Origin of the sequence: Pseudoxanthomonas sp. z9, from assembly GCF_006542425.1 — a bacterium.
GTDB lineage: Bacteria > Pseudomonadota > Gammaproteobacteria > Xanthomonadales > Xanthomonadaceae > Pseudoxanthomonas_A.
On the sequence record NZ_VFID01000004.1, the window covers coordinates 1 to 56,971 of the forward strand.

The following is a 56,971-nucleotide window of genomic DNA, read 5'->3' on the forward strand; positions in this document are numbered from 1 at the left end:
CGGCATGAGCATCGCGCTGGCGGCGATGGCCGACAGTTTCATCGCAAATGCCAACGCGGCCGGCATCCCGATGGACGTGCTGCACCGGGTGGCCTCGATGGCCTCCGGCGGCATGGACACACTGCCGCACAATGGCGCGGTCATCACCCTGCTGGCGGTGACCGGCCTGAGCCACCGCCAGTCCTACAAGGACATCTTCGCCATTACCCTGATCAAGACGATGGCGGTGTTCTTCATCATCGCCCTGTTCTACCTGACCGGCTGGATCTGAATCCGGGCGTCACCCCGCGGCTGGGCATCGCCAGTCCTCTCCCGCCGACAAGAATCTTCGGGGAAGCCCACCACAAGCCGCGCTCGCGGGCCGGAAACGAACGGTCACCGGATCGCGCCCTCCGTCCCGATGCCGGCTCCCTCCGCGCAACGGACGCATCGGCCTGTGCGCACGGTCGCAGTCGTGTTCGCCCCGCTTGCCGAATACTGGCGACGATTCCGGGGAAACCAGCCATCACGATGACACGCCGAGCCTTCACGGTCCGCCGGACCGCGTTCCGTACCCGTACCCCACTGGCATTGCGGCGAGGTCGCGGATCGACTTCCGCGGAACCGGCGGCCTCCGCACCGTCGGCCGAATCGCAACGCGCCGCCGTGCGCGAACGCCATCGGCGCCTGTACGGCCTGCGCGGCGGTGAGCGCGGCACGCTCGCCGGCGCCCCGGAGCGCGAGTCCGCGACGGGTGGTCAGGTCGCCCAGGACATGAGCGAACCGCGCCTGCTGACCCTGCCTCCGCCGCCGTTCGCGGTGAGGATGTTGAACCGGCTCAGCTATGGCGCGACCCCGACCACCGTGGCCGAGTTCAACGCGCTGGGCGACAACGATCGCCAGCGCCTGGCCAACTACGTCGACTGGCAACTGGACTGGGATGCCATCGACGATGGCGCGGTGGAGAACCGGCTCGCCAGCGCGGGCTACACCACCCTGGGCAAGCCGCTGCCGCAGCTGTGGGCGGATCACGTGGCGCCGGATCCCGACTACGCGATCCGCATGCGCCCGGCCAACGAAGTACAGCGGGCGGCGTTCGTCCGCGCGGTGTACTCGCGCCGCCAGTTGCGCGAGGTGCTGGTCAATTTCTGGCACGACCATTTCAACGTGCTGGTCAGCGAGTTCAGTGCCGGCCCGCTGTTCCCGCATTACACCCGCGACGTGATCCGCGCGCATGCCAAGGGGAACTTCCGCGCCCTGCTGGAAGCCGTCGCGACCAGTACCTCGATGCTGTACTTCCTGGACAACATCAACAATTCGCGATCCGGTCCCAACGAGAACTGGGCGCGCGAGCTGCTGGAACTGCATACGCTGGGCGCCGAGAACTACCTGGGCTTCACCGATCCGTTCGAGGTACCGCCGTGTCCGGAGGATCCGTCCTATCCGATCGGCTACACGGACATCGACGTGTACGAAACCGCCGCGGCCTTCACCGGCTGGTCGGCGAAGAACGCGCACTGGGAATTCCCCGCCGAGAACGACGGCACCTTCGTCTACCGGCAGTCATGGCACGACGCCGGGCCTAAGTTCCTGCTGGGGCGGATGCTGTACCCGGAGCAGCCGGCGATGAAGGATGGACGCGACGTGCTGGATCGCCTGGCCAGCCATCCGCGGGTGGCCAAATTCATCTGCCGCAAGCTGATCCGGCGCTTCGTCACCGACACGCCGCGGCAGGCGCTGGTCGACAGTGCCGCCGCGCTGTTCCGGGCCAACTGGCAACGTCCGGATCAGATTGAAATCGTGTTGCGCCACATCCTCAACGCCGATGACTTCGTCAACGGCTGGGGTTGGAAGAATCGCCGTCCGTTCGAGGCCACCGTGGCGGCGATGCGCGTCCTGGGCCACGACTGGACCTTGCGGCTCGACCACGAAAAGAGCGACGAATTCATGTGGCGGATGGGGTTCACCGGCCATCTGCCCTATAACTGGGCCGCACCCAACGGCTATCCGGACACCGGCCTGGCCTGGTCCGGCGCCAACTCGCTGGCGATGACCTGGAAGCTGCTCAACTGGCTGACCGAGACCAGCGACGGCGGCGTGCCGCTGAGTCCGATCCTGGCCGCCACGCGCGCCGGCGTGCCGGCGGCGCAATGGACCGCCAACACGCTGGTGACGTTCTGGTGCAACCGCCTGCTGGGCTACCAGCCCGAGGCGGCGCGCCGGCAGACGCTGGTCGGCTTCATGGCGCAGAACGGCGATCCGGCCAGTTACGTGATCGCCGACACCGATGCCTGGGCGATCAACGATCTGAAGCGCCACTACAACCATCAGCGCCTGCGCAGCCTGGTCTCGCTGATCCTGATGTCCCCCGAATTCATGGCCCGCTGAGGTGACCGCATGAGCCGATTCACCCTGACCCGCCGCGAATTCGTGAAGGGTTGCTGCGGCGCCGCCGTGGTGGGCGCCGCCGGTTCGATCCTGACGTTCTCCGAGGACGCGAGCGCGGCCGCCAACGCCTACGACACCGTGGTGCACCTGTTCCTGCGCGGCGGCATGGATGGCCTGAACCTGGTCGTGCCGATCAGCGGCGACGACCGCACGTTCTACGAACAGGCGCGACCGGACCTGTCGATTCCGATCAGCGGCACCTACGCCGCGCTGCCGTTGACCCTGGCCGGCGGCGCCGCCACCGGATTCGGCCTGCATCCTTCCGCGACCGGCCTGCGCGATCTCTGGAACAACGGCCACCTGGGCATCGTGCACGCCGCCGGCATGGCCACCTCGGTCACCCGCAGCCATTTCGATGCGCAGTTGTCGATCGATCTCGGCACGCCGGGCAAGTTCGGCACCGGCAGCGGATGGCTGGCACGCGCCTGGGACAGTCGTCCCGCCGGCACGCCGGCCGCGGCCCTGCCCGCGCTGGGTATCGGCACCACCCAGCCGGCCGGCCTGCTCGCCTCCACCGCCGCGCTGACCATGGGCAGCGCGGGCGACTTCCGCCTCAATGCCGGCGCCTATGCCTGGCAGGAACGTCGTCCCGATTCGCCAGTCGGTTTTCGCGGCATCAACGAGACCCTGGCCGATCTTTGGAGCGGCCGCACCGGCCTGCAGTTGAGCGGCCAGCGTGCCGACGCGTCGCTGCGCCTGATCGCCCAGCAGACCTATGGATCCCCGCCAGCGGGCTGGCCGAGCGGCACCTTCGCGCAGCAGCTGTGGACCATCGCGCAGTCGATCCGCTTCAACCTCGGCCTGCGCTACGCCACGCTCGATCTGGGCGGCTGGGACACCCACGAGGGCCAGGGCACGGCCGGCAGCGGCTACCACTACTACCAGAACAAGATCGCCGAACTCTCCTCGGCGTTGCAGGCGTTCTTCAACGAACTCAACGCCGGTGGCGAGATGGCGCGGGTCACGGTGATCGTGCAGTCCGAGTTCGGCCGCCGGGTGCGTGCGAACGCCAATGGCGGCACCGATCACGGCTACGGCAATCCGCTGCTGGTGCTCGGCGGACCGGTCAACGGCCGCCGTTTCTACGGCAGTTGGCCTGGCCTGAATCCGGAAACCCTGTCACCCACCTTCGGCGACGTGCCGGTGACCACCGACTATCGGCGGGTGATATCCGAAATCCTGATCCGGCGGATGGGCAATGCCAACCTGTCGCAGGTATTTCCCGGCTATGCCGGCTATGCACCGCTGGGCATCGTCCAGGGCAGCGATCTGGCGGCGAATGCGCAGGTGCTGCCGCTCGCCGCGCCCGCACTGTCGACGGCGCCGGGAGAAGCACGCCATGGCAATGCCGGTGGCGACGAAGTGCCCGCCTGGCAACGCCGTGGCCGCATCGAACGGTTCATCCCCCGTCGGGAGCACTGAGCCACGACCGCATGCGATGATGCGCCCGCACCTCATGGAGATCCGGCGCGATGCAGGGCAGGCGATGGTGGCGGTATGGATTGTCCGGGTTGATCGTATTGCTTGTTCCGGCCGCGGCGTATCTGGGCTGGCTGCAAGGACGCGCCGCCAGCGCTCCTGTCACCCACGCCATGCCGGCGCCGCCTGATCGGCAGATGCCTGTATCGGACGCGTCCATGCCACAGCCATCGCGCGCGTCCGCAGCTTCCGATACTCCGCTGCCCGCGCTGGAAACGCCACTGCGTGATTCGCTGGCGACGCTGCGACAGCGCGCCGACGCGGGAGAATCCGCCGCGGCTTGCCGTCTCGCCGCCGAATTCGAGTACTGCCACCAGATCCGCTACCGCCTGGCCGCCGCTTCGGAAACGCTGCGGGAACAGGAACGGTCCGGGATCAATACGGCTTCCGGCCTGTCCGAGCAAACCCGCCAGAACCTGCGCAACATGATGGCGGCCAACAGCGAACATTTGCTCAAGGAAAGCGAGCACTGCGAGGGCGTGCCGCTGTCGACCGCGGCCGAACGCGTGCGCTACTGGCGCCAGGCGGCCCTGGCCGGCAGCACACCGGCACTGCGCCACTACGCGGTCGGCAATGCGTTCCGGCTCAACGAGACGCTTGAGAATCTGGAGGCATTGGTTGTCTACCGGCGCGAAGCCGAGGCGCTCGCCTGGCGAGGCGTCGCTTCAGGCGACCTGCATACCGGCTTCGCCCTGGCGTCGGCGCTCTCGCCGCAGCGCAACGAACTGCGGCGCTACTTTCTCGCGCAGGCGGTGAAGCCGGACAAGGCCAAGGCACTGGCGTTATACCTGCACCTGGAGCGGCAACTGCAGTCGGCGCCGGCAGCATTCGACGGGCTGCGCGCGCAGGTTGAACAACAGCGCAGTGAGCTGCTGGCGGATCTCGATGCGTCGATGCAAGCCAGGGCGCGCGAGTTGGCCGCCGGCTATGCGCGGGACTGGACGCCGGCGTCCTGGGAACCCGCCGCGGTTCCGACGCCGGGCGCACGCGGCACGCCCGACGCCGCGCGTGCCGAATGCTCGCGGCCGGTCACCGAACACGCAACGCGCTAGCGACGATCCGCCGTGGCCTGCCCGGTGGTCGCGGCCGGCCGCCTGCCCTCCCTGATCCGCTGCTCAGCCGTTCGCCGCGTGCCAGGCCTTGAGCAGTTCGGCTTCCTTGTCGCGGCTGATGCCCGCGCGCAGCTTGGCCTGGCGTTCGGCCGGCTGGCTGCGGAACCAGGCCATCAGATCGGTGATGGTGGTGTCCAGGGGACGATAGGTCAGGCCGGCCGCCACCGCGCGCGCGTTGCTGACCGCGCCATAGCCGGCATAGGGACCGCTCTTCGCGGACACCCAGATCGGAAGTTCCTCGACCTTCTGCGCTTCCAGGAATTCCGGCGTCACATGCGTATACGTGGGTTTGCCACCGGTTGCCGTCTGGCACGCCTGCAGCATGGCGTCCATCGGCAACAGTTCCTTCGGGCCAACCGCATTGAACACGCCATAGGTGCGCGCCTCCGCCAGCCGGATCATCCACTCGCCCAGATCGCGCCCGTCGATGATCTGCACCGGATCCTTGCCATCGCCCGGCACCAGCACCTCGCCGCCCTGGGCGACGCGGTGCGGCCAGTAGGTGAAGCGATCGGTTTCGTCACGCGGTCCGACGATGTAACCGGGGCGCACGATGGTCACGCGTTCACCGAACTGCTTGTGCGCCTCGGCCTCGCTGAGCGCCTTGAGCGGGCCGTACAGCCCCTCGATGTCGGCGCGCAGCGATTCCTGGGTTTCGGCCATCGCGTCCTTGCCCTTGTACTGGGCCAGCGCGTCGCCCTCGCTGATGCCAGGCTTGCTGCCATCGGCGTACACCGAAATCGTCGAGATGAAGAGGTAGTGCCCGACATTGCCTTTCAGCACTTTGCCGGCGTCACGGACCCAGAACGGCAGGCTGGTCGGGTTGTCGATGCAGACATCCCATTTGCGACCTTCCAGCGCCTCCAGGTCGCCGGTGTTGCGGTCGCCGTGCAGTTGTTCCACCTCGCCCGGCCATTCCGGCGAGGGGCGCTTGCCGCGGTTGAACAGGGTGACCTTGTGGCCGCGCTCCAGCGCGTAGGCGACCTGGAACGGACCGGTGAAGCCGGTACCGCCGAGAATCAGGATGTTCAGCGGTTTGGCGGCCTTTCCAACCTTGCCGGACTGACCGGCGGCGGCCCAGGCCAGCGAAGGCATCACGGCGGTGGCGGCGGCAAGCGCACTGAGTTTGAGCAGATCACGACGGCTGGTCATCGGGTGGCTCCGGTGGTGGTGGTGTGAAGCCGCACTAATACCACCCGGCGCCACCGCCGCGCCTATGGCGAAAGTCGGGGCTGGTTTGCCGCACCGCGCCATCGCTGTGCCGGCCGGCATGTCCCATGCGGGACAAGGCGGGCAAAACGGACGGACTGCGGAGAACTCCCGGGCAAACAAAAAGCGGGCCGAAGCCCGCTTTCTGCTGTCCGTGAAAGGAAGGGACCGGCTTATTCGGCCGGCACGCCCTCGCCTTCCTCGACGGCCTTGATCGACAGGCGGATACGGCCCTGCTTGTCGACTTCCAGCACCTTGACCTTGACCACGTCGCCTTCCTTCAGCTTGTCGCTGACCTTCTCCACGCGCTCGCTGGAAATCTGCGAGACGTGCACCAGGCCGTCCTTGCCCGGCAGGATGGTGACGAACGCACCGAAGTCCATGATCTTGGCGACCTTGCCTTCGTAGATGCGGCCCGGCTCGACGTCCGAGGTGATCTGCTCGATGCGGGCCTTGGCGGCCTGCGCGGCGGCGGCATTGACCGAAGCGATGACGATGGTGCCGTCGTCCTGGATGTCGATCTGGGTGCCGGTTTCCTTGGTGATGCCCTGGATGGTGGCACCGCCCTTGCCGATCACTTCGCGGATCTTGTCCGGGTGGATCTTGATGGTCAGCAGGCGCGGCGCGTAGTCGCTCAGCTCGGCGCGCGGGCTCGTGATGGCCGAGGCCATCTCGCCCAGGATATGCAGGCGGCCGGCCTTGGCCTGCTGCAGCGCCTGCTTCATGATCTCTTCGGTGATGCCTTCGATCTTGATGTCCATCTGCAGCGCGGACACGCCATCGGCGGTACCGGCAACCTTGAAGTCCATGTCGCCCAGGTGATCTTCGTCACCCAGGATGTCCGACAGCACGACGAAGTTGTCGCCTTCCTTCACCAGGCCCATCGCGATGCCCGCGACCGGCGCCTTCACCGGCACGCCGGCATCCATCAGCGCCAGCGAGCTGCCGCAGACCGAGGCCATCGAGGACGAACCGTTGGATTCGGTGATTTCCGACACCACACGGATGGTGTACGGGAACTCTTCCAGGGTCGGCATCACTGCCAGCACGCCACGCTTGGCCAGGCGGCCATGGCCGATTTCACGGCGCTTGGGCGCGCCGAAACGGCCGCATTCGCCCACCGAGAACGGAGGGAAGTTGTAGTGGAACAGGAAGTTTTCCTTGTACTCGCCGCTGACCGCATCGATCACCTGGCCGTCACGGGCGGTGCCGAGGGTGGCGACCACGATCGCCTGGGTCTCGCCACGGGTGAACAGCGAGGAGCCGTGGGTGCGCGGCAGCACGCTCACCTTGGAGCTGATCGGGCGGACGGTGTCCAGCGCACGGCCGTCGATGCGGACCTTGGTGGCCAGCACGGAGTCGCGCATGGTGCGGTATTCCAGCTCGCCGAATTCCTTCGACAGCTCGGCGCCGCTCCAGCCTTCGGCTTCGACGCGACCGGCCAGGCGCTCCACCACGTCCTTCTTGATCGCGGCGATGGCGTCACGGCGCTGCAGCTTGTCGCGCACCTGGAACGCTTCGGCCAACTGGTTGCCGATGGCTTCCTTCAGCGCCGAGATCAGGGCGGTGTTCTTGGCCGGGGCGGTCCACTCGGACGGCTTGGTGCCGGCTTCGACGGTCAGCTCGTTGATCGCGTTGATGACCTTCTGCATCTCGCGATGACCGAACATCACCGCGCCCAGCATCACGTCCTCGGACAGGATGGCGGCTTCGGATTCGACCATCAGCACCGCGTTGGCGGTACCGGCGACGACCAGCTCCAGCTGCGATTCCTTCAGCTCGCTGGTGGTCGGGTTGAGGATGTACTCGCCGTTCTTGTAACCAACCTTGGCGGCGCCAATCGGGCCCATGAACGGGGTGCCGGCCAGGGCCAGCGCGGCGGAGGCGCCGATCAGCGCCGGGATGTCACCATCCACTTCCGGGTTCAGCGACATCACCGTGGCGATGATCTGGACCTCGTTCTTGTAATCCTCCGGGAACAGCGGACGGATCGGACGATCGATGAGGCGCGAGATCAGCGTTTCCTTCTCGGTCGCACGGCCTTCGCGCTTGAAGAAGCCACCCGGGATGCGGCCGCCGGCGTAGAACTTCTCCTGGTAGTCGACCGTCAGCGGGAAGAAGTCCTGGCCTTCGCGGGCCGACTTGGCGGCGACGGCGGAGACCAGCAGTACGGTGTCGTCCATCTTGACGATGACGGCGCCGCTGGCCTGGCGGGCGATTTCGCCGGTTTCCAGGGTGACGGTGTGCTTGCCGTACTGGAAGGTTTTGGTGATTTTTGCCACGTGGTTTCCTTGAATATTGCCTGTTCGGATTCTGGGCCGCCCGCGGCCCTTGCCGCCGGCGGTTGGCCGGAGTGCCCGGCCGGTGTTCTGGGAGAAAAGCGACGTGCCCTATCGGCACTCAACCGGATTTCCTTCCCTCAAATGCAAACCGCGGCGCATTTCTGCGCCGCGGCGGGGTATTGCATCAACGACGCAGGCCGAGCTTTTCGATCAGGCTCTTGTAGCGCTCGTTGTCTTTCTTCTTCAGGTAGTCGAGCAGGCTGCGGCGACGGTTGACCAGCTGCAGCAGACCGCGACGGCTGTGGTGATCCTTCTTGTGGATCTTGAAGTGGCCGCTGAGCTGCTCGATGCGGGCGGTCAGCAGGGCGACCTGCACTTCCGGCGAACCGGTGTCGGCGGCGCCGCGCTTGTTTTCTTCAATGATCTTCTGGGTATCGATGGACATGTGGTTTCTCTGGAGATGCGAAGCCTGCAGGAACGCCGGGAGATACCGGAGTAGGCCGGTGCACCACGTGGCTCGCCGTGAACGAAAGGAAATGCCGGACAAAACCGGCGGCGTAGTGTAGCCGCCGAGGCCTTTTGAAACAAGGTTTTAATGTTGGGGCCGTGTCGCCGCCGGGGTATTGCGGACCGCCCAGCTGAACAGACGCTGGGGGACCAGCAGCCCCTCGCCGTCGACGCTGCCCAGGCCCAGCACCCGCCCCCCGGGGCCGTGCACGGCCACCATTTCCGCCGATTCGCCCTGCCCCCGCAGGCGCTGGCCCATGCCGAAACGGCACGCGCCATCGGCATCCAGGTCGCGGCGGGGAAAGCCGGTCAGGCCGGCCTCGACCGGCAGCAGCGCGGCCAGCAGCGCCGCCTCGCCCTCCCCGGCCAGCGCGTCCAGCGCCTCCAGGGTGTACATGCGCGGGGCCAGGAACGGCTCGACCCACAGCCGGCGCAGTTCGGCCACGTGGGCGCCGCATCCCAGCGCCTCGCCCAGATCGCGGACCAGGCTGCGCACGTAGGTGCCGGAACCGCACTCGACCCGCAGCCGGACCCGGCTGCCTTCGACGTCCAGCACCTCGATGGCGTGGACCTCGACCTCGCGCTCGGGCGCCTCGATGGTCTCGCCCCGGCGAGCCTTGGCGTACAGCGGCTCGCCGCCCTGCTTGAGCGCCGAGTAGATGGGGGCGCGCTGGCGGATACGCCCGCGCAGCGGTGCCAGGGCGGCCTCCAGGTCGGCCGGATCCACCGTCGGTACCGGCCGCTGGCGCAGGATCGCACCATCGGCATCGTCACTGTCGGTGGTCACGCCCAGCACCGCGGTGGTCTCGTAGGCCTTGCGCGAACCCAGCAGCAGGCCGGCGATCTTGGTGGCCTCGCCGAAGCACAGCGGCAGCAGTCCGGTGGCGAGCGGGTCCAGGCTGCCGGTATGTCCGCCCTTCTCCGCGCGGAACAGCCGCCGCGCGGCCTGCAGGGCGGCGTTGGAACTGAGGCCCTGCGGCTTGTCCAGCAGCAGCAGCCCATCCAGCGGACGGAAGCGAATCTTCGGGGGCATCCCTCTCCGGGTTCCTTTCAGAGTCATCGGGCACGGCCTGCACCTGCACGGCGGCCGCGACGACACGATGGGTCGGCGGGGCCAGGCCCGCCCAGTATCAACGAAAAACGGCGCCGGCGCGGTGCGCGCCGGGGCCGGCCATCAGCCCTGGTCGTCGCCGGAACCGTGTTCCGGCAAATCACGCAGCAACTGGTCGATGCGCTCGCCGCGATCCACCGAATCGTCGTAGTGGAAATGCAGTTCCGGCACGTGGCGCAGCTTGACCCGGCGGGCCAGCTCCATCCGCAATTCGCGCGCCAGTTCGCGCAGCCCCTTGATCGCATCCGCGGAGCGTTCCGGCATCAACGCCGTCACGTAGACCTGGGCATGCGCCAGGTCACGCGAGACCTCGACATCGGACACGCTCACCGACGGCAGGCCGTACTCGCGCACGGCCTCGTGCACCAGCGTGCCCAGCTCGCGGCGGAGCTGTGCGGAGATGCGGTCGGTACGGTGGAAGGATTTGGTGGGCATTGGTACGGGAATCGGGAATGGGAAATCGGGAATCGCGGGCGTGCTGCGGGCGGAACCGGGAGAAGGGAAACCGCCCTGCGATTCCCCATTCCCGATTCCCTATTCCCGTCAGAGCGTCCGCGCCACCTCGATGCGCTCGAAGCACTCGATCTGGTCGCCCGGCTTGATGTCGTTGTACGCCTTCACGCCGATACCGCATTCGGTGCCGTTGCGGACTTCTTCCACGTTTTCCTTGAAGCGGCGCAGCGATTCCAGTTCGCCCTCGAAGATGACGGTGCTGTCGCGCAGCACGCGGATCGGCTTGTTGCGCTTGACCACGCCCTCCACGACCATGCAGCCGGCGACCGCGCCGAACTTGGAGCTGCGGAATACGTCGCGGACCTCGGCGGTGCCGATGATCTCTTCGCGGATTTCCTTGCCCAGCAGGCCCGAAGCAACCTGCTTCACCTGGTCGATCACGTCATAGATGATCGAGAAGTAGCGCAGGTCGACGCCGTTGGCCTCGATGATGCGGCGGGCGGACGCGTCGGCACGCACGTTGAAGCCGATGACCGTCGCCTTGGCGGTGACCGCGGCGTTGGCGTCGGATTCGGTGATGCCGCCGACGCCGGCGGTGATCACGTTGATGCGGATCAGTTCGTTGGACAGCCCGACCAGCGACTGCTTCAGTGCTTCCACCGAACCCTGCACGTCGGCCTTGATCACCAGGTTCAGCACCTGCTGGCCTTCGCCCTGGCCCATCTGCGCCAGGATGTCCTCCATGCGGTTGCCGGCCTGCTTGACCAGACGCGACTCGCGGCGCTTGGCGTCGCGCTGCTGCGCCACGTCCTTGGCCAGGCGCTCGTCCTCGACCACCACGAAATCGTCGCCGGCGTCGGGCACGCCCGACAGGCCCAGCACCTGCACCGGAATCGACGGGCCGGCCGAGGCCGGCTGGCCGCCGGTCTCGTCGAACAGCGCGCGCACGCGGCCGTACTGGATGCCGCACACCAGGTAGTCGCCCTTCTTCAGGGTGCCCTGCTGCACCAGCACCGTCGCGACCGGGCCGCGGCCCTTGTCCAGCGAGGATTCGATGACCACGCCGCTGGCGCGGCCGTCCTGCACGGCCTTCAGTTCGAGCACTTCGGCCTGCAACGAAATCGCGTCCAGCAGTTCGTCGATGCCCTGGCCGGTCTTGGCCGAGATCTCGACCATCTGGGTGTCGCCGCCGAAATCCTCGGCGACCACTTCCTCGGCCAGCAGTTCGTTCTTGACCCGCATCGGATCGGCGTCGGACTTGTCGATCTTGTTGACCGCGACGATCAGCGGCACCTTGGCCGCCTTGGCGTGCTGGATGGCTTCCTTGGTCTGCGGCATGACGCCGTCGTCGGCCGCCACCACCAGCACCACGATGTCGGTCAGCTTGGCGCCGCGGGCGCGCATCGCGGTGAACGCGGCGTGGCCGGGGGTATCCAGGAAGCTGATGACGCCCTTCGGCGTTTCCACGTGGTACGCGCCGATGTGCTGGGTGATGCCGCCGGCTTCGCCGGTGGCGACCTTGGTGCGGCGGATGTAGTCCAGCAGCGAGGTCTTGCCGTGGTCGACGTGGCCCATGATGGTGACCACCGGCGGACGCGAGACCTTGTCGCCCTGGTGCTCCTCGGTATGGGCCAGCAGTTCGCTCTCGGCGTCGTTGCTCTCGGCGCGGATTGCCTTGTGGCCCAGTTCTTCGGTCACCAGCGCGGCGGTGTCGTGATCGATGGTCTGGGTGATGGTCGCCATCACGCCCATCTTGAACATCGCCTTCACCACGTCGCCGCCCTTCAGGGCCAGTTTCTGCGCCAGGTCGGCCACGGTGATGGTTTCACCGATGGCGACTTCGCGCACGACCGGCGCGGTCGGGCGCTCGAAGCCATGCGCGCCGCCGCCACCGCCACGGCTCTGCTCCATCTGCCTGCGCGGCTTGGGCTTGCCACGCGAGGTCGTGCGGCGCGCGCGCTCGGCGGCGGACAGGTGCAGCTGGCCAGCGAAGCGGCTGGCCGCGTCGTCGTCCTCGATGCCGCTGACCATCGCGTGCGAGCCGCGGGTCTTGTGCTTGTTCGCCGCCGCGGCGGCGCCGTTGCGGTCGTCGACACGCGGCGGATCCTTGCGCACCACCTGCTTGGGCACGTGGTGTCCGCCGGCACGCGCGGGACGCTCCTCGCCGGAAGCTTCGCCGGCATTGGCGGCGTTGGCTTCGGCCTCGGCGCGCGCGATGGCTTCGGCGGCCGCGCGGGCGGCTTCCTCTTCCTTGCGCTTGCGCTCGAGTTCCTCGGCACGACGGCGATCACCCTCGGCCAGGCGCTGCTGTTCCTGCAGGTTGCGCTGCTTGGATTCCTCCAGCTTGCGCAGGATCTCGGCGCGCTCGGGGTCGGTCTCCGTGTGCGAGGTGGTCGCGACGACGGGCGCATCGGCCTCGTTCGGTTTCACGTAGGTGCGCTTCTGGCGCACTTCCACGTTCACCGTGGTCTTGCTGCGGCCGGCGGCGACGGTCACTTCCTGCACCTTGCGGCGGTTCAGGGTGATCTTCTTCGGCGCGGCGGTCTCGTCCGCCGGCTTCTCGGTCTTGCCGTGGGTACGGCGCAGGAAGCCGAGCAGCTTCATCTTCTCGGTGCTGGTCACGACCTGGTCGGGACCGCTGAACTTCATGCCGGCCTCGGCCAGCTGTTCCAGCAGTTTCTCGACCGGCGTATTGACCAGTTCAGCCAGCTTGCGGATGGTGGTTTGCTGCGACATTCGGATCCTAGTTTCTTTGTAGCGCCCCTCTGCCGTCAGCGAAGGAGCGCCCCATTTCAAGGTTGGGGATTCTAAGCCCTGCGGGTGCCAGGGCGGTGCTCATCGGTGGATCATTCGCCGCGCTCCAGGCGGGCGATCTCCTCGGCACGGGCGGCCAGGATCAGCGCCGCGGCGCGTCCCTCGTCCATCCCTTCGATGCCAAATTCCACCACTTCGTCGGCGGCCAGGTCCGACAGGTCCTCGCTGGTACGGACGCCCTGCGCGGCCAGCGCGTAGGCGGTTTCCTCGTCCATGCCTTCCAGTGCCAGCAGGTCGTCGGCGGGCTGGTTCTCCTCCAGGCCCTCCTCCTCGGCCAGGGCCTCGTTCAGCAGGGCGTCGCGGGCGCGGGCCCGCAGTTCCTCGACGATGTCCTCGTCGAAGCCTTCGACGGCCAGCAGCTCGCCGACCGGCACGTAGGCGATTTCCTCGACCGTGCTGAAGCCCTCGCTGACCAGGATGGCGGCGATTTCCTCGTCCACCTCCAGCTTGTCCATGAACAGCTGGCGGGCCACGGCCTGCTCGGCCTCGGACTTGGCGGCGACCTGGTCCTGGGTCATGACGTTGAGCTGCCAGCCGGTCAGGCGGCTGGCCAGGCGCACGTTCTGGCCGCCCTTGCCGATGGCCTGGGCCAGCCGGTCCTCGGCCACCGCCAGATCCATCGAGTGCTTTTCCTCGTCAACGATGATCGACTGCACCTCGGCCGGCGCCATCGCGTTGATGACGAAGGTGGCCGGGTTGTCGTTCCACAGCACGATGTCCACGCGCTCGCCGTTGAGCTCGTTCGACACCGCCTGCACGCGCGAACCGCGCATGCCGATGCAGGCGCCGATGGGATCGGTGCGGCTGTCGTGCGCCAGCACCGCGATCTTGGCGCGGTCGCCCGGATCACGCGCGCAGGCCTTGATCTCGACCAGGCCCTGGCCCACTTCCGGCACTTCCAGCTTGAACAGCTCGATCATGAATTCCGGCGCGGCGCGGCTGATGAACAGCTGCGGGCCGCGGGGCTCGGAACGCACGTCGTACAGGTAGCCGCGCACACGGTCGCCGGCGCGCAACACGTCGCGCGGGATGCCCTTGTCCTTCGGGATGAAGGCCTCGGCGTTGCCGCCCAGGTCCACGTAGATGTTGCCGCGCTCGGCACGCTTGACCACGCCGGTGACCAGTTCGCCGACGCGATCCTTCCACGCATCCACCACCTGCTGGCGCTCGGCTTCGCGCACGCGCTGCACGATCACCTGCTTGGCGGCCTGCGCGGCGATGCGCCCGAAGTCCGGGTTCTCGATCTGCTCCTCGATCCAGTCGCCGACCTCGACGCCCTCGGCCTCGTCGACGGCGTCCATCAGGCGGAGCTGGCGATCCGGCGATTCCATCACCACGTCGTCGGCCACCACTTCCCAGCGGCGGAAGGTTTCGTAGCTGCCGTCCTTGTGATCAATCGAAACGCGCACCGACACGTCCTGATCCAGATAGCGCTTCTTGGCGGCGGACGCCAGCGCGGCTTCGATGGCATCGAAGATCACCTCGCGCGGCACGCCTTTCTCGTTGGCGACCGCATCCACCACCAGCAAAAGTTCCTTACTCATCAGTTCACTCCGCACGCGGCTTGCGAGCCGCCGGCTTGTTGGGTTGTTGCTTGGATTCCTGCTTCGCCGCGCCCTTCCTGCCGGCTGCGGCTCCGCCAGCGGTGCCGGCCTTGCGGCCGCCACCCTTGGGTTTTTCGGGGGCCAGGCCCAGGGCCGCCCAATCGGGGACCAGCCTGGCCTTGTCAATATTATCGAACGCCACGGACAACGCCGCGCCGTCGACGGTGAAAACGACCTGTCCGTCCTCGACCCGGGTGATTTCTCCCTGCAGGCGGCGGCGCCCGTCCTGGGGCAGCTTCAGTACCACCTTGGCGCTTTCGCCCTGGTGGCGCGCGAACTGCGCCAGGGTGAACAGGGGCCGGTCGACGCCCGGGGAAGACACTTCCAGGGTGTAGTTGCCGGAAATCGGGTCCTCGACGTCCAGTTGCGCCGATACCTCGCGGCTGACCGCCTCGCAGTCGTCGATGTTGACGAAACGGCTGTCACGCTCGGCATCCTGCACGTCGATGTACAGCCGCAAGGTGGCGCCGCCGGGCGCGGGCAGGTACTCGATGCCCAGCAGCTCGAGCCCGAGCGCCTGCACCGTGGGGGCCAGGAGTTCCGAGATTTGAGTGGCCTTGTCGCTCACGGAATGACCTTTTTGCCAGGTAAAGTCTGGTTGCAGAAAACAACAAGGGGCCCGGTGGGCCCCTTGTCCGATAACGCTGGATTTCGGTGTGAAAGCGGAAGCATGCGCTTTCACGAGCCCGAGCTTCGGACGTGGAAGTCTTGATGACTTCCGCGACCGCAAAGCTTGGTAGCGGGGGCAGGATTTGAACCTGCGACCTTCGGGTTATGAGCCCGACGAGCTGCCAGACTGCTCCACCCCGCAGCAGAAGCGGAATTATGAAGGCTTCCGTGGATTCTTGCAAGCCTTCCCATCAACAAAAACTATCCGTCGCCGAAAAAATCAGGCGGCGGAGGCGGAATGGTTCAGCCGGCGAACGCCTGCTGGCACCACGCCATGATCGGGTTCCAGAAGATGCCCAGCACCAGCAGCGCCAGCGCGTTCACCCCGAACACCACCGGTACCACCCGGTCCTGGCGCACCGGCTGGCGCTCGCCCACCGGTTCGTCGAAGTACATGACCTTGATGACCCGCAGGTAATAGAACGCGCCAATCACCGCGCAGACCACGCCCAGGATCGCCAGCCAGGTGAAGCCGCCCTTCAGCGCGGCGCCCAGCACCACCAGCTTGGCCCAGAAGCCCAGGAACGGCGGCACGCCGGCCAGCGAGGCCATCACACACAGCACCAGTCCGGCCTGCCACGGGTTGCGGGCGTTCAGGCCCTTGAAGTCGTCGATCTTGTCGGCCTCGAAGCCCTGCCGCGACAGCACCACGATGGCGCCGAACGCCGCCGCCGACATCAGCGCGTAGCTGATCGCGTAGAACAGCGCCGCGGAATAACCGGTCGCGCCGCCGCCGGCGAAGCCGACCAGCAGGAAGCCCACGTGCGAGACGGTGGAATACGCCAGCATGCGCTTGAGGTTGGTCTGGGCAATGGCGATCAGGTTGCCGATCACCAGCGACGCCGCGGCCAGGCCGGCCAGCAGCCACTGCCACTGTTCGGTGACCGGGCCAACCCCGCTTTCCAGCAGGCGGTAGGCCATGCCGAACGCGGCCAGCTTGGGGCCGGAGCTGATGAACAGCGTGATCGGGGTCGGCGCGCCCTGGTAGACGTCCGGTAGCCACATGTGGAACGGGGCCGCGCCCAGCTTGAAGGCCACGCCAGCGACCATGAACACCACACCGGTCAGCAGCAGGGTGCGATCGGTGGCGCCCGCGATGGCGGCATGGATGCCGTCCAGGTGCAGCGTGCCGGTGGCGCCGTAGACCAGCGACATGCCGTAGAGCAGCAGGCCAGACGCGAGCGAACCCAGCACGATGTACTTCATCGCCGCTTCCGCCGACAGGCCGTCCTCGCGGTTCAACGCGACCAACGCGTACGAGCACAGCGCCAGCAGTTCCAAGCCCAGGTAGACCATGACCAGGCTGCCGGCCGACACCATCATCATCATGCCGGCGGTCGCCAGCATCACCAGCACCGGCACTTCGCCCGGATACAGCTTGCGCTCGCGCAGGTACGGCCAGGCGTAAACCAGCGACAGTCCGCTGACCAGCAGGATCGCCAGCTTGGTGACATTGGCCATCACGTCGCGGACGAACATGCCGTTGAACACGGACCCGCTGCCGCCGACGTCGGTGAGGATCATGAAGAACGAGACCGCCAGCGTGGCCAGGGCCAGCAGGTGGGTGATCACCCGTTGGCGGTCGCTGAGGAACAGATCCAGCATCAGCAGCGCGAACGCGCCGGCGATCAGCACGACTTCCGGCAGCAGCGGCAGCAGGTCGGCGGCGGTGGGGAGCATCGACGTGGTCATCATTCTTCCTTACAGCTTGCTGTTGGCGAGCTGCATCGCCAGGTTCGCAATCGACGGTTCCATCAGGTCCACCAGCGGCTTGGGATACACGCCCAGCACCAGCACGCCGATGGCGAACACGCCCAGCACCAGCGCCTCGCGCCCGTTGATGTCCTTGAGCTCGGCCACGTGCGAATTGGCCACCTCGCCGTACATCACCCGCTTGATCAGCCACAAGGTGTAGGCGGCGCCGATGATCAGGGTCAGCGCGGCGACCAGCGCGATCAGCGGATGCTTCTGGAAGCTGGCCACGATCACCATGAACTCGCCGACGAAACCGCTGGTGCCCGGCAGGCCGGAGTTGGCCATGCCGAACAGCACGAAGAACACCGCGAACCAGGGCATCACGTTGGCGACGCCGCCGTAGTCCTTGATCATGCGGGTATGCATGCGGTCGTACAGCACGCCGACGCAGGAGAACATCGCGCCGGAGACGAAGCCGTGCGAAATCATCTGCACCATCGCGCCCTGCAGGCCCAGGCGCGCGCCGTCCAGGTTGCCGTAGTCGCGGACCAGGCCGAAGGCGATGAAGATGCCCAGGGTGACGAAGCCCATGTGCGAGACCGACGAGTACGCGATCAGCTTCTTCATGTCGTCCTGCACCAGCGCCACCAGGCCGACATAGACCACGCCGATCAGCGACAGCAGGATCACCAGCCAGGCCCATTCGAAGCCGGCGTCCGGCAGGATCGGCAGGGTGAATCGCAGGAAGCCGTAGCCACCGATCTTCAGCATGATCGCCGCCAGGATCACCGAACCGGCGGTCGGCGCCTCCACGTGCGCGTCCGGCAACCAGGTGTGGACCGGGAACATCGGCACCTTGACCGCGAAGGCGATCAGGAAGGCGAAGAACAGCCAGGTCTGCTCCTTGGCATTCAGCGGCAGCGTGTACAGGTCCGCCAGCTGGAAGCTGCCGCCCTTCAGGTACAGGTAGATCAGGCCGATCAGCATGAACACCGACCCGAGGAAGGTGTACAGGAAGAACTTGATCGAAGCATAGATGCGGCGCGGGCCGCCCCACACGCCGATGATCAGGAACATCGGGATCAGCATGCCTTCGAAGAAGACATAGAACAGGATGGCGTCCAGCGCGCAGAACACGCCGATCATCAGGCCTTCCAGGAACAGGAACGCGGCCACGTACTGGCTGACCCGCTTCTCGACCGCCGACCATGCGCCGATCAGCGCCAGCACCGTGGTGAGCGTGGTCAGCACGATCAGCGCGACCGAGATGCCGTCGGCGCCCAGCGCGTACCAGATGTTGAACGCCGGCACCCAGGCGCGCTTTTCGGCGAACTGCATGCCGGGGTTGGCGAAGTCGAAGCCGGTCAGCAGCGGCAGGCTCGCCAGGAAGGTCAGCAGCGCCACGCCCAATGCCACCCAGCGGGCGGCACTGGCGCGACGGTTGCCCAGGGCGAGGACCAGCGCGCCGCCGAGAATCGGCAGCCAGATCAGAATGCTAAGCAAAGGCCAGTTCGACACGAGTGGTATCCGTTAATTCAGCGCCAGGGCGGTCATTGCCAGAACCGGATGAGCACGGCCAGCAGTGCAATCAGGCCGAGGATCATCGCGAAGGCGTAGTGGTAGAGGAAACCCGACTGGGTACGGCGCAACAGGTTGGCGGCCAGGTCCACGATGCGGGCGCTGCCGTTGACGGCCACGCCGTCGATCAGGTGAGTATCGATGGCACGCGACGCCTTGCCGAGCTTCACGCTGCCGCCGGCCAGTCCACCGATCCACAGATCATCCATGCCGTACTTGTTCTCCAGGATGCGGACCGGCAACGCGAATATCTTGCGCAGCTTGCCCGGCAGTTCCGGCTTGATCAGGTACAGGAAGGTCGCCAGGAGGAAACCGGCCACGGTCAGCAGGAACGGCGGCGCCTGCATGCCGTGCAGGGCGAATTCGAACGGACCGTGGAAGGTTTCCTTCAATTGGCCCACCGTGTCCGAAGCCGGCGTGATGAAGTCGATCGCGCCCAGGAAGAACGGCAGTTGCTCGTGGTGGCCGCTCCAGTCGGTGCCGAACAGCATCGGCCCGACGGTGAAGTAGCCGATCAGGATCGACGGGATCGCCAGCAGGATCAGCGGCACGGTCACCACCCACGGCGATTCGTGCGGTTCGTGCGCGCCATGGTGGCCATGATCGTCGCCATGGTGATCATCATGCGCATCGTTATGCGTATCGGCATGGTGATCGTCGTGGCCGTGATCGGCATGGGCCTCGCGGAAGCGCTCCTTGCCGTGGAAGGTCAGGTACAGCAGGCGGAAGCTGTAGAAGCTGGTGACGAACACGCCCAGCAGCACCGCCCAGTAGCCGTAGTTGGCGACCCATTCGCTGGGACCGCTGATGCCCTGCGCCATCGTGCCCAGCTCGGCCACCTTGTGGGCGAACTCGCCGGCCTGCTCCTGGTGGTGCTTGGCCGCCTCGATGATGGTGTCCTTGGAATAGAAGCCGGACAGGAACGGCGTTCCGACCAGCGCCAGGGTACCGATCAGGCTGGTGATCCAGGTGATCGGCATGTACTTGCGCAGGCCGCCCATCTTGCGCATGTCCTGCTCGTGGTGCATGCCGATGATGACCGAGCCGGCGGCCAGGAACAGCAGCGCCTTGAAGAACGCGTGGGTCATCAGGTGGAACACCGCCGCCGAATACGCCGACACGCCCAGTGCCACGGTCATGTAGCCCAGCTGCGACAGGGTGGAGTACGCGACCACGCGCTTGATGTCGTTCTGCACGATGCCGATCAGGCCGGTGAAGAACGCGGTGGTGGCGCCGATGAACAGCACGAAGTCCAGCGCGGTCTGCGACAGCTCGAACAGCGGCGACATGCGCGCCACCATGAAGATGCCGGCGGTCACCATCGTCGCCGCGTGGATCAGCGCCGAGATCGGGGTCGGGCCTTCCATCGAGTCCGGCAGCCAGACGTGCAGCGGCACCTGGGCCGACTTGCCCATCGCACCGATGAACAGGCAGATGCAGATGAGGGTGGCCATCGACCAGATCAGCGGCTGGTCCAGCACCTGCCAGGTAAACACGCCCGGGATGCTGATGGCGCCGGACCATACCGGAATCGCCTTGCCGGCAAGCAGCGGCGCGTTGGCGAACACGGTGGCGTAGTCCAGCGTGCCGAACATGAACAACACCGCGGCGATACCCAGCAGGAAGCCGAAGTCGCCGACGCGGTTGACCAGGAACGCCTTGAGGTTGGCGAAGATCGCCGACGGGCGCTTGAACCAGAAACCGATCAGCAGGTACGAGACCAGGCCCACCGCTTCCCAGCCGAAGAACAGCTGCAGGAAGTTGTTGCTCATCACCAGCATCAGCATGCTGAAGGTGAAAAGCGAGATGTAGCTGAAGAAGCGCTGGTAACCCGGGTCTTCGGCCATGTAGCCGATGGTGTAGATGTGCACCAGCAACGAGACGAAGGTCACCACCACCATCATCATCGCGGTCAGCTTGTCGATCATGAAACCGACGTGCGCGCTGTAGTTGCCCACCTCGAAGAAGGTGTAGACATTCTGGTTGAACGGCGAGGCGCCCTGCCCGACCAGCTGGTACAGCACCCAGCCCGACAGCGCGCAGCTGACGGCAACGCCCAGGATGGTGACGACATGCGAGCCGGCGCGGCCGACCTGGCGGCCGAACAGCCCGGCGATGATGCTGCCCAGCAGCGGCGCCAGCACGATGGCCAGCAGCACGTTCTTGGAAATTGCGACTTCCAGACCTGTCATGGGTGCATCAGCCTTTGAGCGTGTCGACTTCGGCGACGTTGATCGTGCGCCGGGTGCGGAACAGGGTGACCAGGATCGCCAGGCCGATGGCGGCCTCGGCGGCGGCCACGGTCAGGATGAAGAACACGAAGATCTGGCCGGCGGCGTCGCCCAGTTCGCGGGAGAATGCAACGAAGTTGATGTTCACCGACAGCAGCATCAGCTCGATGGACATCAGCAGCACGATGACGTTCTTGCGGTTGAGGAAGATGCCGGCCAGGCTGATGCAGAACAGCACCGCGCCCAGCGCCAGCAGGTGACCCAGGGTAATCATGCCTTGCCCTCCCCTTCGGCAGCTTCATCGGCGGGCGCGCGGACCGGCTTCTCGACCGCCATCTTGACCATGCGGATGCGATCGCCGGCCTTGACCCGCGACTGCTCGGACGGATCCTGGTGCTTGGCGCCCGCGCGGCGGCGCAGGGTCAGCATCACCGCGGCGACCACGGCCACGGTCAGGATCACGGCGGCGAACTCGAACGGCAGCAGGAATTCGGTGAACAGGCTGCGCGCCAGCCAGGCCGTGTTCGATACGTCGGCCGCGGCGGCGGCGGCATTGTCCGGGAACGCCGCGGCGGTGCGTGCCTTGACCCCGATCAGGGTCAGCATCTGCACCAGCATGGCGACCGCGACCACCACGCCGACCGGCAGGAATTTCACCCAGCCCTCGCGCATCTTGGCGACGTCGATGTCCAGCATCATCACCACGAACAGGAACAGCACCATCACCGCGCCCACGTAGACGAGGATCAATGCCACGCCGAGGAACTCGGCCCCGACCAGCAGCCAGATGCAGGCCACCGAGAAGAAGGTCAGGATGAGGCACAGCACGGCGTGCACCGGGTTGCGCACGCTGATCACCGCGCCGGCAGCGACCGCCGCCATGGCGGCGAAGATCCAGAAAGCGATATTTACCCAATCCATCTCTTGGACCTCAGCGGAATGCGGCGTCGGCGGCGCGACGCTCGGCGATTTCGGCTTCCAGCCGATCGCCCAGCGCCAGCAGCTGCGGCTTGGTGACGATGTTCTGGCCGCGCTTGTCGAAGTGGTACTCCAGCACGTGCGTTTCGACGATCGAGTCCACCGGGCAGCTTTCCTCGCAGAAGCCGCAGTAGATGCACTTGAACAGGTCGATGTCGTAACGGGTGGTGCGGCGGGTGCCGTCCTCGCGCGGAGCCGAGTCTATGGTGATGGCCAGTGCCGGGCAGACCGCCTCGCACAGCTTGCAGGCGATGCAGCGCTCTTCCCCGTTGGGATAGCGGCGCAGCGCATGCAGGCCGCGGAAACGCGGCGACTGCGGGAACTTCTCCATCGGATACATCACGGTGTACTTGGGCTTGAACGCATATTTCAGCGTCAGCCACAGTCCGCCCAGCAACTCGAGCAGCATCAGGCTCTTGAAGTAATGGATGACCTTGTTCATTGCGTCAGACACCCTTCTCGAACACGCCAAAGAACACCATCACCGCCGTCACCGCGATCCACGCGATGGTCAGCGGAATGAACACCTTCCAGCCCAGCCGCATGATCTGGTCGTAGCGGTAGCGCGGGAAGCTCGCACGGAACCAGATGTACGCGCTGGCGAAGAACAGCACCTTCAGCAGCAGCCACGGCCAGCCGCCGGTCCAGATCCAGTTGACCCAGGGTGACACGTCGGCGGTGATCCAGCCCTGCAGCGGGCTCAACCAACCGCCCATGAAGAACAGCGACACCAGGAAGCTGACCAGGATCATGTTGGCGTATTCGGCCAGGAAGAACAGCGCGAATGCCGCGCCCGAATACTCGACCATGTGGCCGGCGACGATTTCCGATTCGCCTTCCACCACGTCGAACGGCGAGCGGTTGGTTTCGGCGACGCCGGACACCCAGTACACGATGAACAGCGGGAACAGCGGCAGCCAGAACCATTCGAAGAAGCCGTTGTTGCCGGCCTGCGCCAGCACGATCTCGCTCAGGTTCAGACTGCCCGCGGCGATCAGCACGCCGACCAGGGCGAAGCCCATCGCGATTTCGTAGCTGACCACCTGCGCGGCCGAACGCATCGCGCCCAGGAACGCATACTTCGAGTTGGACGCCCAGCCGGCGATGATGATGCCGTACACGCCCAGCGAGGTCATCGCCAGCAGGTACAGCAGGCCGGCGTTGGCGTTGGACAGCACCAGCTTGGCGTCGAACGGCACCACCGCCCAGGCGGCGAACGCCGGCGCCAGCGTGATCAGCGGAGCGATGATGTACATCGCCTTCTGCGCGCTGCTGGGCTGGATGATTTCCTTGAACAGCAGTTTGAACACGTCGGCGAAGGCCTGGAAGATGCCCATGCCCACGTACATCGGTCCGTGGCGGACGTGCATCCAGCCAATCAGCTTGCGTTCCCAGACCACGTAGAAGGCCACCGAGATGATCACCGGCACGGCGATCACCAGGATCTTCAGCACGATCCACAACGCGACACCGATGTCGCCCAGCGCGAAGAACCACTCGCGGAGCGGTCCGACGGCATTGATCAACAGCTCGTTCATGCGCTCACCACCGTGACACGTCCGGCGCCCAGCGGCGCGGTCGCGCCGTAGCCGCTCTCAATCCAGGCACTGCCCTTGGCCACGCGGGCGTCCACCACCACCGGCAGGGTCGCGGTGCCATTGCTCGAACCCACCTTGGCGATGGTGCCTTCGGCCACGCCGGCGGACTGCGCGTCGGCCGGATTCAGCACGATGCGCGCGCCGGTGTTGAGCGGATGCGCCTGCAGCGCCTCGGCCCGGCGGACCGTGCCGTCGGTGCGATAAATCGCCGCGCTGACCGCCAGTTCCAGGCCCTCGCCCGCCGTGGCGGGTGCCGCCGAACGCGCGACGCTCACCGGCGCGTTGCCGGCAATGGCGGCGCGCACGCCGGCCAAATCGGTGAATTCGAACGACGGCAACTGCAGCTCGCCGCCCAGCGCGCGCAGCACGCGCCAGCCCTCGCGGGCCTCGCCCGGCAGCTTGCCGGCGGCCTGGGTACGCTGGTCGGTGCCGTCCAGGTTGGTCAGGGTGGCTTCGATTTCCGGCAGCGCGCCAATCGGCAGGATCACGTCGGCGACGTCGCGGGTGGACTTGCAGGCGAAGTGGCTGAACGCCACCACCTTGGCCGACGACAGCGCGCGCGCGGCGGCCGGCGTATCGGCGAAGTCCAGGCCCGGCTCGATGCCGTAGATGACGTAGGCCTTGCGCGGCTCGGCCAGCATGCCGGCCACGTCGCGGCGCGACGGCAGCACGCCGTGGCGGGCCAGGCCCACCGCGTTGGCGCCCTGCGGGATGCGGCACAGCGAGGCGCCGGTGGCGGCGGCGAATTCGCCGGCGGCCTGGCGCAGCGCCGAAGCCTGCGGATGGTTCTCGGCAATGCCGCCGACAACCAGCACGGCATGGCTGCCGGCCTTGGCGGCCTCGCGCAGGGCGGCTTCGTTGAGCGCGCCGGCCAGCTGCGACGGCGGCACGATGTGCTTGCCGGCGATGCCGAACGCGAAGTCGAAGTCGACCGGGTTGACCACGTGCACCCTGGCGCCCTTGCGCTGGGCCTTGCGGATGCGCTGGTGCAGCAGCGGCAGCTCGTGGCGGATGTTGGTGCCGAACAGCACGATGACGTCGGCCTTCTCGATGTCCGCCAGCGGCAGCGCGAACGCTTCGGCCACGGCGCCATCGGAGAAGTCGCGGTTGTTGATGCGGTGATCGACGTTGCCGCTGCCGAGGCCGGCGGCCAGCTTCGCCAGCAATCCACCCTCCTCGTTCGAGGTCGCCGGATGCACCAGCACGCCCAACTCGTCGCCGGCGTTGCCGCGCAGGATCTCGGCGGCGGCGGCCAGGCCCTCGGACCAGGACACTTCGCGCCATTCGCCATTGACCTTCTGCAACGGCTTGACCGCGCGGTCGTCGCTGTACAGGCCCTGGTGCGAATAGCGATCGCGATCCGACAGCCAGCATTCGTTGACCGCTTCGTTCTCGCGCGGCACGGTGCGCAGCACCTGGCCACGGCGGGAGTGGACGAACAGGTTGGAACCCATCGCGTCGTGATAGCCGACGGATTCGCGCGCGATCAGTTCCCATGGACGGGCGCGGAACTGGAACACCTTGTTGGTCAGCGCGCCCACCGGGCAGACGTCGATGACGTTGCCGGAGATTTCGGTGGTCAGCGGCTTGCCGTCGTAGGTGCCGATCTGCAGGTTCTCGCCGCGGTACATGCCGCCCAGCTCGTAGGTGCCGGCGACGTCCGCGGTGAAGCGCACGCAGCGCGTGCACTGGATGCAGCGGGTCATCTCGGTGGCGACCAGCGGGCCGATGTCCTCGTCGGGCACCACGCGCTTGCGCTCCTGGAAGCGGCTGACCGAGCGACCGTAGCCCAGCGACAGATCCTGCAGTTCGCACTCGCCGCCCTGATCGCAGATCGGGCAGTCGAGCGGATGGTTGATCAGCAGGAACTCCATCACGTTGCGCTGCGACTTCAGCGCCTTCTCGCTGCGGGTCTGGATCTTCATGCCATCCATGACCGGCGTGGCGCAGGCCGGCGCCGGCTTGGGCATCTTCTCGACGTCGACCAGGCACATGCGGCAGTTCGCCGCGATCGGCAACTTCTCGTGGTAGCAGAAGCGCGGGATCGGAATCCCGGCCTTGTCCGCGGCCTGGATGATCATCGAACCCTTCGGCGCGGCCATCTCGACGCCGTCGATGAAGACGGTGACGTGGTCGGGCGGGAGGTTCGGGTTGACGGGCTGCGCACTCATGCGGCCACCTTGCCTTCAATGACCGTGCCGGCGCGCTGGTCGTCGACCAGGAACCGCTTGTTGACGATCGCGTACTCGAATTCGTGCCAGAAATGGCGCAGGAAGCCCTGCACCGGCCATGCCGCGGCTTCGCCGAAGGCGCAGATGGTGTGGCCCTCGATCTGGCCGGCGGCGGCCTTCAGCATGTGCAGGTCGTCCAGGGTCGCCTTCTGTTCGGCGATGCGGGTCAGCATGCGGTACATCCAGCCGGTGCCTTCGCGGCACGGCGTGCACTGGCCGCAGCTTTCCTTGAAATAGAAACGCGCGATGCGCTGGCAGGCGCGCACCATGCAGGCGGTCTCGTCCATCACCACGACCGCGCCCGAGCCCAGGCCGGAGCCGGCTTTCTGGATGCTGTCATAGTCCATGGTCAGGCCCATCATGGTCTCGCCCGGCAGCACCGGCATCGAGGAACCACCCGGAATCACCGCCTTGATCTTGTGGCCGTTGCGGATGCCGCCGGCCATTTCCAGCAGTTCGGCGAACGGCGTGCCCAGGCGGATCTCGTAGTTGCCCGGACGCGCGACATGGCCGGAGACCGAGAAGATCTTCGGACCGCCGTTGTTGGGCTTGCCCAGGTTGAGGAACCACTCCGCGCCGTTGCGGATGATCGCCGGCACCGAGGCATAGGTCTCGGTGTTGTTGATGGTGGTCGGCTTGCCGTACAGGCCGAAGTTGGCCGGGAACGGCGGCTTGAAGCGCGGCTGGCCCTTCTTGCCTTCCAGCGACTCCATCAGCGCGGTCTCTTCGCCGCAGATGTAGGCGCCCGCGCCCAGCGCGTTGAAGATGTCGATGTCGATGCCGGAACCGAGGATGTTCTTGCCCAGCCAGCCGTGCTTGTAGGCTTCGGCGGTGGCCTCTTCCAGGTGCTCGAACGGCTCGTGGTGGAACTCGCCGCGCAGGTAGTTGTAGCCCACGGTGGAACCGGTGGCGTAGCAGGCGATCGCCATGCCCTCGATGACCGCGTGCGGGTTGAATCGCAGGATGTCGCGATCCTTGGCGGTGCCCGGCTCGGATTCGTCGGAGTTGCAGAGGATGTACTTCTGCATGTCGCCCTTGGGCATGAAGCTCCACTTCAGGCCGGTCGGGAAGCCCGCGCCGCCGCGGCCGCGCAGGCCGGACTGCTTGACCATCTCGACCACGTCGGCCGGCGGGATCTTCTCTTCGAGGATCTTGCGCAGCGCGCTGTAGCCGCCGGTCTTGAGGTAGTTCTCGTACGACCACGGCTTGTCGAAATGCAGCGTGGTGTAGACGACCTGGTGCTCCTTCGGCGCCGGGCCCACCGGGCCGTAACCTTCGGATGTGTGCGGATGATGTGCCATGCGCTTACTCCAGCCCGTCCAGCAATTCGTCGACCTGGGCCGGCGTCAGCTTCTCGTGGTAATGGCCGTTGATCACGACCACCGGCGCGCCGCAGCAGGCGGCGACGCATTCTTCTTCCCGCTTCAGGAACACCCGGCCATCGGCGGTGGATTCGCCCAGCTTGCAGCCGAGCTTCTTCTCGGCGTGCCTGACCAGATCCTCGGCGCCGTTGAGCCAACAGCTGATGTTGGTGCAGAAGGCGACGTTGTTGCGGCCCACCTTCTCGGTCTCGAACATCGAGTAGAAGCTGGCGACCTCGTAGGCCCACACCGGCGGGATGTCCAGGTACCTGGCGACCGCGGCGATCAGCTCGTCGCTCAGCCAGCCGCCGTTCTGCTCCTGCGCCGCGTGCAGACCCTGCAGCACCGCCGAGCGCTTGCGGTCGGGCGGGAACTTGGTCAGCCAATGATCGATATGCGCTCGCGTCTTGTCGCTCAGCGCCACCAGGGGATCGACGTTCTGCGTCGCCTCGAAATTGCCTGTGGCCCTCATCGGTCCACCTCACCGAAAACCAGATCGTAAGTACCAATCATGGCGACCACGTCCGGCAGCATGTGGCCGCGGACGATGGCATCCATGGAAGAAAGATGGGCGAAGCCCGGCGCGCGCAGCTTCACCCGGAACGGCTTGTTGGCGCCGTCGGACACCAGGTAGCAGCCGAATTCGCCCTTGGGCGCTTCCACCGCCGAGTAGGTCTCGCCGGCCGGCACGCAGTAGCCTTCGCTGAACAGCTTGAAGTGATGGATCAGCGCTTCCATGTCGTCCTTCATCTCCTCGCGCTTGGGAGGGGCGACCTTGAAGTTCTTGACCATCACCGGGCCGGGGTTGGCCTTCAGCCACTTCACGCACTGGGCGATGATGCGGTTGGATTCGCGCATCTCGGCCACGCGGACCAGGTAGCGGTCGTAGCAATCGCCCTCGACGCCCAACGGGATGTCGAAGTCGACCGCATCGTACTTGGCGTATGGCTGCTTCTTGCGCAGATCCCAGGCGATGCCCGAGCCGCGCAGCATCACGCCGGTCATGCCCCAGGCGCGCGCCTGTTCCGGACTGATCACGCCGATGCCGACGGTGCGCTGCTTCCAGATGCGGTTGTCGGTGAGCAGGGTTTCGTACTCGTCGACGCGCTTGGGGAACTCGCGGGTGAAGTCTTCCAGGAAATCCAGCATCGAGCCGTCGCGCGCGTTGTTCAGGCGCTTCAGCGCCTGGCCCTTGCGCCACGGGGATTCCTTGTACTTCGGCATCCGGTCCGGCAGATCGCGATAGACGCCACCCGGACGGTAGTAGGTCGCGTGCATGCGCGCGCCGCTGACCGCCTCGTAGCAGTCCATCAGCTCCTCGCGCTCGCGGAAGGCGTACAGCATCACCGCCATCGCCCCCAGGTCGAGCGCGTTGGAGCCGATCCACATCAGGTGGTTCAGGATGCGGGTGATTTCGTCGAACATCGTGCGGATGTACTGCGCGCGTTCCGGCGCCTCGATCCCCATCAGGGTCTCGATCGCGCGCACGTAGGCGTGCTCGTTGCACATCATCGACACGTAATCCAGGCGATCCATGTAGCCGATCGACTGATTGAACGGCTTGGATTCGGCCAGCTTCTCGGTGCCACGATGCAGCAGGCCGACGTGCGGGTCGGCGCGCATGATGGTTTCGCCGTCCATTTCCAGGATCAGGCGGAGAACGCCGTGCGCCGCGGGATGCTGCGGGCCGAAGTTCATCGTGTAGTTGCGAATCTCCTGCTTGGACTCTTCAGGATTGCTCGCAAACGCAATGGGGGACTGTTGCGTACTCATCACTTGCTGCCCTCGCCCGCGGCGGCTTCGCCGATCGCGGTCTGGTAGCGCGCGTCGTCGCGGATCACGCGCGGCACGCCGACGCGCGGCTCGACCGAGGTGACCGGCTCGTAGACCACGCGCTTCTTCTCTTCGTCGTAGCGCACTTCGACGTTGCCGATCAGCGGGAAGTCCTTGCGGAACGGATGGCCGACGAAACCGTAGTCGGTCAGGATGCGGCGCAGATCCGGATGGCCCTCGAACACGATGCCGTACAGGTCGAACGCCTCGCGCTCGAACCAGTTGGCACCCGGCCACAGGTCGGTGACCGAGGCCACCACCGGCAGATCATCGTTCGGCGCGAAGCAGCGCACGCGCAGGCGCTGGTTGTGCTGGTACGACAACAGGTGCAGGACCACCGCGAAGCGGCGCTCGGGACCGGCGCCGCGCGGGCGCTGTTCCCAGTCGAAGCGGCCTGGGCCAAAGCCCTCGACGCCACGGCTGAACCCTTCGGACGACACGTCCGAGGTGTCCCACTCCGCGCTGCCGTAGCCCAGGTAGTCGACGCCGCAGACGTCGACCGCCTGCTCGAATCCGAACTCGTCGCGCAGGGCGCGGCAGACCTCATGCCAGGACGCGGACGGCACCTCGAGGGTGACCTCTTCGCGGGTTCCGGCAACCGTGATCACCGCATCGGCGAAGCGCGCGCGCAACCGGTCGGTGAAATTTGCAGCTTGCTCGGCCATGGGGCGTAGCGTGCTCTCGGAAAGGAAAACGGGTGGAACGGGAAGCAGGCCGGCGCGCTCAGCGCGCGATGGTCTGCGTGCGCCAGATCTTCTTCTGCAACTGCAGGATGCCGTAGACCAGCGCTTCGGCGGTCGGCGGGCAGCCCGGCACGTACACGTCGACAGGCACGATGCGATCGCAGCCGCGGACGACCGAATACGAGTAGTGGTAGTAACCGCCACCGTTGGCGCAGCTGCCCATCGAGATGACCCACTTCGGGTCGGGCATCTGGTCGTAGACCTTGCGCAGCGCCGGGGCCATCTTGTTGACCAGGGTGCCAGCCACGATCATCACGTCCGACTGGCGCGGCGACGGGCGGAACACCACGCCGTAGCGGTCCAGGTCCAGGCGCGAGGCGCCGGCGTGCATCATCTCGACCGCGCAGCAGGCCAGGCCGAAGGTCATCGGCCACATCGAGCCGGTGCGCGCCCAGTTCATCAACGCGTCGACGCTGGTGGTCACGTAGCCCTTTTCCAGCAGCGGGTTGTCGCCTTCCGGCCGCAGGATGTCGTCCACCCGCCCTTCCGGGATCGGGTTGGTCATCAGGCGATCGAGGGTCTGGATCACTCCCATTCGAGCGCTCCCTTCTTCCAAACGTAAATGAAGCCGAGGAACAGCATGCCGACGAACAGGCCCATGGTGACCAGTGCGCGGGGGCCGAGCTCCTGGAAAACCAGGGTCCACGGGACGATGAAAATGATTTCCAGGTCGAAGACGATGAACTGGATGGCGATCAGGTAATAGCGCACGTCGAACTTCATTCGCGCGTCTTCGAAGGCCTCGAAGCCGCATTCGTACGGCGACAGCTTCTGGGCGTCGGGGCGCCGGGGGCCGAGGAAGCGTCCCGCCAGGATCAGCGCGATGCCGATGCCGGTGGCGACGATCAGGAACAACAGGGTCGGCAGATAGTTGGCCAGCACTCGCGTTTCTCTTCTTGTCCTACCTGCCCCGCTCCCGGCCTGCACGCCGGAGCGTGTCGCCTTGGTGGGGCACTGCATTCCGCTGTGGGACCGCGTGGTACGCGCGGTTTGCGCGGGTGCGCAAGGAGCAGCGGTCGAGGTGACTCGGGCCCGGCCGCGGCATCCACCGTGTCCCGCCGCAGGCGGCGGTGACCGATCCGATCCTGGCCCTTCCGCAGTTCGTACCTGGCCTGGAATGGATCGGCGGAATTGTACCGGTTAGTGAACTGACTAGTAAACGTTTACGAAGCTGTACGCGGCGCTTTTCACGGACAAAAGAAAAGCCCGCTTGCGCGGGCTTCGCTTTCCATTGCCGCGGCCGGCCGGCATGTCACCGGTTCGCCGCTTCGATTGGTGCCCAAGAGGGGACTCGAACCCCTACAGCTTTCGCCGCTACCACCTCAAGGTAGTGCGTCTACCAATTCCGCCACCTGGGCTTTGAAACTCTGCAACCGGTCACCGATTGCGGGCCGGTATTGTAGCCCGGTTCAACCGCCCTGTGACGGTGCTTCCACCGGCGGCAGGTCCTGCTGCGGCTGGCTGCCGGTTGCCGGCGCCGGCGCGGCCGGCACGGTGGTCGGGGCCGCCTGCGGCTGGGCCGCGGGTGCCGCGGGCACCGTGGTCGGCTGCGCGGGGACCGACAACTCGCCGGCGGCGGGGGCGCCGGCCGGGGCCTGCTGCTGGGTCATCACGCCCAGGTTCTGCTGGGTGGTCGGACGCGCGCTGTGCGAGGCATGCCAGGCCATGAACAGGGTGATGCCGAAGAAGGCGATGGCCAGCCACTTGGTGCTCTTGGACAGGAAGTTGGACGCGCCGCGCGCGCCGAACACCGTGCCCGAGGCGCCAGCGCCGAAGCCGGACCCGGCCTGCGCGCCCGAACCGCGCTGCATCAGCACCAGCGCGATGATCGCAATGGCGATCAGCACGTAGACCACATTGAGGATCAGCATCATTTCGAATTCGTCCCGAAACAGGTTGGAAGGCCCGGCCATGGCCGGACCCGCGGGGTGTCAGCCCCGCTCCGCCGCCGCTTTCGCGATGGCGAGAAAATCGCGCGCCACCAACGACGCACCACCCACCAGCCCTCCATCGACATCGGGCTGCGCGAACAGTTCCGCGGCGTTGTCGGGCTTGACGCTGCCGCCATACAGGATGGGCAGCGAATCGGCGATTCTAGCATCGCGTCCGGCCACTTCGCCACGGATGAATGCATGAACGGCCTGGGCCTGGGCGGGGCTGGCGGTGCGGCCGGTGCCAATGGCCCAGACCGGTTCATAGGCCACGATGGCCCGTTCGAACGCTTCTACCCCCGCAGCGTCCAGGACCGCCCGCAGCTGCGCGCCGACCACCGCCTCGGTCTGCCCCGCGTCGCGCTGCGCCAGGCTTTCGCCCAGGCAAAGTACCGGCACCAGGCCCGCGTTGCGCGCGGCGATGAACTTGCGCGCGACCAGTTCGTTGTCCTCGTGATGGTACTGGCGGCGTTCGGAATGGCCGACCAGGCCATGGGTGGCGCCGACATCGACCAGCATCGAGGCGGAAACCTCGCCCGTATAGGCGCCCTTCTCGTTGCTGCTCACGTCCTGCGAACCCAGCGCGAAGCCCTGCGGCGCGTAGTCCTCGACCAGTTCGCCCAGATACGGCAGCGGCGGCAGGATCAGCACGTCCCCCCCCGCCAGTGGCAGGCCCGCGGCAATCTCGTCCATCAGGGCATAGGCGAACTGGCGGTCGCCGTGGAGCTTCCAGTTTCCGGCCACGATCTTGCGGCGCATAAGACCAATTCCTGTCCAGTGGGCGCGCAAGGATAGCCGATGTGGGATTTCCGGCAAGCGCGGCCGCACGCATTACCATGCGGCGGAACCCGAGTCTTGGCATCGACAGGAGTCCTCGCATGTCCTCCACGCCTTCCGGCTACGCCCTGATCACCGGCGCCTCCAGCGGCATCGGCGCGGAAATCGCGCGCGAATATGCGCGCCGTGGCGTACCGCTGATCCTGACCGCACGCCGACAGGAGCGCCTGGATGCGCTGGCGGCGGAACTGCGCCCGCAGGTGCCGGTGGAAGTGATTGCCGCCGACCTCGCCGCCGCCGATGGCGTGGCCGGCCTGTGCGAGGCCATCCAGGCGCGCGGCCTGGCCGTGCGCGTGCTGGTCAACAACGCGGGCTTCGGCGTGCCTGGCCGCTACCAGAACCGCGAATGGCCGGACCATGCCGCGTTCCTGCAGGTGATGATCCATGCGGTGTGCGAACTGACCTGGCGGCTGCTGCCCTCGCTGCGTGCTTTCCCGGACGGTCGCATCCTCAGCGTCGCCTCTTTCGCGGGGCTGATGCCGGGCTCCAACGGCCAGACCCTGTACGCCGCCGCCAAGGCCTTCCTGATCAAGTTCAGCGAGTCGCTGGCGCAGGAAAACGCCGACCGCGGCATGAAGGTCTGCGCGCTCTGTCCCGGCTTCACCTGGTCGGAATTCCACGACGTCACCGGCACCCGCGCGATGATGGACAAGCTGCCGAAGAAGCTGTGGCTGCAGGCCGACGCGGTGGCGCGCGCCGGCATCGACGGCCTGGAGCGCGGACGCGTGATCGTGGTGCCGGGCTGGCGCTACCGCCTGCTGCACGGAGTCACCCGGCACCTGTCGGATCACGCGCGGTTCCGGTTGATGAGCCGGAATTCCTCACGGATCCGCAAGGTGGATTGAGCGGCGGGAAAATCTTGCGGGCGGTCGGAAATTCCGTCGCCGGATGGAAAAAAGCCCGCGGCCGGAGGCCGCTCCTGCGGGATTCCGCATTGCGCGCCCCAGAAGCGCCATTCCGGCGCGGGCCCTCTTGCCCGGGACAGCGGATGCCCGGGGCGATGCGTCCCTTACTTGAGCTTGATCTCGCGCAGGCGCTCTTCGAGGTAGCCCTGGGCGGTGATCGCCTCGGGATAGCGCTTGGGATTGTCGGTGCTGATCGTCGAGGGCAACACGTCGATCAGGAAATCCGGATTCGGGTGCAGGAAGAACGGCACCGAATAGCGCGGCTTGCGCGCCTCCTCGCCCGGCGGGTTCACCACCCGGTGGGTGGTGGACGGATACACGTGGTTGGTCAGCCGCTGCAGCATGTCGCCGATGTTGACCACGATAGTGTCCGCGTCGGAGGTGAACGGCACCCACTCGCCCTGCTTGGACTTCACTTCCAGGCCGGCGGCACTGGCGCCGACCAGCAGGGTGATCAGGTTGATGTCCTCGTGTGCGCCGGCACGCACGTTGGGAATGTCGTCGGCGGTGATCGGCGGATAGTGGATCGGCCGCAGGATCGAATTGCCGGAGTGGGTCTTGTCGGCGAAATAGTCCTCGGCCAGCCCGATGTGCAGCGCCAGCGCCGACAGCACCCGCGCGCCCAATCTGTCCAGCGCGTCGTAGAGGCCGTAGCCATGTTTGCGGAATCCGGGCACTTCGTCCGGCCACAGGTTCGGCGGCATCACCTCGCGGTACTTCGAGTCATCGGGAATCTCGCGGCCGATATGCCAGAACTCCTTCAGATCGAAATGCCTGGAGTCCTTGGCGGTCTCCACGCCGAACGGCGTGTAGCCGCGCGCGCCGCCACCACCCGGCACGTGGTATTTGCGCTTGGTCTCCTCGGGCAACGCGAAGAAACGCTTGAACACCTCGTAGGCGGCATCGATATCGGCCTGCGGGATGCCATGGTTGCGGATGCCGGCAAAACCCCATTCGCGGTAGGCGGCGCCCAGTTCGGCCACGAAAGCCTCGCGGTCGGTGTCGAAACGGGTGATGTCCAGGGTGGGAATACGGGAACTCATTCACTTGCTCCAGGAAGGCGCGGCGGCATCATTCCAGCCGACCGGCGCCAGGATTGCATTGATCGGCCTCAAGCCGCGGCGGCGCGCACGGCCTCGGCCAGCTTCTCCAGCGTGGCCTGCATCAGCGCGTCGTCGTCGGCCTCGACGGTCACCCGCACCACCGGCTCGGTGCCGGACGGGCGCAGGAAGGCGCGGCCGCGGCCAGACACCGCCGCCTGCGCCTCGGCCAGCGCGGCCTGCACGCTGGCGGCCTCGGCCGGGCGTCCACCGTTGGCCAGTTTCACGTTGATGGTCTTCTGCGGCACCTTGGATAGGCCGGCCAGCGCCTGGCGCAGCGACTGCCCGCCACTCTTGAGCACTTCCAGCACCTGCAATGCGCTGACGATGGCGTCACCGGTGGTCGCGCGATCCAGGCACAGCAGGTGGCCTGAGGTTTCACCGCCCAGCACGCCGCCGCCCTCGACCAGGCCCTGGTGGACATAGCGATCGCCGACCTTGACCCGCACGAACGGCACCTGGCGCTCGGCCAGCGCGCGCTCCAGACCGTAGTTGGTCATCAGCGTGCCGATCACCGCGCCCTTCAGGCGCCCGCTCTGCTGCCAGGCGGTGGCCAGTACGTACAGCAGGTCGTCGCCATCGACCGGATTGCCCTGGTCGTCGGCCATCAGCACGCGATCGCCGTCGCCGTCGAAGGCGATGCCCAGATCCGCGCCGGTCTCGCGCACCTTGCGGGCGAGATTGTCGATGTGCATCGAACCGACGCCGTCGTTGATGTTCAGGCCGTTGGGCTCGGCGCCGATGGTGATGACGTCCGCCCCCAGCTCACGGAACAGCAGCGGGGCGATGTGGTAGGTCGCGCCATGCGCGCAGTCCAGCACGATCTTCAGGCCGCGCAGGTCGAAGCCACGCGGCACGCTGGCCTTGCAGAACTCGATGTAGCGGCCGACCACGTCGCGGCTGCGGATGGCCTTGCCCAGCTTTTCCGACTCGACGGTGACGAAATCGCCGTCCAGCGCCGCTTCGATCGCCGCCTCGGTGGCGTCGTCCAGCTTCTCGCCCTCGGCCGAGAAGAACTTGATGCCGTTGTCATAGTGCGGGTTGTGCGAAGCACTGATGACGATGCCCGCGTCGGCGCCGAGGGTACGCGACAGGAACGCCACCGCCGGGGTCGGCATCGGCCCCATCAGCTGCACGTCGGCGCCGGCGGCGACCAGCCCGGCTTCCAGCGCGGCTTCGAACATGTAGCCGGAAATGCGGGTGTCCTTGCCGATCACCACCGTCGGGCGGCGACCATTGCGCTCGGCCAGTACGCGCCCCAGCGCGTTGCCCAGGCGCAGGACGAAATCGGCCGAGATCGGGCCCTGCCCGACCCGCCCGCGGATGCCGTCGGTGCCGAAATACTTGCGACTCATCAGGTTGCCTCCTTGCTCAGGCGATGACTTCGGTTTCCTGCGGGCGCGGCTGGTTCAGCAGCAGCGCGAGCAGATCGCCCAGGCGATCGCGCATTTCCCGGCGGTCGCAGATCTGGTCGATGGCGCCGTGCTCCAACAGGAACTCGGCGCGCTGGAAACCTTCCGGCAGCGTTTCGCGCACGGTCTGCTCGATCACGCGCGGACCGGCAAAGCCGATCAGCGCTTCCGGCTCGGCGATATTGATGTCACCCAGCATCGCGAACGAGGCCGAGGCGCCACCGAAAGTGGGATGGGTGCTGACCGAGATGTACGGGATGCCCTGCTCGCGCAGGCGCGCCAGCGCGGCCGAGGTCTTGGCCATCTGCATCAGCGAGAACAGGCTTTCCTGCATGCGCATGCCGCCACTGGCGGCGAACGACACCAGCGGCACGCGATCGGCCAGGGCGCGCTCGGCGGCGCGGGCGAACTTCTCGCCGCTGACCGACCCCATCGAACCGCCCATGAAGGCGAAATCCATGGCGCAGGCCACCAGCGGACGCTGTTTCAGGGTGCCCTTCATCGCCACCAGCGAGTCGTGCTCGCCGGTGGCCTTCTGCGCCGCCTTGAAACGGTCGGAATACTTCTTCTGGTCGCGGAACTTCAGCACGTCGACCGGCGCCAGCCCGGTGCTGATTTCCTCGATGCTGCCCGGATCGAACAGCGCCTGCAGGCGCGCACGGGCGCGGATGGACATGTGGAAGCCGCACTTGGGGCAGACTTCCAGGTTTTCTTCCAGTTCCGGGCGGTAGAGCACCGCGCCGCAGCGGTCGCACTTCTCCCACAGCCCTTCCGGCACGCTGCGTTTGCTTTTGGCGCCACCGCCCTCGGTGCGGATGCCCGACGGCATCAGTTTGCTGAGCCAGCTCATGCGTTATCGACAATCCCGTTCAGGTGCCCATCCCGCGGATGGGCAGACGGGTCAGTTTAGCAGGCCGTCCAAGGCCGCCCGTCACCCCCGGCGGGTGCGGGCTCAGGGCTGGTCCAAGGCCTGCCGGAGCGGGGCCAGGAATGCGGCCGCGCGGGCGGGCGCGGTTTCGGCGGCATCGGGACGGGCCAGTTCGGTGACCAGCGCGCTGCCTACCACCACCCCGTCGGCGTCCGCCGCCATGGCACGGGCGCTGGCGGCATCCCGGATGCCGAAGCCGGCGGCGACCGGCGCCTTGGCCAGGGAACGGATGCGGCGCAGCCGGTCGCCGGCGGCGCGGGTATCCAGGCGTTCGGACGCGCCGGTGACGCCGGCGAAGCTGACGTAGTACAGGTAGCCCTGGGCTTCTTCACAGAGCATGGCCATGCGCTCGTCGGAGGTGGTCGGCGAAGCGAGCATGATCAGGGCCAGGCCGTGCCGGTTGAAGGCGGCGCGGGTTTCGTCGGCCTCTTCCGGCGGCAGGTCCACCAGCAGCACGCCGTCCACCCCCGCCTGCACGGCCGCTTCGGCGAAGCGCACCGTGCCGTGGATCTCGACCGGGTTCAGGTACCCCATCAGGACGACGGGGGTAGCCGTGTCCTGCTTGCGGAACGACGCCACGGCATCGAGCACGTAGCGCAGGCCGGCACCACGTGCCAGCGCGCGCTCGGAGCTGCGCTGGATGGTCGGGCCGTCGGCCATCGGATCGGAGAACGGGACGCCGAGTTCGATCACGTCGGCGCCCGCCTCCACCAGCGCGTGCATCACCGGCACGGTGTCCTCCAACGAAGGATCCCCGGCGGTGATGAACGGAATGAGCGCCTTGCGGCCGGCGGCGCGCAATTCCGAAAAGCGCTGGTCGAATCGGCTCATTCCGGCTTGGTTTCCTGGTTGTCCGTCGAGCCGGCCTGCGCTTCGTTGAAGGCGGCGTATTCGGCGGCCAGTTCCGATTCGCCGACGTTCAGGCCGCGCTCGGCTCCCAGCGCGTCCAGGTGCTCGTTGAGCATCCGCCGGTACATGTTGGTCATGTAGTCGAGGAAATCCTTGCGCGAAGCCGCGGCGTCACCTTCGAAGGACAGGTAGACGTGCGAGTTGAAACGCGCGGCGGCATACAGCGAGGCGACGCTGATGCGCTTGAGGCCCTGCTGCTTGGCCTGGCGGTTGGTCAGTTCCAGGTACTCGTTGACGCAGGTGAAGAAGGCCGGATCGAGCTGGTTCGGATTCTGCTGGGCCTGCGGATCGTTCTGCTGTTCGGTCATTGCACTGCCTTAGAAATGGAGGTTCTCGCGCGCGGCGATGGTATGCACGTCCTTGTCGCCCCGTCCGGACAGGTTGCACAGGACCAGGGCGTCGCGCGGCAGATCCCGGGCGAGCTTGATGGCCTGGGCCACGGCGTGGCTGGACTCGAGCGCCGCAAGGATACCCTCGGTGCGGGCCAGTTGGTGGAAGGCGGCCAGCGCCTCCTCGTCGGTCACGCCGACATACTGCGCACGGCCGGTGTCGGCCAGGAAAGCGTGTTCCGGGCCGACGCCCGGGTAGTCGAGCCCGGCGGAAACCGAATGGGTCTCGATGATCTGGCCGTCGTCGTCGCACAGCACGTAGGTGCGGTTGCCGTGCAGCACGCCGGGCCGGCCAGCGGCAATCGAAGCGGCGTGACGGCCGCTGTCGATGCCGTCGCCGGCCGCCTCGGCACCGACGATCTTCACGTCCGCATCGTTGAGGAAGGCGTGGAACAGGCCGATGGCATTGCTGCCACCACCGACGCAGGCGGTGATCACGTCGGGCAGCCGGCCGTAGTCCGCCAGCATCTGCCCGCGTGCCTCGCGCCCGACCACGGCGTTGAAGTCGCGGACCATGCGCGGATACGGATCCGGGCCGGCCACGGTACCGATGATGTAGAAGGTGTCGTGCACGTTGGTCACCCAGTCGCGCATCGCTTCGTTCAAGGCATCCTTCAGGGTCGCCGAGCCGGACGTCACCGGCACCACGGTCGCGCCCAGCAACTTCATCCGGTAGACGTTGATCTTCTGGCGCTCGATGTCGGTGGCGCCCATGTAGACCACGCATTCCAGGCCCAGCCGCGCGGCCACGGTGGCGCTGGCCACGCCGTGCTGGCCGGCGCCGGTCTCGGCGATGATGCGCGGCTTGCCCATCCGGCTGGCCAGCAGCGCCTGGCCGATGGTGTTGTTGATCTTGTGCGCGCCGGTGTGGTTCAGGTCCTCGCGCTTGAGCAGGATGCGCGCGCCGCCGACCTCGCGCGACAGCCGGGTGGCTTCGTAGATGGGGCTGGGCCGGCCGACGTAGTGCTTCAGATCGTGATCGAAGGCGGCCAGGAACGCCGGGTCCTGGCGGGCCTGGTCGTATGCCGCCGCCAGTTCCTGCAACGGACCGATCAGGGTCTCGGCGACGAACCGGCCGCCGAACCGGCCGAAATGACCGCGTGCGTCGGGGAAGGCGTGGAAGTCGGCGGGGCGGGATTCGGACATGGACAGCGGCGGCGCGAATGGGCGGATGCCGAGCATAACGCACACATCCTCCAGCAAGAATCGATGATTTCTGCATGATTCGTGAGATAAACTTACATGTCATGACCGCCCGCCTGCCTTCGCTCAACGCCCTGCGCGCCTTCGAGGCCGCGGCCCGGCTGGGCGGCGTCAGCCAGGCCGCGCGGGAGCTGCATGTCACCCATGGCGCTGTCAGCCGCCAGATCCGGTTGCTGGAAGCGGAGCTGGGACTGATGCTGTTCTCCCGCGAAGGACGTGGGCTGCGGCTCACCCCGGCGGGCCGGCAGTTGCAGGAAGCCGCCGCGGCCGCCTTCGCCCGGTTGCAGGACGCCACCGCCCGGCTGCGCCGCGATACGCCGTCGGCGCTGGTGCTGGGCTGTCCGGGCAGCCTGCTCGCGCGCTGGATGATTCCCCGCATGGAACGGCTCGGGCGGGACCTGCCCGGCCTGACCCTGCACCTGGCCGCGCAGGAAGACGGCTTCGACAGGGAACTGACCGGACTGGACGCCGCCCTGCTGCTGGCCGAGCCGCCGTGGCCGTCCGGCTGGCAGGTCCGCGAGCTGGCGCCGGAGCGGATCGGCCCGGTGGTGAGCCCGCGCCATCCCGCCAGCCGCGATCCCGGCCGCCTGCTGGAAGAGCCGCTGCTGCACACCGCATCGCGGCCACAGGCCTGGCCGGCCTGGGCCGCCCGGCACGGCATCGATCCCGACCGCCTGCGTTACGGCAGCGGATTCGAGCACCTCTACTACCTGCTGGAAGCCGCGCTTGCCGGGATGGGCACGGCCATCGCCCCCGAACCGCTGGTGGCCGCGGATCTGGCCGCCGGCCGCCTGCTCGCTCCCTGGGGATTCAGCATGACCGGCGGCGCCTGGATTCTCGCCACCCGACGCGGCCCGTTGGATCCGCGGGTGGACCGGCTGGGCGACTGGCTCGAACGGGAACTCGCCGCCGATGCGACGGCTCCGGTGCCGGCCTAGCCAGACTGCTGGGCGCGCTGATCCGCGTAGCGGACCGCATCGACGAACTGGCGCATCTTCTCCGCATCCTTCACCCCGGGCGCGGATTCGATGCCGCTGGATATATCCACGCCCCAGGGGTGCGCGGTGCGGACCGCGACGGCCACGTTGTCCACCGACAGTCCACCGGCCAGCAGATACGGCCGCTCGGTCGCCTGCGGCATCTGTTTCCAGTCGAAACGCTTGCCGCTGCCACCCTGCTCGCCCGCGGCGTGGCCGTCGAACAGGAAGCCATGCGCGGAGGGATAGCGCGCGATCGCGCTGAAGGCGCTCTCGCCGGCCCCGCCCATCGCGATGGCTTTCAGGAATGGCACGGCGAAGCCGGCGCAGAACGCATCCTCTTCGCCACCATGGAACTGCAGCAGATCCGGACGCACGTGCTCAATCACGCCTTCCACGTCATCGGCACTGTTGTCCATCATCAACGCCACCACCGCGATTTCCTCGGGCACCAGATCGCGCAACATGCGCGCCTGTCCGATCAGCAACCGGCGCGGGCTGCGTGGCGCGAACACCAGGCCGACGTAGTCCACGCCCAGTTCCACCGCGGTACGCACGTCCTCGGCTCGGGTCAGTCCACAGAATTTGATGCGGGTGGGCATGGGGAATCGGGAATCGGGAATCGGGAAGAGCATCCGCGCCACCCTACCCTCCACGCAAGCGCCGGCGCGTGACGGCCAGGTGCGTGGGCCGCGGGTCAATCCGGCAGGGTCACTTCGGGCGGCAATCGCCAATGCGACGGATACAGCGGACTGACGAACACCAGGCCGTCGGGCGGCGCGGTCGGCCCGGCGACGGTGCGGTCGCGACCGGCGAGCAACTCCGCGATCCAGCTTTCCGGTTTCTCGCCACGCCCGACCACCAGCAGCGACCCGACGATGTTGCGCACCATGTGGTGCAGGAACGCGTTGGCCTGCACGTCGACCCGGACCTGTTCGCCCTCGCGCCGCACCGAAATCGCCTGCAGGTCGCGGAACGCGTGCGGCGACTGGCAATGCACGGTCCGGAACGCGTTGAAATCATTCTCGCCGAGCAGCGCCTGCGCGGCGCGGTGCATCGCGTCCGCATCCAGCGGCATCCGCTCCCAGCTCAGCGTGTGCCGGTCCAGCGCGGGACGGACGATGCGGTTGACCAGGCGATAACGGTAACGGCGCGCCCGCGCGGAAAAGCGCGCATTGAAGTCGTCCGGCACCGGCTGGCACCAACGCACGCATACCGCGGGCGGGAGATTGGCGGTTGCGCCCAGCACCCAGCTGCGGGGATCGCGCGGCGCATCGCTGTCGAAATGGACCACCTGGCACTGCGCGTGCACGCCTGCGTCGGTACGCCCCGCGCAGATCGTATCGATCTGCGCATTGGCCACCCGCGAGAGTGCGTTTTCCAGCACCGATTGCACGCTGGTCTCGTCCGGCGTGCCGGACTTGCTCAGGCGCTGCCAACCCTGGAAACCGCTGCCGTCGTATTCGACGCCCAGCGCGTACCTCATCAACGACTCCTTGCCCGCATCAGCCGAGTTCGCGCAGCAATTGCAGGGCTTCCTGGCGCGCGGCCTCGTCGTTGCCGGCCGCCACCTCGTTCAACAGATCGCGCGCGGTGACGGTGTCGCCCAGGTCCAGGTACGCGACCGCCAGTTCCAGCCGTTCGCGGCCGGCCGGGGCCGGATTCAACGGCGCCACGCGGGCGACCGGATCCACCGCCGGTTCGCCGCCGGAGTGCCAGGTCGGCGAATTCGATTTGACCGGCGCGGCCGGCGTGACCGGGACCGCCGGTGCCGCCACTGGAGCGGATTCGCGGGGAGCCTCGGGTTGCGGCGCATCCTCCGCCGGCTCGGCGACCACCGGCGCAGCCGTTGCCACCGGTGTCTCGAACAGCGGTTTGCGCGAGACCGGCTTCGGCGGCGAGGTGCGCTGGCGACGGCTGCTGATCAACCAGGCCAGTGCGCCGACGATCAGCAGCGCCCAGCCGATCCACGCCCATAGCGGCGTTCCCTGCGATGGCCCCTGCGACGGGTCATTCGTCTGCGCCAGCCGTTGCTGGGCGGCGGCCAGATCGCTGTCCTTCATCGCAATCAGCTTGTCCTGCTGCTGCTTGAGTTTTTCCAGTTCGGCGACCTGCGCGCGCAGTTCCTGCACTTCGGATTCGCGGGCGGCCAGGTCTTCCTTGCTCTGTTGCAGTTGTTCGTTCGCCAGCATGTCGCCCTCGCCACCGGCTTCGACGCCGGATTGTGTTCCCGCCCGTGCCGCCGCGCCCGCCAGCGGCGGCGCGATTTCCAGGCGGGCTTCCGCTGTGCGCGACGGCGCTTCGGCCGCCGGTGATGCCGTGGTCGCCGCGATCGCCGCCGGTTGCGGAATCGGCCGGCGCGCCTGCCGCCATTCGTCGATCTGGTTGCGCACCAGCGCCGCGGCTTCGGCCTGCCCCAGCCCGGCGACTTCGCCCGAGGCCGGGATGCGCAACACCGCACCCTGTTTCAGACGGTTGATGTTGCCGCCGATGAATGCCTCGGGATTCGCGCGCAGCAACGCGATCATGGTCTGGTCGAGGCTGCTTCCGCCACCGATATCGCGCGCGATCGCCGACAGGGTCTGTCCGCGGGCGACGGTCAATTGATCACCCGCCTGGGCGACCGGGGCCGGTGCCGGCGGCACCGCCGCGGTTGCCCCGGCGGGAGCCGCGGTTGTCGGTGCCGGCGCCGGTGGCGCATCGGTGGGCCGCGCGGGTTCGACCGTCGCGACCGGCGGCTCGGCCGGACGCACGATCGCGTCGTCCGGCGCGGCCTGGGGGGCGTCGATGACCGGCTGGGCGGCGGCCGCGACCGCGCCCGGCGAATCGACCATCGCCGAGTACTCGCGCACCAGCCGGCCCTGGCCCCAGTCCACCTCGACCAGGAAGTTGAGCACCGGCACGGTGACCGGCTCCTGCGTGGTGACCCGGATCACCGGGCGCCCCGCTTCGTCCAGCGCCACCGCGAAATCGAGGTTGCCGACCAGGCCGGTGGGTCTGGGCAGGCCGACCCGCTCGAAGGTGGTGGGAGAAGCGAGCTGGGCGCGCAATTGCTCCAGCTCGCCCGGCTCGCTGGAGATGATCGGGATCTCGGCCAGCAGCGGCTGTCCGGGCGCTGATTTCACCCGGATCTCGCCCAGCCCCAGCGCCAGCGCCGAGCTGCTGATCAACAGCAGCGCCAGCGCGGCCAGGCCACGCCATCGGTATCCCGCCCTCGGCATCAAGCCGTCCCCTTTGCCACGATGGCGCCGACTATAACGGTTCAACCGTTTTTCGCCACCAGTTCCGCCAGCTGCACGGCGTTCAGGGCCGCGCCCTTGCGGATGTTGTCCGCGACGATCCACAGGTTCAGGCCGCGCGGGTGCGAGAGGTCCTCGCGGATGCGTCCGACGTAGACCGGATCGGTGCCGGAGGCGTGCGTCACCGGGGTCGGGTAGCCGCCGGGCGCCCGGTCGTCCACTACTTCAACGCCCGGGGCGTTCTCCAGCAGCGCGCGGGCTTCGGGCGCGCTCAGCTTGACCTTGGTTTCCACGTGGACCGCCTCGGAGTGGCCGTAGAACACCGGCACGCGTACCGCGGTCGGATTCACCTGGATGCTGTCGTCGCCGAGGATCTTGCGGGTCTCCCACACCAGCTTCATCTCCTCCTTGGTGAAGCCGTTGTCGAGGAATTCGTCGATGTGCGGAATCAGGTTGAACGCGATCTGGACCGGAAAGCGCTGCGGATCCGGGTCCTGGAAGTTCAGCAGCGCGCCGGTCTGGCGACCCAGTTCCTCCAACGCCGAACGGCCACCGCCGGACACCGACTGGTAGGTCGCCACGTTGATGCGCTCGATGCCGGCCTTGCGGTGGATCGGCGCCAGCGCGACCAGCATCTGCATGGTCGAGCAGTTGGGGTTGGCGATGATGCCGCGCGGACGGTTCTGCACCTGCTCCGGATTGACCTCGCTGACCACCAGCGGCACGTCTTCGTCGTAGCGGAAAGCCGAGGAGTTGTCGATCACCACCGCGCCCGCGGCGGCGAACTTCGGTGCGTACTCCTTGGAGACGCCGCCGCCGGCGGAGAACAGGGCGATGTCGATGCCGGCGGGGTCGAAGGTGGCCAGATCCTGGATGGTGATCTTCTGGCCGTTGAACTCGACCTCGCCGCCGGCCGAACGCTCGGAGGCCAGCGCCACCAGCTTGCCGATCGGGAAATCGCGCTCGGCGAGGATGGACAGCATGGTTTCGCCGACGGCACCGGTGGCGCCCACGACGGCGACATTGAAACTGCGGTTCTGATTGCTCATTGGATGGGATTCGCGAAAGTAATGAGGATAGGGATGCGGAAGACAGCGGACAGCAATGGGGGGCTGTGTTCGGGGAACCTCCAGGAAGGCCAGAGGCTCCCTATCGTTTAATCGCGGTGGTTTTGTGGTTGCCGCCGGCGATCGCCAGCACGCCCGGATTGACCGGGGTGGCGGGACGACCGGCGTCCGGGCCTTCGCCCAGCGCGGCGATGAGATTGTCCACCGCCAGGCTCACCATGGCGCGGCGGGTAGCGAGGCTGGCGCTGGCGATGTGCGGGGTCAGCACCACGTTGCGCAGCGCGAGCAGTTCCGGACGGACGTCCGGCTCACCCTCGTAGACGTCCAGCCCGGCCGCGGCCAGGCGACCCTGCGACAGCGCCTGCGCCAGCGCCAGTTCGTCGATCAGGCCACCGCGGGCGATATTCACCAGCGTCGCGGTTGGCTTCATCTTCGCCAGCGCGGCGGCGTCGATCAGATGATGGACGGCCGACGAATACGGCAATACCAGCACGAGATGATCGGAGCCGGCCAGCAGCGTGTCGAAATCGACGTACCCGGCGCGGCACTCGCGCTCGATCGCGGCATCGACGCGATGCCGGTTGTGGTACCGCACGCACATGCCGAAACCGGCCGCGCGGCGGGCGATGCCCTGCCCGATCCTTCCCATGCCGAGGATGCCCAGCGTGCTGCCATGCAGATCCACGCCGAGCATGCTGCTGAACGACCACTGCCGCCATTGGCCCTCGCGCAACCAGCGTTCGGCTTCGGTGATGCGACGGGCGGTCGCCATCAGCAGGGCGAAGCCGAAATCGGCCGTGGTCTCGGTCAGCACGTCGGGCGTGTTGGTCGCCACGATGCCCGCCGCGTCCAGCGCGGGGACATCCAGATTGTTGTAGCCGACGCCGACGTTGGCGATGGCCTTCAGCCGCGGCGCGCCCGCGATCTCGGCCGCGCCGATGCGTTCATTGAGGGTGACCACAGCGCCGTCCGCCTCGCGCAGGTGCGCGGCGATCTGTGCGGCCGTGTAGGCCTGGACCTCGGCGGTGCCACGCACGTCGAAGTACTCGTCCAGCCGCCCGATGACGTCATCGAACAGCGGTTGCGAGACCCAGACGCGGCGGCGGGATTCAGCCATCGGCCTGTCCCGGCACCCGGGGCGGCACTTCGCCGACATCGCCGCACTGGGCGCGGTGGCGCAACGCGTGATCCATCAGCACCAGCGCCATCATCGCCTCGGCGATCGGGGTGGCGCGTATGCCCACGCAGGGATCGTGGCGACCGGTGGTGATCACGTCCACCGGCTGGCCGTCCACGTCCACCGTGCGGCCCGGCAGGCGCAGGCTGGAGGTGGGCTTGAGCACGATCGAGGCGGTGACCTGCTGGCCGGTCGAGATGCCGCCGAGGATGCCGCCGGCATGGTTGGAGAGGAACCCTTCCGGGGTCATTTCGTCGCGGTGCTCGGTACCTTTCTGGGCGATCGCGGCGAAGCCGTCGCCGATCTCCACGCCCTTGACCGCGTTGATGCTCATCAGCGCGGCGGCCAGGTCCCCGTCGAGCTTGCCGTAGATCGGTTCGCCCCAGCCCGGCGGCACGCCATCGGCGACCACGTTCACGCGCGCGCCGATCGAATCGCCGGACTTGCGCAGCGCGTCCATGTAGCTTTCCAGTTCCGGCACCTGCGCCGCATGCGGCCAGAAGAACGGGTTGTCCTCGACCACGTTCCAGTCGAAGCCTTCCGGTGCGATCGGCCCCAGTTGCGACAGATAGCCGCGCACCGTCACGCCGTGGCGCTGCGCCAGCCACTTCTTGGCGATGACGCCGGCCGCCACGCGCATGGTCGTCTCGCGCGCCGAGGAACGCCCGCCGCCGCGCGGATCGCGGATACCGTACTTCTGCCAGTAGCTGTAGTCGGCATGGCCGGGACGGAACTGGGCGGCGATGTTCGCGTAGTCCTTGCTGCGCTGATCGGTATTGCGGATCAGCAGCGCGATGGGCGTGCCGGTGGTCAGGCCCTCGTAGACACCGCTGAGGATCTCCACGTCGTCGGCCTCGCGCCGCGCCGAGGTATGCCGGCTCTTGCCGGTCGCGCGACGCTCCAGGTCATGACGGAATTCCTCCGGCGCGATCGCCAGCCCCGGCGGGCAGCCGTCAATCACGCAGCCGATCGCCGGTCCGTGCGATTCGCCGAACGTTGTGACGGTGAGGAGTTTTCCGAAACTGTTGCTGCTCAAGGCCTGCTTGACTCCACTGAAAGGCTCTGATAACTGGGCGTAGTCACACTGATGTGACAAAAGGAGAAATCATGAAGATTAACAAGCGTCTTGTTGCTTTCTGCATTCTTCTGGTCGCCATGGTAGCTGCGACCACCGCCCTTGCTGCGCGCAGATACGCCTGGCAGGTCGGGTACTTCGATGAAAACGGCTATATGGTGGGTTCCATCACCTACCCTTGCGGCGGTGGGCAGACGATCGAAGGCGTTCTGGAAGGGACACCGATCGAGATATGGAGCCAACCCTGCTACGGCTACGAGCCGCCTATCGAACACTGACCCACAGACCGCCCGCCACTTCGTCATCGAGGTGGCGGGTACTCGCACTTACTTCAGTTCTTTCATCCGCGCATACCTCACATTCTTGAATCCGCCAGCGCACGGATGTGCTTGTTGTGCCGGATCAGCTCCGCGCATTCGACCGCGAAGATGCCCATCTGCCCGACCTTGAATTCGATCCAGGCGAATTCGACATCCGGCAGCAGCTTCACCAGCGCATGCTCGGACTCGCCGACTTCGCAGATCAGCAGGCCTTCCTGGCTCAGGTGCAGCGGCGCGTCGCGCAGGATCTTCAGCACCAGGTCCAGGCCGTCATCGCCGGCGCGCAGGCCGAGTTCGGGCTCGAAGGAGTATTCCTTCGGCAGCGCGTCGGTCTCGTCGTTGGTGACGTAGGGCGGATTGGTGACGATCAGATCGTAGTGGCGACCGCCCAGGCCTGCGAACAGATCCGACTTCACCAGTTGCACGTTGTCCGCATGCAGGCGCGCCTTGTTCTCGGCAGCCAGTGCCAGCGCGTCGTCGCTGATGTCGACGCCGTCGACCTGCCATTCCGGGTTGTAGTGGCCCATGGCGATGGCGATGCAGCCGGAACCGGTGCACAGATCCAGCGCATGGTTGACCTCGCGCCCGCCCAGCCAGGGCTCGAAGCCGGATTCGATCAGTTCGGCGATCGGCGAGCGCGGCACCAGTGCGCGCGCGTCGCTCTTGAAGCTCAGGCCGGCGAACCAGGCCTCGCCGGTCAGATAGGCGACCGGCACGCGTTCTTCCACGCGGCGCTTGAACAGCGCCAGGATTTCCGCCTTCTCGGCGCTGGTGACCCGCGCCTGGCCGTAGGCCGGGCCCAGGTCCGGCGGCAGATGCAGCGTATGCAGCACCAGATGGGTCGCCTCATCGAGCGCGTTGTCGTAGCTGTGGCCGAAGGTCAGGCCGGCCTCGTTGAAACGGCTGGCGCCGTAACGGATCAGGTCGATGAGGGTGTGCAGTTCTGTGGCTGCGTCGGCAGTCATGGCGTAAAGGCGGGGGAAATGGCCGGTGGGGTCCGGTTCCCGATTATAGGCGTTGCGCCGGTATCATGTCGGGTCCGCCGGCACGCCCCGAAACCGCGGCCACGCCGGCCCTCCCGCGAGACCCGCCATGTTCAACAAGAAGTTCGGGATCATCCTGCTGCTGGCGCTGGCTGCCGGCCTGGGCCTGCTGGCCGCGCAGAAGTTCTTCGGTCCCGCCCGCCCCGCCCAGACCTGGCCGGCCACGCAGGCGGTGACGATGTTCCCGCAGGCGCGCCCGCTGCCAGAATTTTCACTGCGCCAGTCCGATGGTACGCAATTGGCCTCCGGCGAACTGAAGGGCCACTGGACCCTGGTGTTCCTCGGCTTCACCTTCTGCCCCGACGTCTGCCCGACCACCCTGGCCGAACTGGCCCAGTCGCAGAACCAGTGGCGTGCCCTGCCCGATTCCACGCGCCCGCGGGTGCTGTTCGTGTCGGTGGATCCGGAACGCGACACCCCCAACAAGGTCGGCGAATACGCCCATGCCTTCCATCCGGACACCCTGGCCGCCACCGCCGACGCGCCGACCCTGGAGAACTTCGCCAAGTCGCTGGGCTTCGTCTTCATGAAGGTGCCGGGCAAGGGCTTCGAGCAGAATCCCAACGACTACTCGATGGATCATTCCTCGGCCATCGCCGTGCTGGATCCGCAGGGCCGCCTGGCCGGCCTGATCCGTCCGCCGTTCCGGCCGGACGCGATCGCCACCGACATGAAGGCGCTGACCGAGGCCGCCGCACGATGAGTCCGGTCACCGCGCTCACCTACGTCCTGCCGCACCGGCTGCTGTCCTCGCTGGCGCGACGACTGGCCTACTCCACGTCGCCGACCGTCAAGCAATGGCTGATCGACGCGGTGGTGCGCCGCTTCGGCGTGGATCTGTCGGAAGCGGCCGAACCCGACGCGCGCGCCTATCCGAGCTTCAACGCCTTCTTCACCCGCGCCCTCAAGCCGGGCGCGCGCCTCGCCGATCCGGACCCGCGCGCACTGCTGATGCCCGCCGACGGCCATATCAGCCAGTGCGGGCCGATCCGGGACGGCCGCATCTTCCAGGCCAAGGGCCAGTCGTTCACCACCGCCGAACTGCTGGGCGAGGTGGCCGACGCCAAGCCGTTCCACAACGGCCTGTACGCCACCGTGTACCTGTCGCCGCGCGACTACCACCGCGTCCACATGCCCTGGCGCGGCACCCTGCGCGAAACCGTGCACGTGCCCGGCCGCCTTTTCAGCGTCGGCACCGACGCGGTCGCCAGCGTGCCGGGCCTGTTCGCGCGCAACGAGCGCCTGGTCTGCCATTTCGACACCGATTTCGGTCCGATGGTCTCGGTGATGGTCGGTGCGCTGCTGGTCTCGGGCGTGGAGACGGTCTGGAGCGGCGTGGAGATTCCCGCCTACGGGGACCGCGTCACCCGCAAGGACTATCGCGGCAAGGGCATCACCCTGGACCGCTTCGAGGAAATGGCCCGCTTCAACTACGGCTCGACCGTCATCGTCCTGCTGCCGCCCGGCGTGGCCGAACTGGCGCCGGACCTGCACGCCGAATCGCCGGTGCGGCTGGGACAGGCGCTGGCGAGGCGGAGCTGATTTCCCCGCGCCTGAACGAGGCAATCAACCGGGGGACGGATACCGCGCGCGCTGTCCGTCAGCCGCTGGGGAACATGGGTCCGAGCGCGCGGATATGTTGGGAGATTCTGTTTTCACTTTCGGCCAACGCGCGATCCCGGGAGGCTTCGGCATGACGCCTCACGCGCTGCAGGGCGGCTTCCGCAGCTGACCACTCACCCGCCAGCATGGATGCCAGCGCCGCATGACGATGCCGCAAATGCGGCGCGAGCCAATCAACCCCCTTTCCGAATACCAGTGTTCCGTGTGGGGCGGCCTGCCGCTCATGCATGGCCCGGGAGAACGCCAGTTCCAGTCTGAGCAGTACGAGTAGCGGCTTGTTTGCCCGTTGCTCCCTTTCAGACATGCCGGACAGGATCTGCTCCAGTCGGTCGTCCAGTTCTTCCACCGCCTTCCAGTTCCCCAGATTCTGGGATGCCTTCATGCGTATCCACACAACGACGAGCGACGCTCGCCCTCCTTGCGCGTCCAGATCATCGATCAATTGCCCCGGCAACCGATCGGAAGTCGTCCCGAATGCGGAAAGCGACATCAACCTCAAATGGGCCAGCGACGAAGATTGTTCATCCGGGGAACGCCAGCCCCACAGATAGAGCAGCAGGCCGTCGCTTGCCCAACCCCGCGCCATCGGCATGAGATTGACGATGCCCATCACGCAATTGATCAGGGCGAAGGCGTGGATCAATCCTTCCCGCTCCACATCGACGTACCGGGCCAACAGGACAGCCAAAAGCGCGGCGACGAGATTCGCTACCGGTCCGCCCGCGATCATGCACAGCATGGCGGGACGAACCGCCGCCACGGGATCGGGATAGGCCTGGACATACCCGTGCAGGCCGCCGGGCGGCCTGGCGATCCGCCAGCGGAATCCGCGCCGAAGGAAGATGACATCCAGAATGCCCGCCTGCATGCGCATGACCCGCATGCCTTTCAGATGAGCGGCCAGCGCATGTCCCGATTCATGAATCAGGACCGCCAGGAACCAGCAAGTTGCGACGGTAAAGAGTGCAAGGCCTACTTCGGGCAGGAACCAGTTCCGGGAGGCGCTCTCCGCAATCGCCATGGCACCGAGGAAACCTGCGAGCGACAGGCACCATGCCACGACGGTCCCGCCATGCAGCAACCATGCCGCAGCAGCAGGAATTTCCTGGCTTCTCTCCCCCGTCTCCCCTTTGCCCATCCCATTGTCTCCAGGAATTCAGCCTCGGGGTGTGCCCGGAAGGAACATCACGGAACGCGCAATCAGCCACTGCGCCGTCCAGTAACTCAGCAATACCCACACGCTCGCCAGGGGAATCGCAATCGCGAAACGGTCGATCGCCAGCAAGGCGTCGGAGAGCACGAAACAGGCGCCGCCCACGGTGGCCAAGGTCGCCGCCCTGTCCGGATGCTGGTGCCAGATGCAGGCCGCCTGTGCGGCCATGCCCGCCAGCGCCACCACGTAGACGACGACCGGAATCTTCAGTTCCGCAGGCAGGTGCGGCCACAAATACGCCAGGACGGCTGCGGCGATCACGCCATACACGAGCACCGGCCACACCGGACGGAACCACGTGCCGCGCAACCGGAACGCCCGCAGGTAGCACAGGTGCGCCAGCAGGAAACTGCCCAGCCCGAAGGCGAACCAGTCGCCCGGCAGCATGAGGAACACGTCGCCCAGCAACGACAGCAGCAGGCCCGCCAGCACCGCACGCCGGTAACCGTGCCCGGTCGTGGCGGTCCGCCACACCATGGCTGCGATCAGCAACGTCGTCAGCGGCTTGAACAGGTAGTGCAGGACACGCAGGCCATCCGACTCGGCGCCGACGATGGCAAGCGCCGCGCTGACGGCGACGGCGGACAACCAGACTGCATTCCTTTGCATCGTTCCTCCGCCCCCGCCGCCTCAGATCATTTCCTGCAACTTTCCAGCTGGATCGACTGGCCCGGCCGCACGCTGTAGGCCGGTCCCTTCAGGCCATTGGCGCGCGCCAGCTTCTTCAGATCGCACTGGTAACGCTGCGAGATCCGGCCCAGCGTATCGCCCTTGGCGATCCGGTACTCGCGCGCCTGCTTCGCCTTGGGTTCGGCGGGCTTGGGTTCGCCGGAAGCGACCGTGGTCGGCACGCCGGCCACCGGGGTCACGTCGCCGACCGCGACCGTGCCGGTCAGGGCGGTGCGCTTGATGGCGGCGTTGACGTCGGCGCGCACCAGCGTGCGGGCCAGGTCGGCGCGCGGGCCGCTGACACAGTGGCGGTTGTACAGGCTGACGATGCGGGTATTGGCCTTGAGCATCGTGCCGGCCGGAATCCATGCCTCGGCCTCGTAGCGCGGATTGAGGTTGCGCAGTGCGCGCATGAAACCCTCACGGGTACCGCCGTTGCCCAGGCAGATGGTCAGTTCGTAGATCGAACTGTCGCGCGCCAGCTTCAGCGGCGCCGGGTGCACGTCGACCTTGGGGAATTCCAGTCCATATTGCTTGGGATGCAGGAACAGCCACGCCGCCGCGATCACCATCGGCACGTAGTCGCGGGTCTCGCCGGGGAACTGGCTGTAGACCACCTCGTCCCAGAAGCTGCGGCCCGGGTACTGCCGGTAGACGCGCCCGGCGCGGCCCTCGCCGCCGTTGTAGGCGGCCAGCGCGAACTCGATGTTGTTGTTGAGTTCGCGCATGCGCTCGTTCATGTAGGCGGCGCTGGCCTCGCCGGCGAACGCCGGGTCGTAGCGGGTGTCGAAGCCGGTCCCGTCCGGGCCCAGGCCGAAGCGCTTGCCGGTCGCGTACATGAACTGCAGCGGGCCGGCCGCGCCGGCGCGCGAGGTCGCGTGCACGCGGCCGTTGGATTCCTTGGCCATGATGCCGAACAGCAGCGCTTCCGGCAGCTTGCTGCGCTCCCAGTCCGGGTACATCTCCGCGCGCATATTCTGGTAGTTCTCGTAGCTGGTGATCAGCGCGCTACGCATGTCGGTCAGCCAGCGGCGGATGCCCGCCTGCACGGCCGGGTTGTACTCGACCATCTTGTCGAAGGCGTGGCGCTGGTCGTTCAGCAGCGACGCGGCGCGCTGGGCTTCCGGGATGGCCTGGGCCACCGCGGAATGATCGCTGCCATCGTCGAGCGGATCGACGGTGGTTTCCTCTTCTTCCGCGCCACCGCCGTCGGACGCCTCCTTGAGCAGGCGCTTGTAGGTGGTCAGCAAGGTGTGGGTCTGGCAGCCGCGCTGCTTGATGCAGGCATCCAGCACGTCCTCCATGTCCTCCAGCGCGGCATCGGTCTCGGCGGTGCCCTTGGGATCGTTGTTGGTCACCAGCACCAACCCGTCCCGGTAGCGCTTCTCGGCGGCGGCCATGCGCGCGTTCAGCATTTCGATGGCGGCCTTGTCCTTGGCCGAGACCCGCTGGGCATGCGCGGCCGGGGCCAGCGCCAGGAGGGGCAGGAAGATGGCCAGCAGGGGCCAGGGACGCAACAAGGACTTCGGCAGGGACATCAGCACGCGCAATCGAAAACGGTCGCGGCAGGGTAGCGGCGCCCGGATCCGGGGGCAAGCCGAGTACGTCACGACATTACGCCCGCAGACATGCCGGATCGCTAGAATCACCGGACCAGACCGCGAGGCACTCATGGATCCGATCCTGTTGGGCAAAGGCACCACCGACGACATCCCCGTCACCCTGCAGCCGAAGTTCGGCAACCGCCACGGCCTGGTGGCCGGGGCCACCGGCACCGGCAAGACCGTCACCCTGATGACCCTGGCCGAGGGCTTCTCGCGCCTGGGCGTGCCGGTGTTCCTGGCCGACGTGAAGGGCGACGTCGCCGGGCTCGCGGTGGCCGGCGACGGCAATGAAAAGGTGCTCCAGCGTGCCCGCGACATCGGGATCGCCGACTACGCCCCCGGCGCCAGCCCGGTGGTGTTCTGGGACCTGTACGGAAAACTCGGCCATCCGGTGCGCACCACGGTCAGCGAGATGGGGCCCACACTGCTCTCGCGCATCCTGGAGCTCAACGACACCCAGTCCGGCGTGCTCGACATCGTGTTCAAGCTGGCCGACGACCGCGGCCTGCTGCTGCTGGACCTGGAAGACCTGCGCGCCCTGCTCGGCCTGGTTGCCGACGAGCGCAAGGACATCTCCACCAGCTACGGTCTGGTCAGCGCGCAGTCGATCGGCGCCATCCAGCGCGCCCTGCTGCGGCTGGAGCAAGAGGGCGGCGAGATGTTCTTCGGCGAGCCGGCGCTGGAACTGGCGGACCTGATGCGCACCCACCTGGACGGTCGCGGCGTGGTCAACATCCTGGCCGCGGATCAGTTGATCCTCAAGCCGCGCCTGTATTCCAGCTTCCTGCTGTGGCTGCTGTCGGAACTCTTCGAAACCCTGCCGGAAGTCGGTGACCTGGACAAACCCAAGCTGGTCTTCGTGTTCGACGAGGCGCACCTGCTGTTCGACGACGCTCCGCCCGCACTCAAGCAGCGTATCGAGCAGGTCGTACGCCTGATCCGTTCCAAGGGCGTCGGTGTGTATTTCTGCTCGCAGTTCCCCGACGACGTGCCGGACAACGTCCTCGGCCAGCTCGGCAACCGCGTGCAGCACGCGCTGCGGGCGTTCACCCCGCGCGACCAGAAGGCGGTCAAGACCGCCGCGCAGACCTTCGTGCCCAATCCCAAGCTGGACGTGGCGGAGGCGATTTCCCGGCTCGGCACCGGCGAAGCGCTGGTCTCCACCCTTCAGGACAAGGGCGTGCCCTCGCCGGTGCAACAGACCCTGATCTCGCCGCCGCGCTGCCGCATGGGCGCCATCAATGAGGCCGAACGCGCGCAAGTGCGCGCCGGCAGCCCGGTCGGCGCCAAGTACGACAATCGCATCGATCGCGAGTCCGCGGCGGAGATGCTGGCCAAGCGCGCCGACGCGGCCATGCAGACCGCCAACGCACCGGCCGCCAAGGCCGAGAAGGACGATCCCGACGCCGACGGTTTCGGTCAGGCGGTCAAGGACGCGGTGTTCGGCACCAAGCGTCGCCAGGGCATGATCGAGACCATGGCCAAGCAGACCACCCGCACCATCGGGACCAAGCTGGGCAACCAGATCGTGCGCGGCATCCTGGGCAGCATCTTCGGTGGTCGCCGCTGATCCATGTCCCGCTGGCGTCCCCCCGCTGAAAAGAGCACTGCCCTGATCACCCGCGAAGGCCATGACCGGCTGAAGGCGGAACTGGATGATCTGTGGCGGGCCCGGCGCCCCGAAGTGGTCAAGGCACTGGCCGCCGCCGCCGCGGAAGGGGATCGCTCGGAGAACGCCGAGTACACCTATCGCAAGAAGCAACTGGGCGAGATCGACCGTCGCGTGCGTTACCTGAGCAAGCGGCTGGAAGCCCTGCGCGTGGTCGAGGGTGCGCCTTCGGATCCGGAAGCGGTGTTTTTCGGCGCCTGGGTGGAGGTGGAGAACATCGCCAGCGGAGAAACTTCGCGCTATCGCATCGTCGGTCCCGACGAGACCGACGCGCCGCGCGGCTGGATCAGCATCGATTCGCCGCTGGCGCGGGCGATGCTGAAAAAGCGCATCGACGACGAGTTCCCGGTGGAACTGCCCGGCGGCCTGGCCCGCTTCGCGGTGATCGACGTCAGCTACAGCCCTTGATCAGGACAGCGGCGGCGGATACACGCGGCCATCGCGCAGCGGCCGGAAGTAGTCGGCCTGCGCGTAGAACGCCGCTTCCTGTCGCGGGTGCCAGTCCGGGATGCCGGCCAGCGGCAGCGGACGAAGTTCCAGCGGGTCTTCGAGCACCTCGCCCGCCGCGATGGCCCCGGCGACGCGCGCCAGGACGCCGTCCCCGGCTTCGCCGCATACCACCAGGCATTTGCCCACCAGCTGCCGCCCCGGCAGCAGTGCCTGTTCCATCAGGGCATGCCCCACCACGGCGGCAACCGCGATGTCGCCCCGTCGCCAGTGGTCGGCAAGCCCCCGGAACAGATCGGACCAATCGTGGCGATCCCAGGCTTCGAGCAGCGATGCATCACGCACCCGCACGATCACGCCGCTTTCATCGAACTGGGTCAGCGCCTGTTGCGCGCGATTGCGCTGGCCATCGGCGCTCCCCGCGACATGCAGGCACTGGCGCGCGTTGAGGGCCGCCTTGAGCGCCGGGTAGCGCGCCCAGATCAGGGCATTGAGCAGATCGTGCCAATTGTCCGGACGCGTGGCGATGCGCCCCCGCGCGACGCGCACCTCGTAGTGCAGGCCATCGTCCAGCAGCGCCTCGTCCTGGGCGATGAAACGTCGTCCCGGAAGTGGCAACCGCGTGTTGAGCCCATCAATGCCGGGCCACTCGGCCGCAAGCAGCAGATCGCGATAGGCCGTCAGTCCGTCGAACAGCGGATGCGAGAAGGTTTCTGCCACCACGTCGCCGCGTGCCGGGGCGACGAAGCGGCGACGCTCCGCCCCCACGACAGGCGCCGTCGCGTTCACAGCACCTTGAGGTCGATCGGTCCGGCTGCCTGCGGGGCAATCGCATCGCCGAACAGATCGTGCTCGTCGCTGTCGGTGATTTCCACGTCGACGAACTGGCCCGGCTTGAGTCCGAGTTCACCGCCGTTCTGGATATGCACCAGGCCGTCGATCTCCGGCGCATCCGCCGACGAGCGCGCCACCGCGATATCGTCTTCCAGCAGGTCCACCAGGCAACGCTGCACGCTGCCGATCTTGGCTTCCAGGCGCGCGGCGGAAATCGCCGCCTGACGTTCCATGAAGCGGGCCAGGCGCTCCTGCTTCACGCCCTCCGGCACCGGATCCGGCAGCGCATTGGCGGCCGCGCCTTCCACCGGCGAATAGGCGAACGCGCCCACCCGGTCCAGTTGCGCCTCGTCGAGGAAATCCAGCAGCGCCTCGAACTCGGCCTCGGTCTCGCCGGGGAAGCCGACGATGAAGGTCGAACGCAGGGTCAGTTCCGGGCACATGGCCCGCCAGCGCTGCACGCGCTCCAGGGTCTTGTCCACGGC

At 67.1% G+C, this 56,971-nt stretch carries 52 protein-coding genes, 2 tRNA genes and 1 pseudogene (1 of these 55 cut by a window edge); 11 read left to right on the forward strand and 44 right to left on the reverse strand.

The features are described from left to right. The 4 genes and pseudogenes from FG323_RS04575 to FG323_RS04590 all read left to right on the forward strand — a co-directional run. Positions 1-271 (forward strand): annotated as a pseudogene (locus tag FG323_RS04575) (GntP family permease); the annotation flags it as partial. Positions 272-510: 239 nt separating this feature from the next. Next, entirely contained in the window at positions 511-2,367 is a 1,857-nt protein-coding gene (locus FG323_RS04580; RefSeq protein ID WP_141453278.1) for a DUF1800 domain-containing protein, read from the forward strand. A 9-nt stretch (positions 2,368-2,376) separates the two neighbouring features. Continuing rightward, positions 2,377-3,849: a DUF1501 domain-containing protein gene (locus tag FG323_RS04585; RefSeq protein WP_141453279.1), complete on the forward strand. Its 1,473-nt coding sequence runs from the start codon at positions 2,377-2,379 to the stop codon at positions 3,847-3,849. Positions 3,850-4,064: 215 nt separating this feature from the next. Then, the gene (locus FG323_RS04590) at positions 4,065-4,958 is read left to right on the forward strand and encodes a hypothetical protein (RefSeq protein ID WP_141453280.1); all 894 of its coding nucleotides are present in this window, start codon (positions 4,065-4,067) and stop codon (positions 4,956-4,958) included. Between the two features lie 63 nt (positions 4,959-5,021). Here FG323_RS04590 and FG323_RS04595 read toward each other — a convergent pair whose 3' ends face one another. The 26 genes from FG323_RS04595 to tpiA all read right to left on the reverse strand — a co-directional run bounded on the left by FG323_RS04595 (position 5,022) and on the right by tpiA (position 32,605). Further along, positions 5,022-6,170 (reverse strand): NAD-dependent epimerase/dehydratase family protein, encoded by a 1,149-nt coding sequence (locus tag FG323_RS04595; RefSeq protein WP_141453281.1) that lies wholly within the window; start codon positions 6,168-6,170, stop codon positions 5,022-5,024. A gap of 230 nt (positions 6,171-6,400) precedes the next feature. Next, on the reverse strand, positions 6,401-8,509 hold the full coding sequence (gene pnp / locus FG323_RS04600; protein WP_141453282.1) for a polyribonucleotide nucleotidyltransferase: 2,109 nt from the start codon (positions 8,507-8,509) through the stop codon (positions 6,401-6,403). Positions 8,510-8,693: 184 nt separating this feature from the next. Continuing rightward, complete coding sequence (gene rpsO, locus FG323_RS04605) at positions 8,694-8,954, reverse strand: 30S ribosomal protein S15 (RefSeq protein ID WP_141453283.1); 261 nt, start codon at positions 8,952-8,954, stop codon at positions 8,694-8,696. A 147-nt stretch (positions 8,955-9,101) separates the two neighbouring features. Further along, the gene (gene truB, locus FG323_RS04610; RefSeq protein WP_141453284.1) at positions 9,102-10,049 is read right to left on the reverse strand and encodes a tRNA pseudouridine(55) synthase TruB; all 948 of its coding nucleotides are present in this window, start codon (positions 10,047-10,049) and stop codon (positions 9,102-9,104) included. 141 nt (positions 10,050-10,190) lie between these two features. Continuing rightward, positions 10,191-10,562 (reverse strand): 30S ribosome-binding factor RbfA, encoded by a 372-nt coding sequence (gene rbfA, locus FG323_RS04615; protein WP_141453285.1) that lies wholly within the window; start codon positions 10,560-10,562, stop codon positions 10,191-10,193. 108 nt (positions 10,563-10,670) lie between these two features. Then, entirely contained in the window at positions 10,671-13,316 is a 2,646-nt protein-coding gene (gene infB / locus FG323_RS04620; RefSeq protein ID WP_141453286.1) for a translation initiation factor IF-2, read from the reverse strand. Between the two features lie 110 nt (positions 13,317-13,426). Beyond that, on the reverse strand, positions 13,427-14,938 hold the full coding sequence (gene nusA, locus FG323_RS04625; protein WP_141453287.1) for a transcription termination factor NusA: 1,512 nt from the start codon (positions 14,936-14,938) through the stop codon (positions 13,427-13,429). 4 nt (positions 14,939-14,942) lie between these two features. Continuing rightward, on the reverse strand, positions 14,943-15,566 hold the full coding sequence (gene rimP / locus FG323_RS04630) for a ribosome maturation factor RimP (protein WP_141453288.1): 624 nt from the start codon (positions 15,564-15,566) through the stop codon (positions 14,943-14,945). 166 nt (positions 15,567-15,732) lie between these two features. Then, positions 15,733-15,809 (reverse strand) — tRNA-Met (locus FG323_RS04635). A 101-nt stretch (positions 15,810-15,910) separates the two neighbouring features. After that, on the reverse strand, positions 15,911-17,362 hold the full coding sequence (gene nuoN, locus FG323_RS04640; protein ID WP_141453289.1) for an NADH-quinone oxidoreductase subunit NuoN: 1,452 nt from the start codon (positions 17,360-17,362) through the stop codon (positions 15,911-15,913). Between the two features lie 6 nt (positions 17,363-17,368). After that, positions 17,369-18,880 (reverse strand): NADH-quinone oxidoreductase subunit M, encoded by a 1,512-nt coding sequence (locus tag FG323_RS04645; protein WP_141453290.1) that lies wholly within the window; start codon positions 18,878-18,880, stop codon positions 17,369-17,371. A gap of 32 nt (positions 18,881-18,912) precedes the next feature. After that, positions 18,913-21,123, reverse strand: coding sequence for an NADH-quinone oxidoreductase subunit L (gene nuoL, locus FG323_RS04650; RefSeq protein WP_141453783.1), 2,211 nt, complete (start codon positions 21,121-21,123; stop codon positions 18,913-18,915). A 16-nt stretch (positions 21,124-21,139) separates the two neighbouring features. Continuing rightward, positions 21,140-21,445, reverse strand: a complete 306-nt coding sequence (nuoK, locus tag FG323_RS04655) for an NADH-quinone oxidoreductase subunit NuoK (protein WP_141453291.1) — start codon at positions 21,443-21,445, stop codon at positions 21,140-21,142. Beyond that, positions 21,442-22,092: an NADH-quinone oxidoreductase subunit J gene (locus FG323_RS04660; RefSeq protein ID WP_141453292.1), complete on the reverse strand. Its 651-nt coding sequence runs from the start codon at positions 22,090-22,092 to the stop codon at positions 21,442-21,444. The genes nuoK and FG323_RS04660 overlap by 4 nt, the downstream gene beginning before the upstream one ends. A 10-nt stretch (positions 22,093-22,102) precedes the next feature. Continuing rightward, positions 22,103-22,591 (reverse strand): NADH-quinone oxidoreductase subunit NuoI, encoded by a 489-nt coding sequence (nuoI, locus tag FG323_RS04665; protein ID WP_141453293.1) that lies wholly within the window; start codon positions 22,589-22,591, stop codon positions 22,103-22,105. Positions 22,592-22,595: 4 nt separating this feature from the next. Beyond that, entirely contained in the window at positions 22,596-23,687 is a 1,092-nt protein-coding gene (gene nuoH / locus FG323_RS04670; RefSeq protein WP_141453294.1) for an NADH-quinone oxidoreductase subunit NuoH, read from the reverse strand. Next, positions 23,684-25,918 carry an NADH-quinone oxidoreductase subunit NuoG gene (gene nuoG, locus FG323_RS04675; RefSeq protein ID WP_141453295.1) on the reverse strand — a complete coding sequence of 745 codons (2,235 nt, stop codon included), beginning with the start codon at positions 25,916-25,918 and terminating at the stop codon, positions 23,684-23,686. Before nuoG ends, nuoH begins: the two co-directional genes overlap by 4 nt. Continuing rightward, the gene (gene nuoF, locus FG323_RS04680) at positions 25,915-27,279 is read right to left on the reverse strand and encodes an NADH-quinone oxidoreductase subunit NuoF (protein WP_141453296.1); all 1,365 of its coding nucleotides are present in this window, start codon (positions 27,277-27,279) and stop codon (positions 25,915-25,917) included. Before nuoF ends, nuoG begins: the two co-directional genes overlap by 4 nt. A gap of 4 nt (positions 27,280-27,283) precedes the next feature. Beyond that, positions 27,284-27,811, reverse strand: a complete 528-nt coding sequence (nuoE, locus tag FG323_RS04685) for an NADH-quinone oxidoreductase subunit NuoE (protein WP_141453297.1) — start codon at positions 27,809-27,811, stop codon at positions 27,284-27,286. Next, entirely contained in the window at positions 27,808-29,115 is a 1,308-nt protein-coding gene (locus tag FG323_RS04690) for an NADH-quinone oxidoreductase subunit D (protein ID WP_141453298.1), read from the reverse strand. Before FG323_RS04690 ends, nuoE begins: the two co-directional genes overlap by 4 nt. Next, a complete protein-coding gene (locus tag FG323_RS04695) occupies positions 29,112-29,837 on the reverse strand; it encodes an NADH-quinone oxidoreductase subunit C (RefSeq protein WP_141453299.1) in 726 nt (241 codons plus the stop codon). The genes FG323_RS04690 and FG323_RS04695 overlap by 4 nt, the downstream gene beginning before the upstream one ends. A 58-nt stretch (positions 29,838-29,895) precedes the next feature. Further along, positions 29,896-30,450, reverse strand: coding sequence for an NADH-quinone oxidoreductase subunit B (locus FG323_RS04700; protein ID WP_141453300.1), 555 nt, complete (start codon positions 30,448-30,450; stop codon positions 29,896-29,898). After that, entirely contained in the window at positions 30,441-30,797 is a 357-nt protein-coding gene (locus FG323_RS04705) for an NADH-quinone oxidoreductase subunit A (protein WP_141453301.1), read from the reverse strand. Before FG323_RS04705 ends, FG323_RS04700 begins: the two co-directional genes overlap by 10 nt. A 391-nt stretch (positions 30,798-31,188) precedes the next feature. Beyond that, a tRNA-Leu gene (locus FG323_RS04710) sits at positions 31,189-31,273 on the reverse strand. A gap of 51 nt (positions 31,274-31,324) precedes the next feature. Continuing rightward, positions 31,325-31,789 (reverse strand): preprotein translocase subunit SecG, encoded by a 465-nt coding sequence (secG, locus tag FG323_RS04715; protein ID WP_255470027.1) that lies wholly within the window; start codon positions 31,787-31,789, stop codon positions 31,325-31,327. A 57-nt stretch (positions 31,790-31,846) separates the two neighbouring features. Beyond that, positions 31,847-32,605: a triose-phosphate isomerase gene (gene tpiA / locus FG323_RS04720; protein ID WP_141453303.1), complete on the reverse strand. Its 759-nt coding sequence runs from the start codon at positions 32,603-32,605 to the stop codon at positions 31,847-31,849. Positions 32,606-32,724: 119 nt separating this feature from the next. On the opposite strand from tpiA, the gene FG323_RS04725 reads away from it, so the two are divergent. After that, on the forward strand, positions 32,725-33,528 hold the full coding sequence (locus FG323_RS04725) for an SDR family oxidoreductase (RefSeq protein WP_141453304.1): 804 nt from the start codon (positions 32,725-32,727) through the stop codon (positions 33,526-33,528). Between the two features lie 164 nt (positions 33,529-33,692). Here the strand turns inward: FG323_RS04725 and FG323_RS04730 are convergent, their stop codons facing one another. The 6 genes from FG323_RS04730 to trpB form a co-directional block, all read right to left on the reverse strand. Beyond that, positions 33,693-34,631, reverse strand: coding sequence for a 2-oxoglutarate and iron-dependent oxygenase domain-containing protein (locus tag FG323_RS04730; protein WP_141453305.1), 939 nt, complete (start codon positions 34,629-34,631; stop codon positions 33,693-33,695). A gap of 68 nt (positions 34,632-34,699) precedes the next feature. Further along, the gene (gene glmM, locus FG323_RS04735; RefSeq protein ID WP_141453306.1) at positions 34,700-36,046 is read right to left on the reverse strand and encodes a phosphoglucosamine mutase; all 1,347 of its coding nucleotides are present in this window, start codon (positions 36,044-36,046) and stop codon (positions 34,700-34,702) included. 13 nt (positions 36,047-36,059) lie between these two features. Further along, positions 36,060-36,950: an acetyl-CoA carboxylase, carboxyltransferase subunit beta gene (gene accD, locus FG323_RS04740; RefSeq protein ID WP_141453307.1), complete on the reverse strand. Its 891-nt coding sequence runs from the start codon at positions 36,948-36,950 to the stop codon at positions 36,060-36,062. A gap of 102 nt (positions 36,951-37,052) precedes the next feature. After that, positions 37,053-37,859 (reverse strand): tryptophan synthase subunit alpha, encoded by an 807-nt coding sequence (trpA, locus tag FG323_RS04745; RefSeq protein ID WP_141453308.1) that lies wholly within the window; start codon positions 37,857-37,859, stop codon positions 37,053-37,055. After that, the gene (locus FG323_RS04750; RefSeq protein WP_141453309.1) at positions 37,856-38,245 is read right to left on the reverse strand and encodes a DUF3144 domain-containing protein; all 390 of its coding nucleotides are present in this window, start codon (positions 38,243-38,245) and stop codon (positions 37,856-37,858) included. The genes trpA and FG323_RS04750 overlap by 4 nt, the downstream gene beginning before the upstream one ends. Before the next feature lie 9 nt (positions 38,246-38,254). Next, positions 38,255-39,472, reverse strand: coding sequence for a tryptophan synthase subunit beta (trpB, locus tag FG323_RS04755; RefSeq protein WP_141453310.1), 1,218 nt, complete (start codon positions 39,470-39,472; stop codon positions 38,255-38,257). A 101-nt stretch (positions 39,473-39,573) separates the two neighbouring features. Between trpB and FG323_RS04760 the strand changes: the two genes are divergently transcribed. After that, on the forward strand, positions 39,574-40,467 hold the full coding sequence (locus FG323_RS04760; RefSeq protein WP_141453311.1) for a LysR family transcriptional regulator: 894 nt from the start codon (positions 39,574-39,576) through the stop codon (positions 40,465-40,467). On the opposite strand, the gene FG323_RS04765 is transcribed toward FG323_RS04760, so the two are convergent. The 6 genes from FG323_RS04765 to aroC all read right to left on the reverse strand — a co-directional run bounded on the left by FG323_RS04765 (position 40,464) and on the right by aroC (position 47,025). Next, positions 40,464-41,108 carry a phosphoribosylanthranilate isomerase gene (locus tag FG323_RS04765; protein WP_141453312.1) on the reverse strand — a complete coding sequence of 215 codons (645 nt, stop codon included), beginning with the start codon at positions 41,106-41,108 and terminating at the stop codon, positions 40,464-40,466. The genes FG323_RS04760 and FG323_RS04765 overlap by 4 nt on opposite strands. Before the next feature lie 95 nt (positions 41,109-41,203). Then, the gene (gene truA, locus FG323_RS04770; RefSeq protein ID WP_141453313.1) at positions 41,204-41,992 is read right to left on the reverse strand and encodes a tRNA pseudouridine(38-40) synthase TruA; all 789 of its coding nucleotides are present in this window, start codon (positions 41,990-41,992) and stop codon (positions 41,204-41,206) included. Positions 41,993-42,011: 19 nt separating this feature from the next. Next, on the reverse strand, positions 42,012-43,727 hold the full coding sequence (locus FG323_RS04775) for a FimV/HubP family polar landmark protein (protein WP_141453314.1): 1,716 nt from the start codon (positions 43,725-43,727) through the stop codon (positions 42,012-42,014). 41 nt (positions 43,728-43,768) lie between these two features. Then, the gene (locus FG323_RS04780) at positions 43,769-44,794 is read right to left on the reverse strand and encodes an aspartate-semialdehyde dehydrogenase (protein WP_141453315.1); all 1,026 of its coding nucleotides are present in this window, start codon (positions 44,792-44,794) and stop codon (positions 43,769-43,771) included. A 100-nt stretch (positions 44,795-44,894) separates the two neighbouring features. Further along, positions 44,895-45,929 (reverse strand): D-glycerate dehydrogenase, encoded by a 1,035-nt coding sequence (locus tag FG323_RS04785; RefSeq protein ID WP_141453316.1) that lies wholly within the window; start codon positions 45,927-45,929, stop codon positions 44,895-44,897. Next, positions 45,922-47,025 carry a chorismate synthase gene (gene aroC, locus FG323_RS04790; RefSeq protein ID WP_141453317.1) on the reverse strand — a complete coding sequence of 368 codons (1,104 nt, stop codon included), beginning with the start codon at positions 47,023-47,025 and terminating at the stop codon, positions 45,922-45,924. The genes FG323_RS04785 and aroC overlap by 8 nt, the downstream gene beginning before the upstream one ends. A gap of 71 nt (positions 47,026-47,096) precedes the next feature. Here aroC and FG323_RS04795 point away from each other — a divergent pair, with 71 nt between their 5' ends. Continuing rightward, a complete protein-coding gene (locus FG323_RS04795) occupies positions 47,097-47,342 on the forward strand; it encodes a hypothetical protein (RefSeq protein WP_141453318.1) in 246 nt (81 codons plus the stop codon). Positions 47,343-47,419: 77 nt separating this feature from the next. Here FG323_RS04795 and prmB read toward each other — a convergent pair whose 3' ends face one another. Further along, a complete protein-coding gene (gene prmB / locus FG323_RS04800) occupies positions 47,420-48,349 on the reverse strand; it encodes a 50S ribosomal protein L3 N(5)-glutamine methyltransferase (protein ID WP_141453319.1) in 930 nt (309 codons plus the stop codon). 127 nt (positions 48,350-48,476) lie between these two features. On the opposite strand from prmB, the gene FG323_RS04805 reads away from it, so the two are divergent. Then, positions 48,477-49,130, forward strand: a complete 654-nt coding sequence (locus FG323_RS04805) for an SCO family protein (protein WP_141453320.1) — start codon at positions 48,477-48,479, stop codon at positions 49,128-49,130. Beyond that, a complete protein-coding gene (gene asd / locus FG323_RS04810; protein ID WP_141453321.1) occupies positions 49,127-49,969 on the forward strand; it encodes an archaetidylserine decarboxylase in 843 nt (280 codons plus the stop codon). The genes FG323_RS04805 and asd overlap by 4 nt, the downstream gene beginning before the upstream one ends. Positions 49,970-50,027: 58 nt before the next feature. Here the strand turns inward: asd and FG323_RS04815 are convergent, their stop codons facing one another. From FG323_RS04815 to FG323_RS04825, 3 genes are read right to left on the reverse strand one after another with little or no spacing between them, the layout of a single operon-like run. Continuing rightward, entirely contained in the window at positions 50,028-51,188 is a 1,161-nt protein-coding gene (locus FG323_RS04815) for a M50 family metallopeptidase (protein ID WP_141453322.1), read from the reverse strand. Positions 51,189-51,206: 18 nt separating this feature from the next. Continuing rightward, positions 51,207-51,851, reverse strand: coding sequence for a lysoplasmalogenase (locus FG323_RS04820; RefSeq protein WP_255470029.1), 645 nt, complete (start codon positions 51,849-51,851; stop codon positions 51,207-51,209). Between the two features lie 47 nt (positions 51,852-51,898). Continuing rightward, entirely contained in the window at positions 51,899-53,470 is a 1,572-nt protein-coding gene (locus tag FG323_RS04825) for a transglycosylase SLT domain-containing protein (protein WP_141453324.1), read from the reverse strand. 133 nt (positions 53,471-53,603) lie between these two features. Here FG323_RS04825 and FG323_RS04830 point away from each other — a divergent pair, with 133 nt between their 5' ends. Next, entirely contained in the window at positions 53,604-55,106 is a 1,503-nt protein-coding gene (locus FG323_RS04830; RefSeq protein ID WP_141453325.1) for a helicase HerA-like domain-containing protein, read from the forward strand. A gap of 3 nt (positions 55,107-55,109) precedes the next feature. Continuing rightward, complete coding sequence (greB, locus tag FG323_RS04835; RefSeq protein ID WP_141453326.1) at positions 55,110-55,613, forward strand: transcription elongation factor GreB; 504 nt, start codon at positions 55,110-55,112, stop codon at positions 55,611-55,613. On the opposite strand, the gene FG323_RS04840 is transcribed toward greB, so the two are convergent. Next, positions 55,614-56,420, reverse strand: coding sequence for a DUF3025 domain-containing protein (locus FG323_RS04840; protein ID WP_255470030.1), 807 nt, complete (start codon positions 56,418-56,420; stop codon positions 55,614-55,616). A 17-nt stretch (positions 56,421-56,437) separates the two neighbouring features. Then, positions 56,438-56,971, reverse strand: partial view of a 30S ribosomal protein S12 methylthiotransferase RimO gene (rimO, locus tag FG323_RS04845; RefSeq protein WP_141453327.1) — the final stretch only. Its footprint extends 828 nt past the window's final position; only the last 534 of its 1,362 coding nucleotides appear in the window; its start codon lies beyond the right edge, outside the window — the gene reads right to left on this strand; its stop codon occupies positions 56,438-56,440.

What these genes read in the sequence shown, in the direction of transcription:
- FG323_RS04580 (WP_141453278.1), top strand. Translation starts at nt 511, where the DNA reads ATGACACGCCGAGCCTTCACGGTCCGCCGGACCGCGTTCCGTACCCGT.
- FG323_RS04585 (WP_141453279.1), top strand. Translation starts at nt 2,377, where the DNA reads ATGAGCCGATTCACCCTGACCCGCCGCGAATTCGTGAAGGGTTGCTGC.
- FG323_RS04590 (WP_141453280.1), top strand. Translation starts at nt 4,065, where the DNA reads ATGCCACAGCCATCGCGCGCGTCCGCAGCTTCCGATACTCCGCTGCCC.
- FG323_RS04595 (WP_141453281.1), bottom strand. Translation starts at nt 6,170, where the DNA reads ATGACCAGCCGTCGTGATCTGCTCAAACTCAGTGCGCTTGCCGCCGCC.
- rpsO (WP_141453283.1), bottom strand. Translation starts at nt 8,954, where the DNA reads ATGTCCATCGATACCCAGAAGATCATTGAAGAAAACAAGCGCGGCGCC.
- truB (WP_141453284.1), bottom strand. Translation starts at nt 10,049, where the DNA reads ATGCCCCCGAAGATTCGCTTCCGTCCGCTGGATGGGCTGCTGCTGCTG.
- rbfA (WP_141453285.1), bottom strand. Translation starts at nt 10,562, where the DNA reads ATGCCCACCAAATCCTTCCACCGTACCGACCGCATCTCCGCACAGCTC.
- infB (WP_141453286.1), bottom strand. Translation starts at nt 13,316, where the DNA reads ATGTCGCAGCAAACCACCATCCGCAAGCTGGCTGAACTGGTCAATACG.
- nusA (WP_141453287.1), bottom strand. Translation starts at nt 14,938, where the DNA reads ATGAGTAAGGAACTTTTGCTGGTGGTGGATGCGGTCGCCAACGAGAAA.
- nuoN (WP_141453289.1), bottom strand. Translation starts at nt 17,362, where the DNA reads ATGATGACCACGTCGATGCTCCCCACCGCCGCCGACCTGCTGCCGCTG.
- nuoK (WP_141453291.1), bottom strand. Translation starts at nt 21,445, where the DNA reads ATGATTACCCTGGGTCACCTGCTGGCGCTGGGCGCGGTGCTGTTCTGC.
- FG323_RS04660 (WP_141453292.1), bottom strand. Translation starts at nt 22,092, where the DNA reads ATGGATTGGGTAAATATCGCTTTCTGGATCTTCGCCGCCATGGCGGCG.
- nuoI (WP_141453293.1), bottom strand. Translation starts at nt 22,591, where the DNA reads ATGAACAAGGTCATCCATTACTTCAAGAGCCTGATGCTGCTCGAGTTG.
- nuoH (WP_141453294.1), bottom strand. Translation starts at nt 23,687, where the DNA reads ATGAACGAGCTGTTGATCAATGCCGTCGGACCGCTCCGCGAGTGGTTC.
- nuoG (WP_141453295.1), bottom strand. Translation starts at nt 25,918, where the DNA reads ATGAGTGCGCAGCCCGTCAACCCGAACCTCCCGCCCGACCACGTCACC.
- nuoF (WP_141453296.1), bottom strand. Translation starts at nt 27,279, where the DNA reads ATGGCACATCATCCGCACACATCCGAAGGTTACGGCCCGGTGGGCCCG.
- nuoE (WP_141453297.1), bottom strand. Translation starts at nt 27,811, where the DNA reads ATGAGGGCCACAGGCAATTTCGAGGCGACGCAGAACGTCGATCCCCTG.
- FG323_RS04695 (WP_141453299.1), bottom strand. Translation starts at nt 29,837, where the DNA reads ATGGCCGAGCAAGCTGCAAATTTCACCGACCGGTTGCGCGCGCGCTTC.
- FG323_RS04700 (WP_141453300.1), bottom strand. Translation starts at nt 30,450, where the DNA reads ATGGGAGTGATCCAGACCCTCGATCGCCTGATGACCAACCCGATCCCG.
- secG (WP_255470027.1), bottom strand. Translation starts at nt 31,789, where the DNA reads ATGATGCTGATCCTCAATGTGGTCTACGTGCTGATCGCCATTGCGATC.
- tpiA (WP_141453303.1), bottom strand. Translation starts at nt 32,605, where the DNA reads ATGCGCCGCAAGATCGTGGCCGGAAACTGGAAGCTCCACGGCGACCGC.
- FG323_RS04725 (WP_141453304.1), top strand. Translation starts at nt 32,725, where the DNA reads ATGTCCTCCACGCCTTCCGGCTACGCCCTGATCACCGGCGCCTCCAGC.
- FG323_RS04730 (WP_141453305.1), bottom strand. Translation starts at nt 34,631, where the DNA reads ATGAGTTCCCGTATTCCCACCCTGGACATCACCCGTTTCGACACCGAC.
- accD (WP_141453307.1), bottom strand. Translation starts at nt 36,950, where the DNA reads ATGAGCTGGCTCAGCAAACTGATGCCGTCGGGCATCCGCACCGAGGGC.
- trpA (WP_141453308.1), bottom strand. Translation starts at nt 37,859, where the DNA reads ATGAGCCGATTCGACCAGCGCTTTTCGGAATTGCGCGCCGCCGGCCGC.
- FG323_RS04750 (WP_141453309.1), bottom strand. Translation starts at nt 38,245, where the DNA reads ATGACCGAACAGCAGAACGATCCGCAGGCCCAGCAGAATCCGAACCAG.
- trpB (WP_141453310.1), bottom strand. Translation starts at nt 39,472, where the DNA reads ATGTCCGAATCCCGCCCCGCCGACTTCCACGCCTTCCCCGACGCACGC.
- FG323_RS04760 (WP_141453311.1), top strand. Translation starts at nt 39,574, where the DNA reads ATGACCGCCCGCCTGCCTTCGCTCAACGCCCTGCGCGCCTTCGAGGCC.
- FG323_RS04765 (WP_141453312.1), bottom strand. Translation starts at nt 41,108, where the DNA reads ATGCCCACCCGCATCAAATTCTGTGGACTGACCCGAGCCGAGGACGTG.
- truA (WP_141453313.1), bottom strand. Translation starts at nt 41,992, where the DNA reads ATGAGGTACGCGCTGGGCGTCGAATACGACGGCAGCGGTTTCCAGGGT.
- FG323_RS04775 (WP_141453314.1), bottom strand. Translation starts at nt 43,727, where the DNA reads ATGCCGAGGGCGGGATACCGATGGCGTGGCCTGGCCGCGCTGGCGCTG.
- FG323_RS04780 (WP_141453315.1), bottom strand. Translation starts at nt 44,794, where the DNA reads ATGAGCAATCAGAACCGCAGTTTCAATGTCGCCGTCGTGGGCGCCACC.
- FG323_RS04785 (WP_141453316.1), bottom strand. Translation starts at nt 45,929, where the DNA reads ATGGCTGAATCCCGCCGCCGCGTCTGGGTCTCGCAACCGCTGTTCGAT.
- FG323_RS04795 (WP_141453318.1), top strand. Translation starts at nt 47,097, where the DNA reads ATGAAGATTAACAAGCGTCTTGTTGCTTTCTGCATTCTTCTGGTCGCC.
- prmB (WP_141453319.1), bottom strand. Translation starts at nt 48,349, where the DNA reads ATGACTGCCGACGCAGCCACAGAACTGCACACCCTCATCGACCTGATC.
- FG323_RS04805 (WP_141453320.1), top strand. Translation starts at nt 48,477, where the DNA reads ATGTTCAACAAGAAGTTCGGGATCATCCTGCTGCTGGCGCTGGCTGCC.
- asd (WP_141453321.1), top strand. Translation starts at nt 49,127, where the DNA reads ATGAGTCCGGTCACCGCGCTCACCTACGTCCTGCCGCACCGGCTGCTG.
- FG323_RS04815 (WP_141453322.1), bottom strand. Translation starts at nt 51,188, where the DNA reads ATGGGCAAAGGGGAGACGGGGGAGAGAAGCCAGGAAATTCCTGCTGCT.
- FG323_RS04825 (WP_141453324.1), bottom strand. Translation starts at nt 53,470, where the DNA reads ATGTCCCTGCCGAAGTCCTTGTTGCGTCCCTGGCCCCTGCTGGCCATC.
- FG323_RS04830 (WP_141453325.1), top strand. Translation starts at nt 53,604, where the DNA reads ATGGATCCGATCCTGTTGGGCAAAGGCACCACCGACGACATCCCCGTC.
- greB (WP_141453326.1), top strand. Translation starts at nt 55,110, where the DNA reads ATGTCCCGCTGGCGTCCCCCCGCTGAAAAGAGCACTGCCCTGATCACC.